The 57,671-nt window shown below is 55.3% G+C and carries 52 protein-coding genes and 1 tRNA gene (1 of these 53 running past the window's edge); 13 read left to right on the top strand and 40 right to left on the bottom strand.

Annotated elements, in window-relative coordinates:
- Positions 1–705, top strand: the 3' portion of a protein-coding gene (locus A6X21_RS16845; protein ID WP_068850095.1) for an ATPase, T2SS/T4P/T4SS family. It extends 630 nt beyond the left edge of the window; only the last 705 of its 1,335 coding nucleotides appear in the window; the start codon falls outside the window, past its left edge; the stop codon is at positions 703–705.
- Between the two features lie 89 nt (positions 706–794).
- Here the strand turns inward: A6X21_RS16845 and A6X21_RS16840 are convergent, their stop codons facing one another.
- The gene (locus tag A6X21_RS16840) at positions 795–2,054 is read right to left on the bottom strand and encodes an outer membrane protein assembly factor BamB family protein (protein ID WP_068850093.1); all 1,260 of its coding nucleotides are present in this window, start codon (positions 2,052–2,054) and stop codon (positions 795–797) included.
- A gap of 75 nt (positions 2,055–2,129) precedes the next feature.
- The gene (locus A6X21_RS16835) at positions 2,130–3,404 is read right to left on the bottom strand and encodes a hypothetical protein (protein WP_068850090.1); all 1,275 of its coding nucleotides are present in this window, start codon (positions 3,402–3,404) and stop codon (positions 2,130–2,132) included.
- Positions 3,405–3,568: 164 nt separating this feature from the next.
- Between A6X21_RS16835 and A6X21_RS16830 the strand changes: the two genes are divergently transcribed.
- Entirely contained in the window at positions 3,569–4,540 is a 972-nt protein-coding gene (locus tag A6X21_RS16830; RefSeq protein ID WP_068850087.1) for a DUF1559 domain-containing protein, read from the top strand.
- A 50-nt stretch (positions 4,541–4,590) separates the two neighbouring features.
- Here the strand turns inward: A6X21_RS16830 and arfB are convergent, their stop codons facing one another.
- Positions 4,591–5,055, bottom strand: a complete 465-nt coding sequence (arfB, locus tag A6X21_RS16825) for an alternative ribosome rescue aminoacyl-tRNA hydrolase ArfB (RefSeq protein WP_083233682.1) — start codon at positions 5,053–5,055, stop codon at positions 4,591–4,593.
- 393 nt (positions 5,056–5,448) lie between these two features.
- Between arfB and A6X21_RS16820 the strand changes: the two genes are divergently transcribed.
- From A6X21_RS16820 to A6X21_RS16810, 3 genes are all read left to right on the top strand, one after another.
- The gene (locus A6X21_RS16820) at positions 5,449–7,629 is read left to right on the top strand and encodes an FdhF/YdeP family oxidoreductase (protein WP_068850078.1); all 2,181 of its coding nucleotides are present in this window, start codon (positions 5,449–5,451) and stop codon (positions 7,627–7,629) included.
- A 151-nt stretch (positions 7,630–7,780) separates the two neighbouring features.
- Complete coding sequence (locus tag A6X21_RS16815) at positions 7,781–8,599, top strand: ParA family protein (protein ID WP_068850075.1); 819 nt, start codon at positions 7,781–7,783, stop codon at positions 8,597–8,599.
- A gap of 68 nt (positions 8,600–8,667) precedes the next feature.
- The gene (locus A6X21_RS16810) at positions 8,668–9,234 is read left to right on the top strand and encodes a signal peptidase II (protein ID WP_068850072.1); all 567 of its coding nucleotides are present in this window, start codon (positions 8,668–8,670) and stop codon (positions 9,232–9,234) included.
- Between the two features lie 133 nt (positions 9,235–9,367).
- Here the strand turns inward: A6X21_RS16810 and A6X21_RS16805 are convergent, their stop codons facing one another.
- On the bottom strand, positions 9,368–10,006 hold the full coding sequence (locus A6X21_RS16805; RefSeq protein WP_131818399.1) for a hypothetical protein: 639 nt from the start codon (positions 10,004–10,006) through the stop codon (positions 9,368–9,370).
- A 658-nt stretch (positions 10,007–10,664) separates the two neighbouring features.
- Here A6X21_RS16805 and A6X21_RS16800 point away from each other — a divergent pair.
- The 3 genes from A6X21_RS16800 to A6X21_RS16790 all read left to right on the top strand — a co-directional run bounded on the left by A6X21_RS16800 (position 10,665) and on the right by A6X21_RS16790 (position 13,460).
- Entirely contained in the window at positions 10,665–11,723 is a 1,059-nt protein-coding gene (locus tag A6X21_RS16800; protein WP_240490299.1) for a hypothetical protein, read from the top strand.
- A gap of 174 nt (positions 11,724–11,897) precedes the next feature.
- Positions 11,898–12,872 (top strand): DUF1559 domain-containing protein, encoded by a 975-nt coding sequence (locus tag A6X21_RS16795; RefSeq protein WP_083233680.1) that lies wholly within the window; start codon positions 11,898–11,900, stop codon positions 12,870–12,872.
- 177 nt (positions 12,873–13,049) lie between these two features.
- Positions 13,050–13,460 carry a hypothetical protein gene (locus tag A6X21_RS16790; protein WP_068850067.1) on the top strand — a complete coding sequence of 137 codons (411 nt, stop codon included), beginning with the start codon at positions 13,050–13,052 and terminating at the stop codon, positions 13,458–13,460.
- A gap of 313 nt (positions 13,461–13,773) precedes the next feature.
- Here A6X21_RS16790 and A6X21_RS16785 read toward each other — a convergent pair whose 3' ends face one another.
- The 24 genes from A6X21_RS16785 to A6X21_RS16660 all read right to left on the bottom strand — a co-directional run bounded on the left by A6X21_RS16785 (position 13,774) and on the right by A6X21_RS16660 (position 43,638).
- Positions 13,774–14,598, bottom strand: a complete 825-nt coding sequence (locus tag A6X21_RS16785; RefSeq protein ID WP_068850064.1) for a DNA adenine methylase — start codon at positions 14,596–14,598, stop codon at positions 13,774–13,776.
- An 812-nt stretch (positions 14,599–15,410) separates the two neighbouring features.
- The gene (locus tag A6X21_RS16775) at positions 15,411–16,001 is read right to left on the bottom strand and encodes a hypothetical protein (RefSeq protein ID WP_131818398.1); all 591 of its coding nucleotides are present in this window, start codon (positions 15,999–16,001) and stop codon (positions 15,411–15,413) included.
- A 45-nt stretch (positions 16,002–16,046) separates the two neighbouring features.
- Positions 16,047–17,180, bottom strand: a complete 1,134-nt coding sequence (locus A6X21_RS16770) for a hypothetical protein (RefSeq protein WP_068850055.1) — start codon at positions 17,178–17,180, stop codon at positions 16,047–16,049.
- Between the two features lie 282 nt (positions 17,181–17,462).
- The gene (locus A6X21_RS16765; RefSeq protein ID WP_068850053.1) at positions 17,463–20,561 is read right to left on the bottom strand and encodes a type I restriction endonuclease subunit R; all 3,099 of its coding nucleotides are present in this window, start codon (positions 20,559–20,561) and stop codon (positions 17,463–17,465) included.
- 3 nt (positions 20,562–20,564) lie between these two features.
- Entirely contained in the window at positions 20,565–21,794 is a 1,230-nt protein-coding gene (locus A6X21_RS16760; protein ID WP_068850051.1) for an AAA family ATPase, read from the bottom strand.
- 1 nt (position 21,795) lies between these two features.
- Positions 21,796–23,013, bottom strand: a complete 1,218-nt coding sequence (locus A6X21_RS16755) for a restriction endonuclease subunit S (protein WP_068850049.1) — start codon at positions 23,011–23,013, stop codon at positions 21,796–21,798.
- Entirely contained in the window at positions 23,010–24,587 is a 1,578-nt protein-coding gene (locus A6X21_RS16750) for a type I restriction-modification system subunit M (protein WP_068850046.1), read from the bottom strand. The genes A6X21_RS16755 and A6X21_RS16750 overlap by 4 nt, the downstream gene beginning before the upstream one ends.
- Positions 24,588–24,956: 369 nt before the next feature.
- Positions 24,957–25,259: a hypothetical protein gene (locus tag A6X21_RS16740; RefSeq protein WP_131818397.1), complete on the bottom strand. Its 303-nt coding sequence runs from the start codon at positions 25,257–25,259 to the stop codon at positions 24,957–24,959.
- 183 nt (positions 25,260–25,442) lie between these two features.
- Positions 25,443–27,014, bottom strand: a complete 1,572-nt coding sequence (locus tag A6X21_RS16735; protein ID WP_068850037.1) for a glycosyltransferase — start codon at positions 27,012–27,014, stop codon at positions 25,443–25,445.
- Positions 27,015–27,016: 2 nt separating this feature from the next.
- Positions 27,017–28,453, bottom strand: a complete 1,437-nt coding sequence (locus tag A6X21_RS24775) for a hypothetical protein (RefSeq protein WP_068850033.1) — start codon at positions 28,451–28,453, stop codon at positions 27,017–27,019.
- Between the two features lie 3 nt (positions 28,454–28,456).
- A complete protein-coding gene (locus A6X21_RS16725; protein WP_068850031.1) occupies positions 28,457–30,373 on the bottom strand; it encodes a hypothetical protein in 1,917 nt (638 codons plus the stop codon).
- The gene (locus A6X21_RS16720; RefSeq protein ID WP_068850027.1) at positions 30,370–32,766 is read right to left on the bottom strand and encodes a hypothetical protein; all 2,397 of its coding nucleotides are present in this window, start codon (positions 32,764–32,766) and stop codon (positions 30,370–30,372) included. Before A6X21_RS16720 ends, A6X21_RS16725 begins: the two co-directional genes overlap by 4 nt.
- Positions 32,767–32,946: 180 nt before the next feature.
- Positions 32,947–33,285, bottom strand: a complete 339-nt coding sequence (locus tag A6X21_RS16715) for a hypothetical protein (protein ID WP_068850023.1) — start codon at positions 33,283–33,285, stop codon at positions 32,947–32,949.
- An 11-nt stretch (positions 33,286–33,296) separates the two neighbouring features.
- Complete coding sequence (locus A6X21_RS16710) at positions 33,297–33,716, bottom strand: hypothetical protein (RefSeq protein WP_068850018.1); 420 nt, start codon at positions 33,714–33,716, stop codon at positions 33,297–33,299.
- Positions 33,717–33,728: 12 nt separating this feature from the next.
- A complete protein-coding gene (locus A6X21_RS16705) occupies positions 33,729–34,694 on the bottom strand; it encodes a phage tail tube protein (RefSeq protein ID WP_068850014.1) in 966 nt (321 codons plus the stop codon).
- A complete protein-coding gene (locus tag A6X21_RS16700; protein WP_068850011.1) occupies positions 34,694–35,665 on the bottom strand; it encodes a hypothetical protein in 972 nt (323 codons plus the stop codon). The genes A6X21_RS16705 and A6X21_RS16700 overlap by 1 nt, the downstream gene beginning before the upstream one ends.
- 139 nt (positions 35,666–35,804) lie before the next feature.
- Entirely contained in the window at positions 35,805–36,323 is a 519-nt protein-coding gene (locus tag A6X21_RS16695) for a hypothetical protein (protein WP_068850008.1), read from the bottom strand.
- Positions 36,324–36,329: 6 nt separating this feature from the next.
- Positions 36,330–37,385, bottom strand: coding sequence for a C1 family peptidase (locus tag A6X21_RS16690; protein ID WP_131818395.1), 1,056 nt, complete (start codon positions 37,383–37,385; stop codon positions 36,330–36,332).
- Positions 37,386–37,461: 76 nt separating this feature from the next.
- Positions 37,462–38,679 carry a hypothetical protein gene (locus tag A6X21_RS16685; RefSeq protein ID WP_068850001.1) on the bottom strand — a complete coding sequence of 406 codons (1,218 nt, stop codon included), beginning with the start codon at positions 38,677–38,679 and terminating at the stop codon, positions 37,462–37,464.
- The gene (locus A6X21_RS16680; RefSeq protein ID WP_068849999.1) at positions 38,676–39,068 is read right to left on the bottom strand and encodes a hypothetical protein; all 393 of its coding nucleotides are present in this window, start codon (positions 39,066–39,068) and stop codon (positions 38,676–38,678) included. Before A6X21_RS16680 ends, A6X21_RS16685 begins: the two co-directional genes overlap by 4 nt.
- A gap of 196 nt (positions 39,069–39,264) precedes the next feature.
- Positions 39,265–39,609, bottom strand: a complete 345-nt coding sequence (locus A6X21_RS16675) for a DUF2190 family protein (protein ID WP_068850183.1) — start codon at positions 39,607–39,609, stop codon at positions 39,265–39,267.
- Between the two features lie 123 nt (positions 39,610–39,732).
- The gene (locus A6X21_RS16670; protein WP_068849996.1) at positions 39,733–41,949 is read right to left on the bottom strand and encodes a phage major capsid protein; all 2,217 of its coding nucleotides are present in this window, start codon (positions 41,947–41,949) and stop codon (positions 39,733–39,735) included.
- Complete coding sequence (locus A6X21_RS16665) at positions 41,930–43,432, bottom strand: phage portal protein (RefSeq protein ID WP_068849993.1); 1,503 nt, start codon at positions 43,430–43,432, stop codon at positions 41,930–41,932. Before A6X21_RS16665 ends, A6X21_RS16670 begins: the two co-directional genes overlap by 20 nt.
- Entirely contained in the window at positions 43,432–43,638 is a 207-nt protein-coding gene (locus A6X21_RS16660) for a hypothetical protein (RefSeq protein WP_068849985.1), read from the bottom strand. The genes A6X21_RS16665 and A6X21_RS16660 overlap by 1 nt, the downstream gene beginning before the upstream one ends.
- Before the next feature lie 324 nt (positions 43,639–43,962).
- Here A6X21_RS16660 and A6X21_RS16655 point away from each other — a divergent pair, with 324 nt between their 5' ends.
- On the top strand, positions 43,963–44,541 hold the full coding sequence (locus tag A6X21_RS16655; protein WP_068849983.1) for a hypothetical protein: 579 nt from the start codon (positions 43,963–43,965) through the stop codon (positions 44,539–44,541).
- Positions 44,542–44,616: 75 nt separating this feature from the next.
- Here the strand turns inward: A6X21_RS16655 and A6X21_RS24770 are convergent, their stop codons facing one another.
- A complete protein-coding gene (locus tag A6X21_RS24770; RefSeq protein ID WP_165603831.1) occupies positions 44,617–44,793 on the bottom strand; it encodes a hypothetical protein in 177 nt (58 codons plus the stop codon).
- The gene (locus A6X21_RS16650; RefSeq protein ID WP_068849980.1) at positions 44,790–46,922 is read right to left on the bottom strand and encodes a terminase gpA endonuclease subunit; all 2,133 of its coding nucleotides are present in this window, start codon (positions 46,920–46,922) and stop codon (positions 44,790–44,792) included. The genes A6X21_RS24770 and A6X21_RS16650 overlap by 4 nt, the downstream gene beginning before the upstream one ends.
- 494 nt (positions 46,923–47,416) lie before the next feature.
- On the opposite strand from A6X21_RS16650, the gene A6X21_RS16640 reads away from it, so the two are divergent.
- A complete protein-coding gene (locus tag A6X21_RS16640; RefSeq protein WP_068849975.1) occupies positions 47,417–48,118 on the top strand; it encodes an SOS response-associated peptidase in 702 nt (233 codons plus the stop codon).
- A gap of 418 nt (positions 48,119–48,536) precedes the next feature.
- On the top strand, positions 48,537–49,004 hold the full coding sequence (locus A6X21_RS16635) for a glycine-rich domain-containing protein (protein ID WP_068849972.1): 468 nt from the start codon (positions 48,537–48,539) through the stop codon (positions 49,002–49,004).
- Between the two features lie 409 nt (positions 49,005–49,413).
- On the opposite strand, the gene A6X21_RS16625 is transcribed toward A6X21_RS16635, so the two are convergent.
- The 9 genes from A6X21_RS16625 to A6X21_RS16585 form a co-directional block, all read right to left on the bottom strand.
- Positions 49,414–50,691, bottom strand: a complete 1,278-nt coding sequence (locus A6X21_RS16625; protein WP_068849966.1) for a winged helix DNA-binding protein — start codon at positions 50,689–50,691, stop codon at positions 49,414–49,416.
- A 93-nt stretch (positions 50,692–50,784) separates the two neighbouring features.
- Entirely contained in the window at positions 50,785–50,988 is a 204-nt protein-coding gene (locus tag A6X21_RS16620) for a carbon storage regulator (RefSeq protein ID WP_068849963.1), read from the bottom strand.
- Positions 50,989–51,171: 183 nt separating this feature from the next.
- Positions 51,172–51,405, bottom strand: coding sequence for a hypothetical protein (locus tag A6X21_RS16615; protein WP_068849960.1), 234 nt, complete (start codon positions 51,403–51,405; stop codon positions 51,172–51,174).
- Positions 51,395–51,757, bottom strand: a complete 363-nt coding sequence (locus A6X21_RS16610) for a hypothetical protein (protein ID WP_068849957.1) — start codon at positions 51,755–51,757, stop codon at positions 51,395–51,397. Before A6X21_RS16610 ends, A6X21_RS16615 begins: the two co-directional genes overlap by 11 nt.
- Before the next feature lie 9 nt (positions 51,758–51,766).
- A complete protein-coding gene (locus A6X21_RS16605; protein ID WP_068849954.1) occupies positions 51,767–51,982 on the bottom strand; it encodes a hypothetical protein in 216 nt (71 codons plus the stop codon).
- A 6-nt stretch (positions 51,983–51,988) separates the two neighbouring features.
- A complete protein-coding gene (locus A6X21_RS16600; RefSeq protein WP_131818394.1) occupies positions 51,989–52,318 on the bottom strand; it encodes a hypothetical protein in 330 nt (109 codons plus the stop codon).
- A gap of 132 nt (positions 52,319–52,450) precedes the next feature.
- Complete coding sequence (locus A6X21_RS25345) at positions 52,451–52,585, bottom strand: hypothetical protein (protein ID WP_261340649.1); 135 nt, start codon at positions 52,583–52,585, stop codon at positions 52,451–52,453.
- 141 nt (positions 52,586–52,726) lie between these two features.
- Positions 52,727–53,584, bottom strand: coding sequence for a site-specific integrase (locus tag A6X21_RS16595; RefSeq protein ID WP_068849948.1), 858 nt, complete (start codon positions 53,582–53,584; stop codon positions 52,727–52,729).
- A 1,091-nt stretch (positions 53,585–54,675) separates the two neighbouring features.
- A tRNA-Ile gene (locus A6X21_RS16585) sits at positions 54,676–54,748 on the bottom strand.
- 223 nt (positions 54,749–54,971) lie between these two features.
- On the opposite strand from A6X21_RS16585, the gene A6X21_RS16580 reads away from it, so the two are divergent.
- The gene (locus tag A6X21_RS16580) at positions 54,972–56,165 is read left to right on the top strand and encodes an acyl-CoA dehydrogenase family protein (protein ID WP_068849942.1); all 1,194 of its coding nucleotides are present in this window, start codon (positions 54,972–54,974) and stop codon (positions 56,163–56,165) included.
- A gap of 50 nt (positions 56,166–56,215) precedes the next feature.
- On the opposite strand, the gene A6X21_RS16575 is transcribed toward A6X21_RS16580, so the two are convergent.
- Positions 56,216–56,776, bottom strand: a complete 561-nt coding sequence (locus tag A6X21_RS16575) for a hypothetical protein (RefSeq protein ID WP_068849939.1) — start codon at positions 56,774–56,776, stop codon at positions 56,216–56,218.
- A gap of 163 nt (positions 56,777–56,939) precedes the next feature.
- On the opposite strand from A6X21_RS16575, the gene mazG reads away from it, so the two are divergent.
- On the top strand, positions 56,940–57,671 hold a 732-nt coding region (gene mazG / locus A6X21_RS16570; protein ID WP_068850180.1), incomplete at its 3' end, for a nucleoside triphosphate pyrophosphohydrolase.

Raw genomic sequence — 57,671 nt, 5'->3', positions numbered from 1 at the left:
GACATGTACATGTACTCTTGCATGTCCGTTGCGAATCTTGGTTCTCGTGAAATCATTAATTGCACGAAATTCGAAGTCCAGGAAGGGGATTCGATCGTACAGACAATCGCTCGCGTCCAACGGGCCGAGGCGGATGTCCTGTTTGTCGATCCCATCAAAGATGCCGACTACGCCAAGACATTAGTTGATAACTGTGATGCCTTGACGCTCATTGCCGAAATGCCTGCCAAAGATGCTGCTTCAGCCGTGGCACAGCTTTGTGCATGGGTGGGTGATGCAGCCAAGGTGGCCGATGCCATCCAACTGGTCATCAGCTCTAAACTCATCCGGCAATTGTGCGAAGAATGCAAAGAAGCTTTCCGCCCTAACCCTAAGCTCCTGGCAAAAGTCGGCCTCCCTCCTGAAACTAAAGTGCTTTACAAAAAGGGGGAAGCTCCCGTGGATGAAAAGACCGGGCAGGAAGGGGAGCCTTGCGGCAAATGTGGCGGTATCGGCTACTACGGCCGGGTTGCCATGCTCGAAATGCTCGAAGGGACTGACGAGATGAAAGAAGTCATCAAGCAGTCTCCTACTGCCGATGCCATCAAGGCCCAGATGCGAAAAGAGGGAATGCAGACGCTCCAGAAAGATGGTCTGCGACTGGTGGTTGAAGGCAAAACCTCCCTCGAAGAACTCCAGCGAACTTTCAGCTCGGCAACCCCATAAAGCCACTGCCGATGAACAATGGTCTCCACTGATTAACTTCCACTGATAAGATGTTTGAAGCCCATCGAGAAATAGAGTTCCTATCGAACTCAGTTGGAACCCGTCCTGGCGTTGATCAACATCAGAGAATCTGCAGTTCGAATCAATAAACCGCTGCGGTAGATCTGCAGGCTCGATGCAATCGCCGTATCCCAGTTGATCTCTTTGACGACCTCTCCCTGACGATCATTGCGAACAATCCAGGATTTGCCATCGATATTGGCAAAAACGACATGATGCTGATCTGCCACTGGCGATCCGCGAAAACGTCCTTCGAGCCTGCGAGTCCATACCTCTTTGCCGTTCTCCAGATCCAGGGCTGTTAATATCCCCTGATCATTGGCATAGAAGAAAAGGCCATTCGAACAGATCCCTGACGGTACAAAACCAGCTCCTTTGGTGGTCGACCAATCAACCACGGGGGCCTTCGAATATCCTTCTGGAAAGCGATAACAGCGTGTGTTCCCGCCCGGGCCAGAGGTTACCACGAGCTTGCCTTGATGGAGCATGGGGATCGGGCAGCACAGTCGCTCCAAGCCATCCACCACCCAGAGCCTGTCCCCCGTTCGAAGTGAGAAACCAGCCAGTCGATGTGTCCCACTACAGATAATCACAGGCTCACTACCAGAATCCTCAGGAGTGGCGACTGGAGTCGACCAGTTATCACTGACATCGGCCCTCAGAGTTCTCCAAACGGTCTCTCCTGAATTCAGATTGAGAGCAATCAAATAACTTCCCTGAGCCTGATCGACTTGCAGGATGACTCGATCCTGAACCACGATCGGGGATCCCGCCAGGCCATAATCATTGTCGATCAGACCGTAACTTTTCTGAAGGTCACGAAACCATAATGGCTCACCATCAACCGTGTAAGCCGCGACATTTCCTGTTGAAAAAAAGGAAACGACAACCCCTTGAGCAATCACGACACTGGGTTGTGCGTGGCCACGCAAGGGAGGGAACTGTTCGAAGACTGGTGTCGGTGCTCCCAGCATTCGCCTTTCCCATAATCTCTGCCCCGATTTCAGATCAAATGCAGTGGTACACAATGTCCGATGCTGCTCACCAAATGAATACGTCAGGTAGGCCACATCTCCGACAATCACCGGCGTACTGGCTCCCTCGCCAGGCAACTCGACTTTCCAGCGAACAGCCTGCGCTTCCTCGAGTCCCTCAATCTCCAGAACAGTATTTGTGACGGGATTGCCATCAATCTGCCGCCAGCCTGTCGTCTCAGACGTCAGCCCCCGCTCGACAGAAATCAAAAAATGACAGGCGATCAGAATTACGAGAATCAATCGACGCAACACGTCACATTCCATTCAATCAAGGAATCAAGAAATAACGGAATCGACACATCTGCTATCGATGGAATCCGTCGCGAGCTACCTGGCTTGTGGAAGCGGGAAACTCAATGGCTTTCCATCCCGGCCAACTACCCGCAAGCCAACCTGCCACCGCTGTGGACCACCGGCTGGTGGGCCGGGTGGTTTTTTTGCTTCACAAACCCTCAGAATCAACTCATTGGTTCCTGGCGAAAGCTCAACGAAAGCGCGATGTTTATCCAACCTCGGTCGCTGAAAAAACCAGCTGGCATCGATGACTTTTTTCTCATTCAGCCAGACTTCAATTGTGTCGTCAGCACCTGCCAGAATTGTGGCGGGCAACGTCTTTTGATCGGCTGGAATGGCCTCACGAGGGACTTCTATTACGGCGTGAAGCCAGGCCACTGAATCATCGACATCGCCACAGGTCTTTTTGATGTCGAGAAAATTCTCACCGTCTTTCTGAAAAGCATTCTGCCAGGAGATTTCACCGCGGTCACCCACCGGATACTTCTGGCCGAGACTGGGAGATTCAATTGGTTGTTGACGACTGGATAACCCCATGGAACCATCCTGTGGGAACGGCCCCAGAACACTCCATTGAGTGATCATACCCAGTTTCTGATGGGTTTTCTGAGGATGACCATATTCACCAAGCCGCTTGGCGAGCGTCTGAATAGCCTCAGGATTGGTGTTCGAGTTCCACGCATCCAGTAGCAATTCTGTCGCTTGAGTAACCTTCCCTTCCTTCTCCAGATGTGAAGCCTCCTCCAGTGCCAGTTCTGTTGCTAACTCAGAGAAGCAGGGATCGGAGAACCTCCCCTTAAGCAACTGTCGTGTACTGTCCGGCTGAATCAGCTCACACCATTCCTGAGCAATCTTTCGAGCATCGGCAGATCGGTTGGAATCCAGCATGAAGCCAACCACTGTGCCGGCAACCGATGCGGGATCATCAACAGAAAACTTGATGCCCTGCCGAAGAGCGTTGGTAAGAATTTCATCACCAGCACTTTTCAGCCACTGAATTTGAACGCTGGCAGTGTCGTCTCCCATTCTGTCTCGAACAGGTGTCTCAGACACTAGCAGCTTGTCAATTTGCTGCAAAAGCGGCAGCAAATTGATCACACCACCTTGAACAACTGTTCGGAAGGCCTCCTGCCGACTTTTGATTTCCACCTCTCTGCGGGAGGTCAGATCGCGAAGATGGATCACAGCGTCAGTGGTGGTGATGCCGCTCTCCTGGGCGAAAACATGGAGATGATTTTGCAGCAGACAGCAACATGCCAGCATCAAAATACTGCGCTGTAAACGTGCTGCAGAAACCTCGGTCACCATCTTGGTAGATCCCAATTCCGTAAAGGTTGTAACGAATTCTTACACAAGCTTCCGCAATGAACACACTTAACCACAAGCGAACCACTTGCAATTAAAGTGCAACAGCACCACAATAACTACACCACTTCAATTTGTCATTATTGTCGAGTACTGAGGGTGCCACAATGGATAGGTCATCTGCAAAAAATTCTGAGTCAGGCATTCGCTCTGGGTTTACGCTGATCGAACTGCTCGTCGTGATTGCGATTATTGCCATTCTGATTGCGTTACTCCTGCCCGCCGTGCAGCAAGCCCGCGAAGCAGCGCGAAGAACGCAATGCAAAAACAATCTGAAACAGATTGGGTTGGGCCTGCACAATTACCACTCGTCACTCAACTGCTTCCCGCCGGGTTTACTGACTCCCTCACGAGCTTTCTCTCCCCATTCGCAGCTATTGCCATACCTCGATCAATCCAATGTCTTTCCATCGATCAACTACGGATTTACCCCCACCGCGACACAAAACGATACGGCAGCACGTGTCACTCTTCCGGTATTCATTTGCCCGTCGGATCGAGGAAACATTCCGAATGAGACCCTCGGGGTCACAAATTACGTCGCCTGTGTGGGGTCAGCGATAGGTACCAGTGGCTGTCCCGGGACAACACTTTTGCCGACCTGGATTGGTTGTGGCAATGGTATGTACACTCAGAACCGGGGCATAAAGATCAGCGACATTCTCGACGGTAGCACGAACACCGTGGCCTGGAGCGAATCACTGCTCGGGGATGGAACCGCAACATTCACTGACCCAGACCGCCAGTTTTTGACCTGGACGGGCGGGGGTTCTGAACCAGATGCGACGGTTTGTTCGACTTCCACAGCCACGGCTGTTGGTCAACGTGGCTTGCGGTGGCTTGACGGTCGCCTGGGACGAGCTCTGTATAATCACTTCTATTCTCCCAACAGCAACTCGCCTGACTGCATCAATTCGCAAGGCGCCACTGGTTGGAGCACAGCCCGGAGCATGCACACGGGTGGAGTCCACATTCTCTTGTGCGATGGTTCGGCACGATTCGTCAGTGAAAATATCGATCTGCAAATCTGGCGAGGCCTCGCTACGCGAGCCGGGAGCGAAGTGCTCAGCGAATTCTAAATCTTCCGGTCTCCAGCCTCAAAGATTGCTCATTGCCGGCGGTCGGTTCGTTATTGAGGATCGATCCGCCGGCTGTTGCGAATGTTGGCGCGGTGCTTTTTTTCCTGTAAGCGGCGGGCATTAGAGGCCTTCGAAGGTTTTGTTGGGCGACGAACCTTCTGTGGAATCGAGATTGTTCTGAGAATCTGCACTAATCGCTGCTCACATGCCAGGATGTTCTGCTTCTGATCCCGGTGTTCATCGCTGGCAATGACAAGTTCGCCTTCATTGTTTAAGCGATTCCCAAACTCGTGACGCAGCCTCATTCGAAGCTCCACAGGGAGTGACTTCGATATCATCGCCGGCCAGTGCATCGTGGCTTTGGAATTCACTTTATTGACATTCTGACCGCCCGGGCCTGAGCTGCGGCTATATGTCCAGCGAAACTCAGAACGGGGAATGAGCAGGCGATTCGTCACGCGCAACACAGCGCCCGCTTCCTGCTCGTCCTGCTCCCTGGATAGTGGATGATCCATCACAAACTCTTTTCTTCAGCAAACTTTGAAAACACGTAGACAATCTTTATGGTCATCGACTTTTTACCTGAGGTATTCGCCCATTTTCTGCACATTGCCGATCACGATGCACAATCACAGTGCCGCCTTGGACAATCTCGACGAACACAGGTTCGCTTCAATTGGGAATGATTCTGGACTTCACCTTATTCTCGTAATGCTCTTCAAAGCCTCGATTTTACTCCACTGGACGGCTCTCAAGATCAGCACGGCGCTGAAGAATCAGTGACGCAGCATGCTGTTGATTTTTCAGTATGATGATTTTCCCCGGGACGAGTACGCTCTTTCCCTGAGAAAACGGGTCGTTTACTCTTAATAACGAATCCGATTGAGCCCCATTGAAGAAACAACATCATGCGAAAAATCACCACGGGAGGCGGCTGGCCGGCAGTGCTCTACACTCTTCGCAAAGCCCGGGAAATGGGTGGATTCTGGAAGATGTGGCAGGCGATGAGATCCAAAAATGCCTGCAAAACCTGTGCATTGGGCATGGGCGGCCAGAAGGGGGGCATGGTCAACGAAGCCGGCTCGTTCCCGGAGGTCTGCAAAAAATCTCTTCAGGCCATGGCATCAGACCTTCAAGCCGGCATTCGTTCCGAGTTCTGGCAGAAATACAGTATTGGTCAACTGAAATCCCTCTCGCCGCGAGAGTTGGAATACTGCGGCCGACTCGTCGAACCTGTGATCCATGAAGCAGGCAACAGCCATTATCGCCCCATCAGTTGGGACGATGCATTTGCCAGAATTGCTGCACGGCTGAAATCGGTTCAACCCGATGAAACCTTCTGGTACTTCAGTGGTCGCAGTTCGAACGAAGCGGGTTTCCTGCTCCAACTCTTTGCTCGCATTTACGGCACAAATAACATCAACAACTGCAGCTTTTATTGCCACCAGGCCAGTGGAGTGGGTCTGACCAGCGTACTCGGCACGGGAACAGCCACCCTGACGCTGGAAGATGTCGAACATGCCGACTGTATTTTTCTCATCGGTGGCAACCCGGCCAGCAATCATCCGCGGTTGATGTCGACACTCAAGCACATTCGCCGCCGTGGCGGCGAAGTGATCGTCATTAATCCGGTCGTTGAAACCGGGCTGGTCAACTTCAGTGTCCCCAGTGATCCCTGGAGCCTGCTGTTCGGTACCAGAATCGCTTCGCTGTATGTTCAGCCACAAATTGGCGGAGACCTCGCTCTACTCACGGGGATTGCCAAAAAAATCCTGGAACTGGGCCAGCACGATCCTGCATTTCTCACCACTGCCTGCGATGGCTGGAGCGAATGGAAGCAACATCTCGAATCGATTCACTGGAGCGAAATCTGCGAAAAATCGGGGGTTGGTATTGATGAAATCAACGCCATCGCCAGACGATATGCCAGATCCAAGAACACTGTTTTCGCATGGACCATGGGCATCACTCACCATGCCCATGGGGTGGAAAACGTGGAGGCCATTGCCAATCTGGCCCTCATGCGCGGCATGGTGGGCAGACCCCACGCCGGCCTGATGCCCATCCGCGGACATTCCAATATTCAAGGCATGGGGACAGTCGGTGTCACACCCAAACTCAAAGAGGTCATTTTTGAACGACTCCAATCGACCTTTCATGTTGCTCTCCCCAAAACTCCCGGGCGGGACACGATGGCCTGCATGGATGGCTCGCTCAATAGAGAACTCAAGTTTGGGTTCTGCCTGGGGGGTAATCTCTTTGGGTCAAATCCCGATGCCGCTTACGCTGCGAAAGCACTCTCGAAACTCGATCAGATCGTTTATCTGAGCACCACACTCAACACCGGACATGCCCATGGTCTTGCTCAGGAAACGATCATTCTGCCTGTCCTGGCACGCGATGAAGAACCTGAACCCACGACTCAGGAATCGATGTTCAATTACATGCGACTGAGCGATGGTGGATTACCTCGACACACCGGCCCACTTTCTGAAATTCATGTGATTGCCGAGATCGCCCAAAGAGTTCTGCAGAGGTCGGGCCCGATCGACTGGAACGAAATGAAAAGCGCCCAGAAGATCCGTGAATCTCTGGCGAAAGTTGTGCCTGGTCTCGAGTCCCTCGCCACGATTGGCGAAACAAAACAGGAATTTCAGATTCCTGGCCGCACTTTTCACACGCCCACTTTTCCGACACCCAGCGGCCGCGCACAGATCAAATGTCACGAGCTTCCTTCTCTGATTGGGGCACCCGGTGAATTCCGGCTGATGACAATCCGCAGTGAAGGCCAATTCAATACCGTGGTTTACGAAGATTACGACCTCTATCGCAACATCGACCGGCGTGATGTGATTCTCATGCACCCTGAAGATCTTCAGTTGGCTGGCCTGTTCGACGACCAGCGAGTGGTCGTGAAAAGTGCCGCGGGCGAGATGGTGGGTTTTCGCACGAGGGCCTTCAAAAATATTCGCCCCGGGAATGTCATGATGTACTACCCGGAGGCCAATATCCTTGTCCCACGCAGTCTCGATCCGCGCAGCAAAACGCCAGCCTTTAAGGCCATTCCTGTGACAATCAAGGCCTTGTGAGGCCGAAAAACACTTGAAAAATCGGCAGGGAGCGACCCACAGGAAATTCAAAAGAGTCTCCGCAGTTCATCTTTGCGATTTGGGATCGATTGGCTAACATCTGGCTTACAGTGTGTTTGCGCTTAAACAGCTTCCAGGGACGGAAACAAAAATGCGCCGGATTGCAGTGATGAATCAGAAAGGTGGCGTCGGCAAGACGACCACAAGTGTCAACCTGGCTGCGGGCCTGGCTCGTGCCGGGCAAAAGGTTCTCCTGATTGATCTCGACCCTCAAGGCCATGCTTCGATTCATCTGGGTGTCGAAGCCTATGGCCAGGTACCCACGATTTATCAGGTCTTTACCGGCCGTAAAAAGCTGACTGAAGTTCAGCAACTCGCTTGTGAAAATCTCTGGCTGGCCCCGGCGAATCTCGATCTTGCAGCGGCTGAACTGGAGCTTGTCGACGCACAGAATCGCGAAATCATCTTGCGAGATGCCATACTGGCCTGTGAGGATCAAGGGGCGTTTGACTATATCGTCATGGATTGCCCCCCTTCACTGACAGTTCTCACGATCAATGCGCTCACTGCAGCGACCGAGGTTTTTATACCTCTTCAGCCTCACTTCTTTGCCTTGCAGGGGCTTTCGAAGTTGTTTGAAACAACGGCTCTGGTGAAGCGCCGTTTGAATCGGCAGCTCAAAGTCGCCGGAATTGTGCTTTGCCTGTATGAGACAGGGACTCGACTCGCGGCGGATATCACCGACGACCTGACTCGCTTTCTCGAAGAGAGCGATCCACAGTCTCCCTGGGCACAGGCCAGAATCTTCTCGTCTCGTATTCGTCGAAACATTAAACTGGCGGAAGCACCGAGCTTTGGACAATCCATTTTTGACTACGCTCCCAAATGCACAGGAGCTGAAGATTACCTCGGATTGGCCAACGAAGTGTTAACCACTGCCAGTCAGGCAACTCGCCCGCATGCTGCCTGACAAGATCAATTGCCACGACGAACCTTAAAGAGTCCATCGCCGCTCCAGCTTCCTACGGAATGAACGTCATGCCGAAAATTCTGACTTCACGCTGGACTGCGGCTTTCATTCTCTGCCTGACCATTCTCATTGCTGATCAATGGACAAAACTCTGGGCAGTCGAAGTCCTCAAAGGAGAAGAGGCCTGGGTCTTTCTCGGTGGCATCTTCCGCATGCAATTCGCCTACAACCCGGGCGGATTTCTTGGCCTGGGTGGAAATCTCTCCAGTGAAATGAGGACGGCCTTATTCATCGGCCTGAATGGCGTGGGTCTGTTAGCACTGGCGATCCTGCCTTGCATCAAGCGATTATCGCTCTTGAACTTCTTTGCCTGCTGGCTGATCTTTGCCGGCGGTATTGGGAATCAGATTGACCGGATTCGTCTCGAGAATGGCCACGTGATCGATTTCTTGAATATCGGCTGGGGTTCCCTGCGCAGCGGAATCTTCAACATTGCCGATATGGCGATCACCGCCGGTGCGCTCATCCTGCTGGTGGCAGCCATTATGGCGCCAGCACCCCGCAAATCACCGGCAACAAGCGAAGAGCCTCAGGCGATCATTCCTGATCACACTGAGCCAACCCCCGCAAACTAAGCTGGGTTTCCTTCTTTACAGGATTTGCCGCATTCTGAGGACTGGCAGAGTTCGAGAAAGATGCGAATTTAGCAGCTCACTTCCATGAACTGAAATCTGACGTGTGCCGTGATTCATCTCTTCACTTTGGGCGTCATTGTGGCAGCGAAATCTCGACAGGCAGAAACTCATGAGGATGAGTTTTGTACCGATTCGCCAATTGCCTGAGAGTCGCCAGTCGAGTGCCACCGCGAGAATTCTCAGGAACGATCGCCTCTGTTCCATTGAGCGTTCCCAGCACCTGCTCTCGAATGATCATGACCCGGATCTTGCGAGTTCGCAGTTCGCCGGCACATTCACAAGTCAGGCACACGACATAGGGAATGGTACGCGTGGGTAACCCCATTTCCCGGCGAAGATTTCCTTCAGCAAACCGCTCCGAAAGTTCATTCAGAACGGCATTGAGGTAGTTCCAGTAATGCTCTTTAGGAAGAGGCAAGACCGAGTTTTCCGGAGTGGTCGCCTTGGCGGCTGCCCGAATTTCCTCAGCCGCCGTTGCATTCAGAAAGACTTCTTCGCAACGCTTCTCAGCCAGCGTTCGATAAACCAGCTTGCCGTCTTCGATCCAGTTGAGTGAAAAATTCAAACGGTCGAAAAACTCCTGACGCTTCCAGTCATGCCGTGCTCGACGCTGGCCAAACCACCACCCGACTCCGACAAAAATCAACCCGATGAGAATCTTGACGAGATTGTCCTGAACGTGAACCCAGATCTGCTGCAACACTTCCTGCACGGCCATACTCCCTGGGAATTCGACATCGATGCGAACGACAGAAACTTAATCGCGACTTGAAAACGACTGCGCTGATCTTTCCAGAAACACTACGGGATTCATTTCCGGAAATCCCATTCGTCCGCATTCATTTTGTACCTCACGTCCAGCATCTATTGTCGAGAGATCACACCTACCATAATCGATCTCTAGCCCGACGTCCTTCAGGCAAGACAAACCATTTTTGACTGCTATTCCCGACGCCTGACCGAAGATCGCAAATCACAGACTTTGTTCGCGCTGGTCGCACAATCTTGCCCGCAAAAAATCCGCATCGGGAAATCTCAGCGTCACAGGCAAAGACAACCCATCTTACGCACTCAACCAAATGTGAAGTGTGTCTCCTTTTCTGTGAATGACTCTCTTCGACTTTGCCGATTTCTCCTGCTGTAGCGAATGTGACGGGAATCGGAGCCTGTCCATGAGCTACGGGGGGAAGTGATTCAGGCATCGGAGCTGACTTCACTGGCATTTATGGCCAGTGAGTGCTCTCGCGCACCGGCAGAGCAATGGGCCTTGGCCCACTTCAGGTGCGATCGACGCGATCACTTTTCCCCCACCAGAAATTCTGAAGGGGGGCCGCCGGATGAGAGATCTCGGCGTGGGATGCTGCTTGGCCATGCTGAGCACTATGCTGCTGTTGCATGATGCAAAACCTTTGACTGCCGATGAGATTCCTGCAGATGATGCGGGCGTTGTGCAGACTCAATTTCAAAAGAACAGCGAGCTGGAATATTTCGAAGAGATCGGAATCCATCAGCTCAAGCCAGGTTCTTCGACTTCTCAATTGCGCAAAGAGGCGATGGCCGATTTGCCGATGCATCGACTGACAGCCGAACAGCAGAAGAAGCTGAATAGCCTTTTGCAATCGGTGACGTTATATCGCCGACTTCCAACTCTCCAGTTTGAAGTGGACGCCGACGCTTATCGCTTCTTTATGCAGCATCCGGATATTGCCGTCAGCACCTGGAGAGCCATGGATATCTCCAAATTCCAACTCAAGGAAACAGCCACGGGGATCTACCATGCCGATGCCGGTGACGGTTCGATCGGAAATGTCGAAGTTCTCTATCGCGATCCCGAAGACACACTGATCATCTGCGATGGTCAGTTCAAGAGCCCGGCAGTCGTCCGACCCATCACTGCCCGCTCAGTCATGAGATTTCAGGCCTCTTTCGCCACTCAACCAGATGGCCGGGTGATCTGCACACATCGCGGAGATGTCTTCGTCGAGTTTCCACAGCATATGGTTGATGCCGTCGCCAGAGTCATTTCTCCCGTGAGCCATTCGATTGCAGATCGAAATTTTCGGCAGATCACGCTGTTCGTTCACATGATGTCTCAGATGATGGAAAGGCAACCCTCCTGGGTCGAATCCCTGAGCAAAAAGATGGATGGGATCAGCGAGGGCCATCGCCAGGAGTTTGTACGACTCACCCAAACAGCCTATCAGAATGCTCAGGCCCGCTGGCGCATCGCCAACTTGCCCACCAGCCCCATCTCAATCGACAAAATCATCGAACCTCTAAAAATCCAGGATTCAAGCCCCAGTCCTGCACAACCGAGAGTTATGCCCGTCGATGGGAACTCTTCCACAACAGTCAGCGGGCGAATGGTGAGTGAATCATCCAGTTCCATCCGGACAACTCAGATCACACCCACTCCACTCCACAAGTAACGCCTCATAACAGTTTAACACTCAGGACGCACTGGCAGTGCGAGTTCTCTTTGCGACGGAGAACTCCTGCCGGTGCGTCCTCATTTCTTGACAAACCCCGATTCACATGCAATTCTATCCCAAGTTTTGAATAATCAAAACCATGGATACCAAAATGCAAAATCGGAGTTTCCAATGTCCGTAACCCTCCGCAGATTTGGATTTACGCTCATTGAACTGTTGGTCGTCATCGCGATTATCGCCGTACTGATTGCGTTACTGCTTCCCGCAGTTCAACAAGCACGCGAGGCAGCTCGGCGTACCCAAAGCCGCAATAATCTCAAACAGATCGGGATTGCGCTTCACAATTATCACGATGCCCAAAAGGTGTTTCCCGCAGCTTATCTCGCCAATACCAGACATCCTTCACGGGATCCCAACACCTACGATGGCCCTAATGGATTTGCATGGGGCACCATGCTGCTCCCTTACGTCGATCAGGCTCCCCTCTACAATTCCATACGGACCGATCTCCCCTGCTGGGCTCCACAAAATGCCGCAGCCGTTGCCATCAATCTGCCGGTCTTCATGTCCCCTTCCGCCACCAATTCCAATGGCCCGGTCATCATTCGTGATGGATCTGGCAATGAACTCGCCAGATTCGGTCGCGCCCATTACGTGGCCAATGCCGGTCAGGATGAGCCCTGGGGTTATCAGATCGAAGATTATTCGCAGATCGCGAATGGCCCCATGTATCGCAACTCGAAAGTCCGTACGGCCGATGTCACCGATGGTCTGTCCAACACAATCTTCATTGGAGAGCACAGCATTGTCAGTGACAAAACGTGGGTAGGCGTGGTCCCTGGAGCCACGGTATGTGCCATCGATCCAGCCAGGTTCCCCATGACGGAATGCGATGCCGCAGCGACGCTGGTGAATGTCCACTCAGGCCCCGCTCAAGATGAGATCGACCCGGTAACAGGTTTTGCTCCCATCCATCCACCCAACAGCCCCCTGTGCCATGTCTGCCAGATGTACTCTCCTCACGCGGGAGGGGCGCATGTCTTACTGGGTGATGGTAGTGTCCGCTTCGTTTCCCAATTCATTCATCAGCCCACCTGGGCTGCGCTTTCGAGCTGCCGAGGAAATGAAGTCGTTGCCGAATATTGATTGGCTTCTACTCTCAGTCGGCCCCGCTCTGTGATCATCACTATTTCTTGGAGAGAGGGCTCGATTTTTCCTGCTCCCCTGACGTCCAGGAACTGGTGACTGCCACTCCATTCCGGGGTTACGCGTTTAGTGATGCCAGGCGAGTCGAATAGTCATCAAGTAAGGGCGATCGAAAAAATGTCCGAATTGTCGTTCAGCGAAATGTTCCGCGATCGTCGAGTCAGTTCGGGGTTGTCGATTCTATTGACGATTGTTGTATTGATGATTCTCTGGCGATGGTGGGCTACGCCCGCAGTCATTGAGCAGAACAACCTCAAATACGTACAACTTCTGTGGACGGCCACTTCCTCTCGAAATCCCGGGCAACTCAATAAAGTCGAAGAGGCCATACGGCAGCGAGCCACTCATGGGGAGATGTCCCCGGCCGCCCTTGCTGAGTTCGAGCGGATTATCCAACAAGCGCAGTCCGGAGACTGGGAAGAAGCCTCCAAAGCCTGTTATCACCTCGCCGAAGGCCAACAGAACCGCTGGCGTTCCCAAGCCCCAGAGGATTCGCAGCAGCCCCACGGACGACGGCATTCTCACTGAATCGGCCCAAGTGATCTACCGCTGAAAAGCCAGCAGCACTTCGAAGGCCTGATTGGCTCCACTGGGATTCGAACCCAGAACCAAAGGATTATGAGTCCGCTTTTTGACACATCGGTTCTTGCAAACTGTGATGATCAGTCAGTGATGGTGAAAAAACTCATCACCCCGCCTTCTGAAGATCTAAAGATCTGAGCCGATGAATTGTGATGTCGCAGTAAGATTTTTCTCGCTCAATGCCGATCGCACGACGCCCTTCCCTCTTTGCGGCCAGGAGGTGGTGCCACTTCCGACGACCATATGTGCGACCTCTATCTCACGCCGCGATAAACGGCCCATTGATGAGCAGCACTTCCGGAGGCTTGATCTTCGGGACTTTCGCCCCGCGGCCTTCGCGTGCTTTGTAGCTTAGAACCTTCTTCTGCCACTGCCTGGCCGGGTAGAGCTCCGCAAGTCGGGGATGATCGGTGTAACTCACCACCACCCGGGCCTTGCGAAATCGCTTCACAGCATCAGCCAGACGTTGATGGCCTGCATCGTCGAGGTCGAACACATATTCAGCCCCCTTCTGCAAGTAGGGCGGATCACAGTAAATCAGCATCCCCGCTTCGTCGTGGATCCGCTCCAGGAGCTGAAAAGCGTCCCGGTTGGTGATCGTCACTCTCCTAAGCCTGGCCTGCCAGGATCGGATCGACTCAATGGCACTGGCCAGCTTGTTGGCACACGAGCTGGAGGCTGCTCCGTAACTGTGAGCCATCGAGTTGGAGCTCTGGGCCCCGCAGATTCCCATCCGACTCATCCAGGAGACGAAAAAGAAATCGATCGCTCGATCGAGAGTGGCGGCGAACGGCAGCTTGATCCGTTCGCGAGCTTCGCGATGAAGCTGCTCACAGCAGAGAATCCGCCTGAGCCTGCGGTACAGAGCCGCCCCCTGAATCGGATCGGCAATGACCCGGGCCAGGTGGGTGAGATCCTGATGGAGATCGTTGACAGTTTCCCTTCCGCATGCTGGCTTCTGCAGCAGCATGCCCAGGCCACCACCGAAAGGCTCGAAGTAAGCCTTGTGTGGGCCGAACTCGGGGAGAATTTCCGGAGCAAGAGCAGCCTTACTTCCGAACCAGGGCAGAATCTGATTGCGCATGATGGGAGGCCTTACATACGGAATGATCGATCCAGACGACGCACAGTCGAACGATCTTTTCCGGAGGACCTCGAGCCAGGCGGGGGAAGCCTGCCAATCGACCTAAGTTTTGCGCACAGGCACACCGCTGCATTTTCGCTTCCTTGCGAATGCAGTCGGCCTGTTCACGCAGGTCGATTTGCAGGCCGGGAAGTTGCTCTAACAGCTTCCCGGCCACCTTCATTTGTGGGAGTGATTTCAGGCGAAATCAGAGCGGGAATCGTGGCGCTTGCGCGAGCTGCGTCAATGTCTCTGAGCAGTTGCACTTTTCGATCACGCTGGCATTCGACGCCTAATCTAAAGCCAGTCTTGCGGTCTATCTCCCGCAAAAATTTTTTCAAGGAGACTTCTTTCCCCGAGCCCATGGTGATTTCGATTCAGTGTTCAAGATGCTTACAGACCTATGCAGTTCGAGAAACCAAAGCTGGGCCTGGCGGGCGATCTTTTGAAATTTACTGTCCCGAGGCGAAAAAGCCCGCTCCATAATCAGGTGGGCAGTCCAGGGGTGACGGATTTAATCTCAAGTACGCCACTTTTTGTGTCTGCGTGACAATCACGGAAACGTCGCCCCAGAGACAGATCCAGAAGTCAGATCCAGAGAAGAGATCTGGAAATACCTCAGAGGCCAGACGCACCTGGACTTACCCGGGCTGATTGGCAGGGACTGGCTGGAACTGGTGGTAATGATGTGGGATGGGGCTGGCGGGGAATTGCTGGCGGGATGGGCATTGAGAGACCTGAAGCGAGCTCTGCCTCAAGTGGACCTTCATCGATCAGCTCTTGGGCTGATCACTTTTGGCCGCCTCCTCTGCTTGTCTCTCCCGCCAATCTCTTACCAAGATACCTCTTGCATCTGCCAAAACTCGAATCGACTGCTTCGCCTCCCAGTGCAACCATAAGAGAATCGGCGTGCTGAAAAAAAGAAGTGATTTCTCAAACGATGCCTCTTCAAAGGTTCTCGCTGCTAACGAAGCCTTTATGAGCCAAGGGATATTCGCCAGCATGGCAATCAACATCGATAACTCGAACTTCAAGCGTGTTAATGTGATGCGAACATAATTCCGGCCGACCGAATCGCTATTATCGAAGCACAAATAACCCTGCCAATTATTGTCATCCCCCTCGCCTTTTGTGCTTTCATAAATTCCGTTCTCGAAATGGGAGGCGATGTCTTCTAGCAGAAAGCCGAGAATTACAGAGCCCACAAAGAGAAGAATTCCTGCCAAGGCACTGGCTGTCGCGAGATAGTGAACGATCTCGGCTGGTGGAATCCAGATGGCTGTGATGCCAAACAGAGCCAAGGCTCCAGGGCCAATGTGTGTGGCGATCGGCCGAAGAAACTCGCTGTTGAGTGAATTGGGCAAGTTCATGGAAGGATTCTCTTCCGTCTCAAAAGTTGGCTGGCAAAATTAGCGTGGTGGGGCTGGAAAGAATTCCGGGCCCGAGCCTGGCCTTTCAATCCGGAACACGGGAGACGCGATGTCGTTGGAGGACGGGTCAATATCTGGTGCCTGCTTCACCGCCTCTCGAAGGTTATCCATCAAGGGTGCCATGGCTTTTGGCAATAGGTTGGCTTTATTTTCATCGGTTTCATCTACAAGTCGCTGTGCAGCAGCAATCACTTCGGCAATACGTGCGTACTGAGTGATGTCACCCTGTATCTCCCCGGTGAATTCCGTGCTCACCCCTTCGCCTTCAACTGTATGTTTGACGGTCACCATCGCTTTTTTTGGAGTTTCTCGGGTAGCCAGGTCCAGCATCGATAAAGTAGCTCGACTGAGATAATCAACGTGAGTGGCCTCCACCCAAACCACCACCTTGCCATAGCGGCCGACAAATGCGGCGTTTCGAGGGACATCGCAGGGTTTACCAACGCAGTACCAGCCACGCGGGAGTTTGCATTCAATTTGTGTAAGCAAATCCTGCTGGTATTTCTCTGCCTGAGGTAGCTGCTTAAAATCGAGGGTTCCACTTTTGGCGAGGAGATCTTTCGACGGTGGAGTAAGAAACCCACACTCAATCAGTTCCCTAATGCAATCGAGACATCCGTCTGAGGTCGAAGGGATCACTCGATAAGCGGGAATGGGTTTGCCATCAAGATCTTTTTGACTTGGGCATTCCTGGACTTCGATGTATGAAGTAGCTCCATCGATAATCAGTTGAAATCCACATCTGAGCCTGCGGAGTTTTCCCGGATCCATCACCGGTGTCGCGCCCCACGTTTCGACCAACGTCCTGGACGCAGTAAGTCCTGCTGCTTCGCTGACAAGGGTCGTTGGATTCCATGTTAAGCCGGTGCTGCCCCCTCGAGCATCCGAAACTTGCGCCGATCCACTTCCCACAACTGCGAATGAGGGAAGCGCACCCGAGTTGCACTCGAACATCGCGAGATTGTCGAGCACCTGCTGGTACAGGATGTCGTTGAGCGACTGCACAAGATGGGTGTAGTTATGGCGTAAAAACTTATACGTGCAGCCCTGCCAGGTGGGCAACAACAAGGCGAGGCAGAGAAAGAGTCGTACGGGGATGCTGTTGGTAAGCATTGCCACTCATCCTTGAGCAGAAATTGCCGAATTTCATTGTGTGGCGATGCCTCTTGCATCACACCTGTGAATTCATTCGGTATACGTCTGTCATTAAGCCGTCTTTAACTGCGCGGGGTGGCAAAGATGGCAAAGGTGGAAATGTCCAGTAGCTAAATTATTATCACGATGTCGTGAGAAATACTCCCACCACGGAGCACCTGATCTCTTGGGCTTGTCCGAGTCTCTGCGAATCCTGAGCGGCGTGAGAAGGCTTTTCGTGGAATGGAAGCATTTGATCGATTAGAGCTCGCCACCAACCCCCTTGAACTTGTCCACGAATGCCGCAATCTTCTGAAAGACGGTCTGCTTTTTCGTCAGGTATTGGGGATTGAGTGGGCTCATTTTGGGGAGAACAGCATTCAGTTCTGTCCCGTTCTCACTCGCATACTCACGCTTTAACGAGGTCGTGATGTAGCGTTTGGCCGCTTCAATATTCAGATTCTCATCCGCAATCAACTCACCAGCTTCGCGTTGCTGCTGGTCGCGTGCATAACTGAAAAATGATTCAATCACACTCGCCTTATCGGGAAGGGAGTCCAGATTCGCCTGGTTGATGAAATCGACCACCAGACTTTCCTTGGCACGATTGCCAACACTGGCTCGAATCAGGCGGCGCACCTCCTCGACCAACTTCGCCTTATCCTTGGTCTTCTTGTTGTGCTCAAAGATCAACTCCAGAATGTAGTCGAGATTGATTTCCTGAGATTTCAGCAAATCGACCTCAAATACGACGTCGTTCCAGTCAATCTTGGATTCTTCTTTCTCCTTGCCAGCCTTTTCGCGACGCAGCCAATCGCGGATATCGTTGTAGGTCGAGCGGTAGTCCTGGATCTGGCGTTCCGGTGGAAGTGTGATACTCTGCAGCGTAGCCAGAGTCTCATCGCTCAAGTGGTGTTCGGCTTTGAAATCCTCAACCTGTTGAGGATCATTCACATCCAGAGTCTGCAGTGCCTTCAGGCTGGCGAACTCGTCGAAGTTCTGCAGGATGTTCTCCACCCGCAGATATTCGCCAAACAGTTTCACAAACTCCTTTTTATCCTTTTCCTTCACGATCTCTTCGGGATTGGGAAATCGCTTTTCCAACTCGGTGACCACTTCCTTGAAGCCGCGTCGTGCTTCGCCCGTAGCATTATCCGTGAAGCCCTCCATGTACTCGGTGTAACTCTTCTCCAGCACCACGTTCTTTGTGTTGCTATCTCCGAAGAGGGTGATTGCTTGTATCGTCGCCTCTTGGAGATCGCGAAAAGTGACGATGTTCCCGAAAGTCTTGGTAGCGTCATAGATCCGGTTCGTACGCGAATAAGCCTGAATCAACCCGTGATATCTCAGGTTCTTATCGACAAAGAGGGTGTTCAATGTCGGTGCGTCAAAGCCAGTCAGAAACATCCCCACAACGATCAGCAGATCGATCTCGCGCGACTTCACCCGCTTCGCCAGGTCACGGTAGTAATTCTGGAAGCCGTTACTATCCACGCTGAAGCTGGTTCTGAATTCGGCGTTATAGTCCGCAATCGCCGCCGTCAAAAACTCTTTCGCACTGATGCTCATGGCCGAGACATCAAAACTCTCATCTTGAATATCTCCTACGGCATCCTGCTCTTCATTGGCGGCAAATGAAAAGATCGTGGCGATCTTGAGCGGCTTCTCACTCCCGGCCTGTAGCTTTTTCAGGCTTTCATAATAGAGTTTCGCAGCATCGACACTCGTCACCGCAAACATCGCGTTAAAGCCAGTACTACTCGCCCGCAGGCGGTGAGTCTTCTGCCGATAATGTGTCAGTATGTACTGCGAGATTTCTTGAATTCGCGCCGGGTGCAGCAGTGCCTGACGGTTCTCGGCTGCCGTCAGTTTCTTCTCGTCCTGTTCTGTTTCAATCGCTTTGAACTGTGGGCGGACATCGTTGTAGTCCACTTTGAACTTCAGCACCTTTTCATCGCGAATTGCGTCGGTGATGACATAGGAGTGCAACTCACGACCAAAGACACTGGCCGTTGTATCGGCTCCCAGGGCGTTCTGCGGAAAGATGGGTGTGCCAGTAAAGCCAAACTGATAGTACCGATTGAATTTCCTCTTGAGATTCTTCTGCGCTTCTCCAAACTGGCTGCGGTGGCACTCATCAAAAATGAAGACAACCTGCTTATTGTAGATCGGCAGATCGCCTTCACTCTTTATCAGGTTGTTGAGCTTCTGAATGGTGGTGACAATGATCTTGTTGTCATCCATCTCCAGATTGCGCTTCAGGCCAGCCGTACTTTCTGAACCATTGACGCTATCGGGCGAAAATCGCTGGTACTCCTTCATTGTCTGATAATCGAGGTCCTTCCGGTCCACGACGAAAAACACCTTATCAATGAAGTCTAGTTCGGTTGCCAGGCGGGCGGCTTTGAAACTAGTGAGTGTCTTTCCTGAGCCGGTGGTGTGCCAAACGAAACCGCCACTTTCCGTTTGGCTCCATGCTTTAGCCGCGTAGGAGCTGTTGATCTTCCACAGAATGCGTTCCGTGGCAGCAATCTGATAGGGCCGCATGACCAGCAATGTGTCGCTGACGTCGAAGACCGAGTACTTCAGCAGGACTTCGAGCAGCGTGTTCTTCTGGAAGAATGTCGCGGTGAAATCCTTCAGGTCTCTGATCAGGCTGTTGTCAGCCTTGGCCCAGTTCATCGTGAAATCGAAGCTGTTCTTGTCGCGTCGTGTCGTGTTGGCGAAGTAGCGTGTATCCGTTCCGTTGGAAATCACAAAGAGCTGCAGGAACTTGAAAAGGGAATGCTCGCTGTTGAAGCTCTCCTTGCTGTAGCGATGGACCTGATTAAAGGCTTCGCGGATTGCCACACCACGTCTTTTCAGTTCGACCTGTACCAGTGGCAGGCCATTGACCAGAATCGTCACATCGTAGCGGTTGGCATGGCTGCCGGCTTGTTCGAACTGCTTGATCACCTGCAGTTTGTTACGAGTCGGGTTCTTCTTGTCGAGCAGGTAGATGTTCTGAATGTGGCCATCATCGAAAACAAAATCGTGAATATAGTCGTCGTGGAGCTTCCGGGTCTTATCAACAATCCCTTCGCTGGGTTTATCGAGAAATGTCTCGACGAAGCGTTTCCATTCGCTTTCGGTGAATAGCACCTTGTTCAGAGTCTGCAACTGGCTGCGGACATTGGCCAGCAGAGTGGCCTGAGAATTCAGATCCGGTCGATATTCGTAACCCTGGTTCTGCAAATCGGCAATGAGTTCTCGTTCCAGATCGCTTTCGCTCTGGTAGCCTTCGGCAACCTGCCACTCCCGGTGGTACTTTTCCAGGATGATGAAGTTGCTGGATTCGGCGATCGGGTTGTAGTCGATCATACGTCAAACCACCGTATTCTTGAAACCGTAAGTTGAGATTAGATAAGTGATGACACTTCGCAATTTTTCCTTGTCTTCTTCCTCAATCTCGGCGACCTCTTCCCCCGCGTGCGCAGAATGACTCGACAGATTCAGGATTCGATTAACAAGAGCATCTGGCTGTCCATCTGCTGACCTCGCCAGAAGATCTGGCCATTTGTTGTAGCCCAAGAATGTGGCCATCTTCTCAAGAATGTTCCGCACAAAGCTAAAGTGATATTTTCGGACTTGACCATTCTTTATAGCAGTTCTGATCTCGGACAGTAAAAATAAATGGTACGAGAATGGAGAGTCGCTAGGCTGTTCATGCAGTTCAAACAACCCGTCACTCTGTCTTGTCATTCGAAACTGGTTAGATTGTTTTGGTCTGTAAACTGATTTATATGATCCATCTGGCTGCTTCTTATCGAGTTTATTATTGAGCTCATTATGTAAGACATTGAAAAAAAGAGGACTATGGGTCGTAATGATAAACTTGAGTGTCGACTCACTAGATTTGACAAGGCTCGCTAAGTCTACAGCCACTTCAATCAAGTGACCGTCATCCAGTGAGCTAACCGGGTCGTCAATAAAGACATATTGAAGATTGTCGAACTGATTATCGTCTCGTTTTGATGGTTCCGCTTCATTGAGTATAGAGATGACTTCTTCTAATAACGTGTAAAATACGCTCCATATCAGATTGCTCTCTTCACCTCTGGAAATCTTAATCGCACCAGTCCTCTCAGTTCCACGGTCAAACGAAAACTGAACTTCCGGAAAAGTCTTCGTGAGAACTCTTTTGCCATCCCTGTCGATGACTTTATCTTTCTCAATAAATGTTGGTGTCAGTTTTTCGTGCGTATACCGCTGGAAAGTGGCGACTATGTTTTGGTCTTGTCCACGGTCACGTAGAATCCAATCAGTAAAGGAGTTCGGCTGGATCTTCAGTTTTGGGTCAGCGTCGAGGGTGAGGTCATTATCCCAATAGAATAAATCCTCAGTGAACGCGTTGTAATAGAGAATTTTCTCGCGAGCGAGCTCAGCCGGCTCTTCTTGGTCCGCACCTTCCTCAGGTTCATTTTTTGGCGCGACCAGTTTTTTGAAAGCCCGAGATAAGCGGGTCTTGCCGGTTCCGTTGAAGGCGTAGATCAACTGCACCTTTTTGTTTGCGTCTTTCAGCTGCTGTGCGATCTCCGTCAGAGTCTTACTCAATTTATGCCTCCACCGCTTCCGGCTTCGGGAAGCTCAGCAGCAGGTCGCGATAGTACTCGTATTGCTTTTGCCGCAGCTCAATCTCCCGTGGGAGACCATAGCTGATTGAGTTGGTCAACAAATCGAACTTGTCAAGGATTGCGACAATACGAGACTGCTCGGATAGCGATTTCTCAATGTTGTTTGGATAAGGAATTGGGATCGACACATTGCAAAAGCCATTGATCAGTAATGTGTTAACCTTTGTTCTAGCGATGTATTTTGCCTTCTCGGTGATAAACGATGCTGTTTGCATACAATACGAGATAAATTTTGGGTTCATGGAATGACGAAATGCGTAGCAATGATCATGAATTGCCACTTTTTCGTCTCCCAGCCATGCAACGGCCTTGCCAACATCCTCTACGGTCTCGCCCACGTCCGTTAGAATTACATCCCCCGGCTCTGCGTATCGTAAAGCTTCGGCCATCTCGCCTTTTACCTGCGAGAAAGTATCAGTTGTAAAAACTCCATATCTGGTATATATCTCGCCATAGTGGATAGCTGGTATTCCACCAGCATCCACGTAATCTGCTTTGGTGAATCGCTTGCCTCGAATAAACTCCCCGACCTCCCCGAGCGTCTTCCATTCGACATCGCCATCCTTAAAACTCAACAACTGATCGCGGTAATAGTTGTATTGCCTTTGGCGGGCGGTCAGCTCGGCGGTCAGCTCGGCGGTCAGCTCGGCAAAGGTGTCCAGTATTCGCACGATCTCCCCCTGGATCTCCAGCGATCGCGTCGGGTTCGATGGACAGGGAATGGGAATGGGGTATGCCTCAAAATCGTTTGCTCGAACGTGTGGCACACCCGCACCTTGACCCATTTGGTGGATCTTTTCTTGATCCTTCTTGAGGAGATAGTAGACGTACTTCGTTCTGAGAAAATCATTGTCTGGATGAATGCTGAACGCATCGGTGAGAAATATAGGGATCGTCCAATAGCTTATGAGTCCTGCGTAAGCGCCAGATCTGGCTATGACAATGGTCTCCCCGATTCGATTACCTTCGGCGTGGAAATAGTTGTAGCCAGGGCCATTGCCAACAACTGGGAAACCGCCTGGTTGTGTCTCCCTTTTTGTAATCGCCGTCCCTCTTCGGATTTCTGCGTAGTCTCCTAAGTGTTTCCACTCGACTTCTACGCCATCCAACAGTTTCTCCATGAAAGTCATGTCGCTCACGCTTCCACCTCCTCGCCTTCGATTTCCGCCACAATGGCATCAATCTCCGACCGCAGTCGATCAATCCGGGCGACGGTCGTTTTCAGTTCCGCGTTGAGCTGGGCAATGTCCACCCGTTCGCGAGTGTCTTCGGCTTCGACGTAGCTGCTCACGGACAGGTTGTAGTCGTTGGCTGCAATGGTCTCACAATCGACATTGCATGCGAGATGATCAATGTGTGCCTTGCTGCCAAAGACCTCCATGATCTGCTGAATATGCCCGGGATTCTCCGGGTCATCGTTGTCTGTCAGCGTGTTGTTGTTAGTCTCTTTCTTAAACAGACCACTGGCATCAATGAATTGAATCGTCGTGTCCGTTTTGTGCTTGGAGAGCACCAGAATATTGACGGCAATCGTCGTGCCATAGAACAGATTCGGGGCCAGCGAGATTACGGTTTCCACATAGTTATTATCCACCAGATACTTGCGGATCTGCCGTTCAGCACCCCCGCGGTAGAAGATGCCAGGGAAGCAGACTATCGCCGCCCGGCCCTTGCTGGAAAGATAGCTGAGTGCGTGCAACACAAAGGCAAAATCAGCCTTCGATTTGGGAGCCAGGACGCCCGCAGGTGCAAAGCGGTCATCGTTGATCAAGGTCGGGTCGTCGCTGCCCACCCACTTCACCGAATAGGGAGGATTGGAAACAATCGCATCGAACGGTTTCTCATCGCCAAATTCCGGGGCGATGAGGGTGTTTCCCAGCTGGATGTTGAACTTGTCGTAGTTAATGTTGTGCAGGAACATGTTCATACGCGCCAGGTTGTAGGTCGTATGGTTGATTTCCTGGCCGAAGAACCCCTCCTCGATCACGTGGGCATCAAAATGCTTTTTGGCCTGGAGGAGTAACGACCCCGATCCGCAGGCGGGATCGTAGATCTTGTTGACCCGGGTCTGCTGATGCATTGCCAGTTGAGCAATCAACTTGGAGACATGTTGAGGCGTGAAGAACTCGCCCCCCGATTTTCCGGCGTTGGCAGCGTAATTCGAAATCAGAAACTCATACGCATCGCCGAAGAGATCGATCTTGCTCCCTTCGAACTCGCCAAAGTCGAGCCCCGCCACTCCCTTGAGCACGGCTGCCAAGCGGGTATTCTTGTCTTTTACCGTGTTGCCCAGGCGGTTGCTGGTGGTGTCGAAGTCAGCAAACAGCCCCTTGATGTCCTCTTCCGAGGGATAACCAATGGCAGAGGATTCAATTGCCGCAAAGACAGCTGCCAGATCGGTATTCAGGCTATCGTTGCTGTGGGCCGCTTTGGCGATGTTCACGAACAGCTGGCTGGGATAGACAAAGTAGCCCTTCGTCTTGATGGCATCGTCTTTGATCTCAGGGGTGATGACATCATCGTCGAGGGAGGCATAGTCGATGCTTTCGTCTCCCGCTTCGATGTACAGGGCAAAGTTCTCACTGATAAACCGGTAGAACAGTGTGCCCAGGACATATTGCTTGAAATCCCAACCATCCACGGCACCACGAACATCATTGGCGATCTGCCAGATTTGGCGTTGCAGAGCAGCACGCTGTTGAGCTCCGGTCATTCGGTTGTCATTCCTTGGTGAATCATCAGACGCACGATCATCGGCGCGTTGCTGCGAATTACACTCATGAGAGCGCATTAACAGCAATACCGATGGACGAGCCTGCGGCGGCGGTGTGTAAACATCAGGTTGACGACGGCACAATCTTCGGCCGTCGTCTTACGAAACGATTGTGCGCAAAGTTCGCACGTCTCGCAAACCAATCCTGATTGGCAAGATGCGAAGGCACATCGATTCGCGAACCGCAGGGAGTCAGATTGCCGCGGATGGAGCAGCAACCGCAAACGATCCCGGGAAGGATCAGGAAGTCACCCAGAAAAAGAACGCCTCGGGCAGCGAGTTTTCCCATTGCCCGAGGCCTGGAAACCGTTAATGACATTCCGGAAAACGCACATTGATCGCGTTGGCAAACTCTTTATGTTTCACACTTAACCGAATCTGCGGGAACTTGGCCATGAATTTTTCACAAGTTGTTGTTCCGTCATGTTCGGGCTTAAGTGCCCCTTGAATTACCTGGGGATCAAACTTTCCATTATCCTTTAGAATATTGACAATAGCATAACAATAGCCAAATTGCTCACAGCAAATCTTTCGGAGAAATTCCAACTCTTCTATGAGCAACGGATACAACTCACCGGACGTATCCTGAGCTTCGAAAACTTTAATTTGCATGATCATTCTCCATTTTGGACCACCAACTATTGGAGTGTCTCTCAAGTGGAAAAAATGAGAATGCGATTTGGAAGATTCTTGGAAAGATTAATCAAATATTAACTCAAGCACACCACGAGAATCTCTCGGGTATAAGAGTTGATTCCAGTATCTCGAATAGGCTTCATATCCAGATAAATAGACTTATCTTGATGTGATATGAATCTCACGCATCTTCTCCGGCGTGATGTAGTGGGCGGTCACCTGTTGGTTTTCCGTGCCGGGTGTGGTCTGTTTTCCCGCTTGAAACTGCCTGCTCTTGGTCAGGCTGATTCCGGCAGCGTGCAGCACTTGGGCAACATGCACATCTTCTGCCCAGTGGGTGGGTTCGCTGGCTGCGACGATTGAAACGGCCTTGGGACTGAGTAAGTAGCCGGCCCCGCCGCTGGCTGTTTCGAACGGTCGGCCCGTTGCCACTCGCTGCGGGGTGGGAGTACCGACGTAATCCGCGGTCATCCGGTCGCGGGCCAAGATTCGGGCCACATGCACATAGGTGTCATCGTCGCACTTCAAAACTCTGGCGTACTTTCGGCTTGATTGCAGCCACCGGCAAAACCAGATCGTTTTTTCGGTGAGATGCTGGTAATCGTCCGGGCAGGGGAGAAGCAGCATATCGCCCCGTTTTTGTGGAGCTTCGACCAGATCAGGACGGCCAACGAGAAATACCAGTTCCACGTCCTCAGGCAGATCTTTTCCCCAGGTCTGCCGGATCGCTTCCCGCTTCTCGCGATAGCGGGCCTGCTCATTGTCGGCTGACAGTACCCCAATGATCAGCCGCCGATGTTCCGTGTCTGGAATTACTGCGGGCGCGGTTTGTAAAGCGGCGGGGGCTGGCATCTGCTGCAGCCGGTCGAGTGCTCCCACTTCGCGGGCAATCTCGATGAATCGCTCGATCGAGAGCCGCCCGGGGGCTGTGTAGTTGGCCTGAATCTGCTGGAACGATGGGTAACCCAGTTCGGCGAATCCCAGCAGATCATTCCGGGCTTTTGTTGACCAAGCAAACCCCTTGTAAGGGCTGCCGTCCGCATAGCCGTACAGATGAATCCAGCGAAGCCACGGCAGGCACATTACCTTCCGCCCGGCTTGCCGGTATTTCTCGGGAATGTACGGTTCAATTCCCCCATGGCCGCGAACGTCAGGATGAAAGCCCAGAAACGATTCCCGCTTGGCGACGAAACAGCCGGTTCCACAACTGTTGATTTCGAAGGGGGCCGCGTGCGGGTTGTCGGCTGATGGATGGGTGGCCCAGTCTCCCCAGTTCCCATTCGCTCCATATCGTGGCAGGTAATGCGTGCCGACGATCGCGGGTTTCCCATCGGCATTCATCAGCCGCCGCCGCAAGTTCGGGCCGAAGTACAGCCCGTCGTCAATCGTCGCAGCGAACGCCACCAGGCGAGCCAGAACACCCGTATCGAGGATCACATGGGAATCGATACAGCAGACGGCATTGCCGGTCGCATGATCGAAGACCGCTTGCTTGGCCGGGCCTGCTCCCTGAGGTTCGGGAAGGTGCAGATAACGAGCGTTCTGGATGTCGGCGACGTGTTCCCGCTCGGCCTTGATGTGGGTTTCCTTGGCCGACTGAGAGACAACCAGAATTTCGACCTGATCCGTCAGGCCCAGGTCGCGGCGCGTGCGTTGCAGATCAATCAACGTGAACCACAAGGCCCGCTGATCGTCACAAGTGGGAATGCCGATGGTGAGTATTGGTTTCATGGTTATGGTTCCTCTGCCGGGCCTTCTTCAGTTCCCGCTGATGTTCCGCCCCCTTCACATGGGTAACTGGCCACGGTTCCACAAGGAACGGTCAACGTGGCAGCAGTTCCAGGCACGACAAGCTGTGCGGGGCATGATCCACCCCCGGAGACACTGCAGGAGGTCGCCAGGTTGTAAAGGCTGTGAGTCACGCCACCGACCACACACCAGGCAGCCGCGGCCAGCGTATAACTGCAGGTCCCCGTTGCAGCCGACCCGGTTCCGCTCGTTGTCCCTGTGCCAGTCGGTGCCGTGGTGCCAGTTCCGCCGCTTGTGCCTGTCCCGGTGCCTGTGGGTGGCGATGTCGGGCCGCTTGTCCCTGTCCCGCTGCTGCCAGAGCAATCAGCCGGTGAGGCAGTGCAAGGGGTCGAAGCGAGTTGACCAATCGTTGTTCCCGGCGTGGTGGGTGGGCAGGCTTCGCAACCGGATGGGCAATTCGACGAACTGGAAGCCCATTCCCAAGCATCCCCATTCCAGTACCAGGATTCGGTGCCGGTGCAGCTCGCACTTGTGCCGGTGCCTGTGCTGGATGGATCGCCAGTATTGGTTCCCGTTCCCGTTCCTGTAGGTGGCGTGGTTCCGGTGCCAGTCGTGGTGCCTGTGGTTGTGCCGGTGCCAGTGCCACTCGAACAATCGGCGGGGGCCGGGCCGCAGGGCGTGGTCACAATTTGCCCGGGATATTCGCCCGGGTAATCCGGCGGGCAGGCCTCGCAGCCATCCTGACCGGAACACATGCCACCACTGCCGACCACCCAGATTGTTCCAGTCCACTCCCAGGCCGTGGAGGCCAGGGGCGGACAGGTGGCTGTTGTCCCTGTGCCGGTCGTTGTTCCCGTCCCGGTATCCGTGCCTGTTCCTGTGCTAGTGCTGGGGGTGCAATCGCCGCATGTGACCGGGACAAGCTCTAATGTCGCGGGCCAGAGTGGGGTCATCTCATCGGGGGCCGGAGTCGCGGTCAGTGTGCGAGTGATCGAGCAATCCATGTCGTTCGTGCGGAAGGTGACGGTCTGACCCTGCAGGCTCAAGACAACCACCGGCGGCTCCACCGATTCATTCATGCTGATCGACATGTAACGCAAGAGAGGGATGTCGGCAGAACTGGTTGTCCAAGCGCAATCACTCGATCGAGAAAAACACCGCATCCCGTTGAACTGCTCCAATTCGCCCGCAAAGCCGCTGGCCTCGATGCGGAAACACTCCGTTTCGCAATCTGTGCAGGGGGGCACCTCATCCCATGGGCCGGTCAAGGGTGTGGGGGGCCAGGGGCCGCCGACTGGCCAGCCCTCGCCGGTCTGCCGCACGTGACGCCACAATCGATCGATGTCGATGTGATGCTCCTCAATGCGGCGGAACAATTCGTTGATCTGTTGGGCTTCTGTGCGAGGCCGGATCGGCTGCATGGTTTACTGCTCCATTCCGGTTTCCGGATCGACATAAGCCACCCGATAGTTGTTCGTGACGCCGACCAGCTGCTGGGCCTTGTAACCCTTGTAAGTGCGGAAGATCTCAAAGATCAGCGTCTGACCCGCAAAGAGCGCCACTTGCTCCAGTGCCCGGATCTTCAGCCGCTCCCGTAACTGGCCCGAGTCCTCGCCGAGCTGCTCCATCCAGTCCCCGGAGAACGTCAGCGAGGTCTGATCATTGGTCAGGTCGTATTCCACATCGGTGAGGATGGCGTTGATATCTTCCCAGCCAATGGTCTGCGTCCCGCCGCCACCATTCCCCGACGTGAACGAGACTCGCTTGCTTAAACTGGCCCACGAGAAATCGAGGCCGTCGAGCACCACACCCCCCGTCCAGACAATGTCCTTCTGCTCATCGAGCTGAGCCCGGGCATATTTCACAAACTGAGCGATCCGGGCTGAAGTCGTCACAGGAACGCCATATTCGCGCCCTGTGGCCAGCGATTCGTCGTACTGCTCCAGCTCACGCGCCAACCCTGCCACTGTGTAGGCCGTCCCTTCGAAGCCTTCTTCCGGAACTCGCACCTGCAGGCAGGGAGAATACGGAGCCCATACGAGCCGCATGGCATTGGGGGCGAAGATCGTTTGTGTGGATCCCGGAACAATCGAACCACCACTCGCATTCACCCGGCGAAAGTACGGAACCGTTCCATTGAACGTGGCAATCCCCTCGCGGAAATCGAACCACACACCATAAGCGGTCTGCCAGGTCGTGCCGCGATCCCAGGAACACTGCAACACAGGACTTCTCACCGCAACTTGCTGATAACTCTCGACACTGGCCGTGAACCAGTCATTGAGCAGCTTCGCTCCTCGACGCTTGGATGGATCCACAATCTGCCAGCGAGGCCACGTCTGTTCCGTGAAGAATCCCGAGGAGTTCCCCCAAGTCTCCAGGAACGTCGGATCGCCCAGGGGAACCAGCGTATTGGCTGGCGGGTCGATCTCATCTTCCGCCGGCAGCCGCCAGGTGAAGATCTCGGTCGTATTGGTCTCCGGCCCATAAATCCGGACCGCCGTGTGACAGTTCTCGATTGTCGTCTGCATCTGCATCGACAACACCGGATGCGTCACACTCGGATCATTGACCCGGATCGTCACCACGGGAGCCGTATCGATCTTTGGGAATCGCCAGAGACGGCTGCCAGGCTCCCACAACAACCGCATGCGGGGTTCATATCGCCGGACTCGATCGAGGCAACTCCGTACAGGCTCCGAGGGAAAGACCAGTTTCTCCTGCGGCTTGAAATCGTACTGGGCCAGCTCACTCCCCACATACGGCGGCACGGCCCCTTCGAGCGTCCCGTCGCCCGGAGCCGCATTCCGCCAGACGAGCGGGTGGTAACTGTATTCCAGGATCCCGGCGAGGATCTCGCCAACCGTCCCATCCTGGCCCACGGAATGAGCGTAGTCATCGTCTGCATCATTCTTGCAGTTGTAGACCAATCGAGGGACAGCCCCGATCGCCGGCTGCGGCCAGAGCAGCTCCTCCGGATTCCCCGGCGTGTACGAGGCATTGAAGAGTTTGACCTCTTTGTTGGCTCGATAGCTGGGGTCGTAGCATTCATATGAGAGCTGATTCGAGGCATCGGGCGAGATCGATTCCACGAATCCCTCGAAGAGCGGATTGTCGATCGACTGAGCCGCTCCCCGGACTGTGGCTCCCTCGATCCACAGTTTCAGATAGGTGTGGTACTCAATCGGTCGCTCCTGCTGCGGAGCCACCAGCGTGAATGTCAGCCGGGCGGCATGCTCATAGCTGATATTCAGCTTGCCATTGCCGATGGCCAGCTCCTGCAGGTCGAGTTCTTCGAATGGCCCGAAGGGAACACTTTGGGCGGCCAGATGGACTGTCATAGAAGACTCCCGGCTTTGGCCCTCTTGAGGTCATTGCGTGCCGACTGATTCAGGGCGGGCATGGCTTTGCGGATCTGAGCCACTTCGGCACTGAGGCGTTCGTTGTTTTGCCGCTCGATCGAGGCCTGCTGTGTCAGTTCGGCCAGAGCCTTGACGGCTTCCTGAGTCACCTGGCCATTGTCCGCCATCGCCTGCAGCGTGTTGGCCGCCGCCTCCTGTTGAGCCGCTGCGAGCTGCTCAGGATCAGTCTGGCCACGTGCGAATTGACGAGCGGCTTGTGCCCGGGCCTTATCCTGAGCCTGGCGGGACTTTCGCTCGAAGTCGCGAAACTGTTTCGCATCGGTCATATCGACCCGGCCTGCGTTCTCATCGTAGAACTTGCGAGCTGCTTCAGCCGCTGCCTTATCCTGCAGCTGCTTCCGTACCTGGCGGGGATCGACCTGGTTGAGGATCTGATTCCCATCAATCCCCTGCTGCTTCAGGAACTCTTCTCGTTGCCGCTTGGCTTCATCGGCCGCCTTGAGCTTGTCTTCTTCGGCCTTACGCGTGGCGGCCACTTCTCGATCGAGTTGCTGAATCTGGTAGTCGGTCGCTTCCTTGGCCAGTGCCCGATCCCGTTCGGCCGAGACTTTCACGCGATCTTCTTCGCTGTCGGCCTGCTCATCGCGCAGCCGCATTTCTTCTTCGATCTGCCGTACGCGAGCCCGATGCTTCTGCTCTTCGTTGAGTCCCTTGGCATCCATCTGCCGCATTTCGAGACGATGTCGATCCTGCAGGGCCTGCAGACTGGTGGACTGGTTTTCTTCGCGGTACAGATCGAACAGCTTCTGCTGCTGCTCTTCCTGTTTGCGGATCTGCTCTTCAATGGCCTTCATCCGCGCAGCCTCGGCCTTCTGGGCCTCTTCAGCCGCTCGCCGGGTTGCCTCCACTTCCGCTTTGCGGGCTTCTGTGACAATCTCCGCCCGGCGGGTTTCGAGGATCTGCACCTGTTGGGCCAGCTTAGCCGTTTCTTCGGCCGTCAGCTTGTCGATGCGGGCCTTCTCGCCCGCTGCCTGGCGGAGCTTCGCCAGTTCGGCATCAATCTGTTCTGTGGTCTCATAGGCCCGTACCTTCTCCTTTTCGGCCTGCTTCGCGCGTTCATTGTCAGCGGCTTCAAAGACTCCCCGCAGGCGTGCGAAATCATCCTTCGAGGCGTTCTGGAAGTCATCAACCTTGTTCGAGGCCTGGCGAGCTTCCCGCAGTTGCTTCAACTCATTGCGGACCTTCTCAGCCGATTCGGCCCAGCCAAAATAGACGGCGATGTTGGCACTGGCGGCATCCCGGCTTTCGGTGAACCACTTCCCGGCTTCCTGGGTCCCAGTTCCGAGCAGCTTAAACTGGCTGGTAACATGATCCCGAACCGTGTTGGCCACCTGCATCAAAACGCTGTCATTCTGCAGCCACTCATCTCGCAGCGAGATGGCCATCGACAACCCTTCCTCGAAGGGCGAGACGAGATCGCGTGCCAGGCTCCCGGTCCCTTCGGCGAGATCCTTGAAGGCAGACTCGAATCCATCCGTCAGGGTTTTGACAGCTTTGCCCCAGTTCCCATCGACTTCCTGGAACTGTTCCGTCAGCCGCCGGAAAGCTCCCGTGAAGGGCTGCACGAACTTGTTGGCAACGTCGAAGCTCCCCTTCCCCAGGGTTGTGATCAGGTTGGCCGAATGAACATCGAGTTCCTTCAGGCTCACCCCCATGCGAGCGGCCGCTTCCTCGACAGTCTCACCTGTCCGGCGGGCTTCACTCTGCAAATCCGCAAATTTTTTCCTCTGCTCTTCTGTGGCTTTCGCCCCCTGCTTCAGCCCGGCGTCAAAGAGCTTCATCACACTGACGCCCGCCTGATAGGCTCCATACAGGGCAAAGAGTGCCCCGCCAGTCGCTGCGGCCCCGCCCGCCAGGAGGAGCAGTCGAGGAGCGGCCGCTTTGGCAGCAGTTCCCAGGCCTGCAAGAGCGACACGAGCGGTACCACTGTTCTTGCCGAAGAAGCCCATCACTGCATTGAGGGCCTTGGAGGCTGATTGCATCTTCCAGTAGGTCAGGACCAGGCCACCGCCGGTGGTGATCAGGTTGTTGACCACACTCCCCGTCTGTTCGTAGGCCGCCCGCTGAGCCGATTGTTCGGCCGCCACTTTCTGCGACTGATCGACTGTTTCCCGCATGGCTCCCACGAGGCTCTCATGCTGCAGCCGCAACGCCTCGATGATCTCGGATTGCTTGGCAAACTCGCCGTCGGCTTCTTCGGTCGCGGTCTTGAGCGGACGCATTTCCTGCGCAGTGTCAGCGGCCTGCTCTGAGAGTTCACGCAGACCCTTCTGAGCGTTTCCGGCGAGGTCGACGCGAAGGTAAGTCGTCATGACGATCCAGCTCCAGAATCTGCGCCTGCAATCCCTCGACTGTGGCCGCCGGCCAGCTCAATAGCTCGCGACGCGAGACACCCAGCCGGCGGCACAGTGACTTGATCATGAGCAGCTCGCAGAGCAGCTCGGTTTCGGGAAGAATCGTGCCCGTCCGTTTGAAGTGACGGACGGCACGTGTCAGTTTTTTTGCTCAGCCCGATCCATGAAGAAGAACCGCGACACAATGTCCGCCGCCTTCATGTAGAGATCGGCATGCTGCCGGCAGAGTTCGGCAAAGCGATCAAGACTGAATTCAATCGGTTTGTCCTCTTCGTCCAGGACATCTTTCCAGCCAGTCAGAACGGTTTCGATCCGGTACCGCACCTGAGCCGACAACCCCATAAAGACGAGGGAGCGTTCGTGGAGAACTTCTTCGTAGGTCGGTGGCCTGACGACCAGAGCCATTTCCGAACCATCGGCCAGTGTGAAAACATGGGTCGTCTGGCACTGATTCTGTTTGCTTAAACGGGTGGGCATATTCTTGCCTTTCAAGGGGAATCGAGTTTGGCCAGGGCCTCACTCAAAATCGCCTCCATGCGGGCCTGCACATCGCGAGGCACCTTCGAGGGGAGCAGTTTGCGGTACCGCTCAAAGAACCGGGCAGCCAGTGCCGTGTAATAGACCGAGGCCGACTTTCGGACTCGCTTGTTTTTGGCGGCCAGCTTGATCGACCTTTTCAGCTCACCCGTCAGTACACCGATCGGCCCCGCACGGGGTCGCTTCAAAGGCTTCCAGGTCAACCCGGATCGACCGCGGCGAGTGGTACTGAGCTGCTGGAATTCTTCGCGGGCGAAGTCAATCAAGAGGCTGGCAATGTCCGTGATCGACGCCGAGAGTGAGCGATCGAGCTGGCGACTCAAGGTCGCCAGCTCCCGCTGCAATTCATCCGGTCGCAGATCTGTGGTCATGGCCACCCTTCATCAGGCCACGTCGCTGAATGTCCAGGCGATGGCGTTCACGCCATCTTCCTGGGGTTTATCCACTTTGAACTGCAAGGGCTGGTTCACGATTTGGCGGCCGCGAGCCGTCTTCGCCTGTTGCAACTTCAGACAGCCGAAGTCGATTTCGATCATTGTCCAGGAAGTGTCGACCGTCCCTGTGCCTTGATGCAGTCCCTTCAGGACGAGACGAGCCTCGACTTCCTGGCCCGCCAGAGACATCGAGCGAATCTTCTCTGACCAGGTATTGGACGTCTTGGGGGGCTGCAACTGGAGCGTAATCCCCGTATCACCTGTCGGGAGCGAAAGCGGCTTCTTGCTGTTGAGGTAATTCGGGGCGATGTTGTGGTTCTGTACCAGCGAGAATCCGCCGAATGGGATACTGGTCGCACCATTCAGATCGAGAATGGAGTCGGTGAAATCGAACTCGACGAGCTGGTGACGGTCAAAGGCTGGCGCGGGAGCATTCCCCACGGTCGCATTCCCCAGCTGGTCATAACCCATCAGATCGAGCTGGAGCATGATCGCTCCATTCTCCTGGCCGCTCAAAGTCGCCTGATTAACCACCAGCCCCAGGTGCCGCTGGTTATCGATGTTCAGCCCTTCGTAATGGTTGGCGGAATACGATTCGCGGAACTTGGCTTCGGGATTCCCGAAGGCCCAGGTGAGCAGTCGTTCGGCCAGGCTCATCCCGGCCGATTGTCGCCAGGCGTAGAGTGGCAAACTGGCAGAGCCTTGCGGCATGCCGCGCACAAAACGGGTGTGCATCGACTGGCGAAAGCCCGTCAATGGGTTGGCCGAACGGGACTCGACTTCCATCTCAACATCGTAGGAATCGAACGGGACGTGAATCAGTGTCGGCGAGCCCGGGTATTCTCCCCAGGTTGTTTCTTTCACGAGGGTGACGAACGATTCCTGACCGGTGATTAACTGAACTGGCGTAGGCATCAGGGACTCCCTGCATGATAGAGGTCAAGGTAGATCGGCAGCCCGATCGATAACGTGATTTGGATCGCTTTGCGGTCTTCACGACCGGGAAGCGAAATGCTCTGAATGAGGCAGGGGCCGAGTGGTCGTGGTAAGTGACCGATCGCCGCCCGCACATAGCTCACAGTGCCGCCCTCGGGCGTACTGCGGCAGACGGCCATCAGCAGCTCCTGGCTGATGGTTTCGGCGAGCTGCAAGGAGCCTGCCGGCAGCCAGGCCTGCAGCCGGATCACGGCCGGGATCTTCTGCAGGATGTTGAGGACGTCTTCGGTCGTGAAGGGTTGCCAATCGACAGCGAGAGCCGGGAGCTCGTCGAGGGCGGGCTTCTCGCGGAGGAGCAGTTCCTCGGTGTCGGCATCAGACTTAAACAAGCGTTGCCACTCGAAGCCAGCGGGCCAGTTCCAGTTCTCGATCGCCGCCCAGACTGCCAGCCGAGCTTGGGTGAGAAGTGCAGCCGGAGTGATCTCGACGGATTCGGCCGGTGTGCCGGCGAGCAGCTCGATCGTCAGAGCGAATTGAGCCACATAGACGCCGGGCGTGCGGAGCTGCTCACGACTGACCAGCTCGGTCTGCTCGATGTCGAGAATGCGGCCGCCAGAGACGACGCGATCGGTCAGCCAGTCCCGCAGCTGCTGGCCGAGATGATCGAGCCGCTCGATCAATGGATCCTTCATGCTGGCCACGCGACAGCCCAGGCCCACTCGGACGGTGTACTGCTCGAGGCTGCGGTGGGAGGTCCGCCCGATCTCCTCCCAGTCCTCGGCATCGAACACGATCACGGGTGTACTAATCCCCGTGAAGGAATAGGTGTCTAAGTGCTGGCGATCGCAAGTGAAGGCCATTTCCCAGCCACCAGCCGGTGCATGTTCTGCAGCCACCATCTGCACCAGCAGGGCGTCGAGAGCGGCGTTAATGCGTGCGGGGGTGGGCATGATTCAGAACTTTCGTTGAAGGTGATTTCGGGCGAAATCACTTGGTTGTTCGACGCCAGCGGCGGTTCCACCAGGAATCGAACAGCCGGTCAAAGGCGATAAAGCGGGATGTTCCAGGGCGTTTTCGCATGAGTCATCCTCACTTGCGGCCAAGTCGTTTCAGTTCTTTGGGTGAAAGGTTCATCAGTGGTGCAAGATTGAGGCATTGGCCGTTATTGCACGTCGGTACCGGCATCGGATGTAACGCCGGTTGTTGAGTTCTGGCAGCCGGAACAAGAGGCAACACCGGAGGCACTGGGAGCGGCTTTTGAGTGGCGGCTGGCTTCGGCGGTATCGGCACGGGATCCGGAACCGATTTCACCTCGAGTAATTTGTCGAGGGCGGAAAAGTCCGGTACCGAAGATTCACAAAGGGCATCGAGACAATCGAAACAGGGATCGGCTGCCAGGGTCGCCGTGGCGAGACGACTCGGTTCATCAATGAGACGATCCAGAGCAGCAAAGCTAGGGTTGGCAGACGTCATCACTGGGGGACTCTCAATCAGTCGATCAAGAGCCGAGAGATCAACGTCAGTGGCCAAGGCGGGTGTTGAGGCGTGAGCCAGGCAAAGTGATGTGAGAATCACAGCTTGCCAGGCCAGCAATTTGTAAGCATTCATGGCGGATCAATCCTTGATCAGGCGGTCGAGGGATGACCAGTCGATGTTGTCGGCCGGGAAGCCGGAGACATCGCTGATCGCATAGACTTCCCCACTGGGGGGCGTGCGTGAGTTGGGTGCCTTCAAGTCGGCTTCGAGCTGTTTACGGGTGATCCAGAAGCTCGAATCGGGTTCGTCGCCGAGTGGTTCCGGGTGATCGGTCGGCGGGTGACTGTTTCTCACGAGGAAGTACTGGCGATCGGGATCGGTCGAACAGGTGCCGTCATACCCGACAATCTCCATTGCATGGGCCCAGCTTCCCACACGACTGGTGACTTCGCGGCCATCCCGCTCGACATAGGCCGCCGGACGAAAGGACGTTCCCCACAGGCAGGGGTACCCGTTGCAGATCGCCCGGCAGACATCATCGGCGGTAAGACAGCGGTGATAATCACCCGTCCGGGTCTTGCCGAGCTGCATCAGCTCTGAGGGAGGCCCCGAACAACCCCAGCGGTCGGCCAGGCTGCCACTGTAGGGCTGACCCGCTTCTTCCTTCGTGATGAAGCCGTACTTCTTTAAGGCAATGACCGCATAGGAAGGATGCGAGCCATTCTTCCCGCAGGGGATGTGCGGGGCCCCGACACTTCGCCGAGCGGCTCCATACAGATAGGGGGGAAAGGGTTCGACCACTTTCTGCCGTCGGCCAGCTGCCACTTGCACACAAATCCGATCGCGGATCGCGTGAGCCAGGGCGAAGCTGGTGCAGTCTCCCGTCTGTTGAATTGAGACGGGCCACTGAGCCAGGAATGGCTTCTGGTCACCTTCGACAAAGAGAGCTGCTCGATCGAGGCGAGCCAGTTCCCGGGCATGGTTGCGCTGGGGATCATCATCGGCGGCGACGAATGGCCCGGCTGCCGGATGGAGAGCCTCCGCCACTTCCATGTGGTCAGCCGGCAGGCCGAAGTTTTCGTTGACCACTTTCTGCAGCTCGGGAGCAATCAGCATCACGGGAGCAACGCACAGAGCCCCGGCCAGGGAAAGAATCGCCAGCAGGATGTGGAGCCAGAATTTTGAGTTTTTCATGTTGGTCTGTCCCATCCTTGGGCTGACGATTGGAGACACAAATGTGGTTCAACAAAGCGAGTGATTTCGCCCGAAATCAGGTCACCGATTCGAGGGCGATCGCGGCTTCCAGGAACAGGGCCGCATAATCGAGGGGCGTTTTCAGCAGCCCCTCGCCATAGACCCGTTTGATTTCGGAGACGATCACCAGGAGCAGGGGTTTGTAATCCGCGGGGAGCTTCTCGAGAGCCGCTGCGAGTCGCTGAATGGCGGACGTCGGATCGAGGCTCCCCGCTTCCATCGCTTTAGCGGCCGCCCGGGCTTCACCAATCACGCCAGAAAGATCGCTCGCCCGATTGGGCCGATTGATCGACTTCAGGGCAGCGGTCAATTTGGGGGCCACCCCAAAGGTTTTGGAGGGATTGGGTGCGGGTTCCGGAGGTGGCACAGGTTTGACAGGTTCGGGTTTCACGGGATCCGGTTTCACCGGTTCCGGAACGGGAGCAGGTGGTACCGGATCCGGATTGACGGGCTTTGGTTCGGGGGGCGGTGTCGGCTGCCGGCCATCGACCACATATTGCCGTGACGTCGTATCGACCCCGTGCTGATTGCTCACCGAGAGCGTGAGAATGTATGTCCCCGGGAAACCGGCGGCCGTGATATCGGTAGCCTCCGTACTGCTGAGCTGCTTCCGCCCTTTGAGTTCAGGAGCGATCGTCCAGCGAACGTGTGTGGGTGAACCTTCGGAGCTTCTGGCGCTGAACTCCAGAAACTCCCCCGGCTCTCCCCGAGATGGCCCAGAGATGACTGCTCGAGGCGGACGACTGCCGGCCGCCGCCTGGCCACAACCGACCAGCGACAGGCACAACAGCAGAGCGATCAAGCCCAACGGCACCCACTTCACACCTGGTGGAGAGATCGGCAACGCATGCGGCTGAGATCGACCGTACGTGAACGGGTTGACCTGAGCGACCTCATCGCCAGGGGGCAAGTGATAGGCGGCGGCCGGATGAATCGGCAGACCAGGAAAGAGATCCCGCAGCAGGCTATCGGAGGGTTGATTGGGGAACGGCTGAGAAATCGCGTCACCACTGGGGGTGTCGTCATCTCCGCCATCGTCTTTTTTGCCATCTCCATTCTTCAACCTGGTGAGATAGTTCACCAGCACTGGCGCGAAGGCGGCCACCAGCGGCGAATAGACACCGAAGTCGGTCGAGGTGAGCCATTGGCCGAGATAAGCAATCAAGGCCCCCGACAGGCCCAGGAGAAACGATTTCAGCATCGGGGATGGTGAGGGGATTTTCAGGAAATTCATAGGACAGGCTCCGATGAGTGGAGGACAGTGGAGACTTTGAGCGACTGGCCGGTACCGTCGGCGAATTGATAAGCCTGCTGGCTGCCGGCAGGGGGCGTCACATGAAACACACGGCGAATGCCGTTCGCGATGTACTCAATCCGGTCGCCCGCCCTCGGCAGGAACGGGAGCCCACCGTTCTCGATGGGTGCGAACTTGAACACAAACAGCACGGTGTCGAACTCGATCGACAGGCCCAGGGCGGCGAGGGCTGATTGAGCTGAACTGCTCAGCATGGCCCGCAGCTCCAGGGCCTGCTCCTCCCGCCGGTACGTGACCAACTCGCTGGCGTGTTCTTCACGCTGCGAGGCGAGCCAGGCTCGGGCGTTTTTGAGCAGATTGGTTCCCATGAATTGCAGCCATCCATGTTGAGCAAGTGGTTATAAAAACGAACAATTCGCTGATATTTGTGGTCGATGTGCCGATATTTCGGCGGCATGCTGTAATAAAAGCCCGGCGGAGAGACGGCGGTCGGAACCAAGTCCGTCCGCCGGGCACATCATCGCGGCGGCCCTTCTGTAGCGAGCCCGTCGCGAGTTGGTTGGATTACGTGTTGGGCAGATGCAACACGAGCATCGAGGTGGCCCCGGTGGCCCATCCCCCAACCGCTGTGCCGATCCGCTTGTTGGTGCCACTGTCGGCAGCCGATGTGCAGGCCACGTCGGCCGCATCCCAATAGACCACCGCTCCATCGGCAAAGGTGGACGTGTCCTTGGGCACCTGGTACACACCGCCGCCAGCCGCCAAGGCACCCGGCATATTGGCGGGGATCTCGTGATGAGCGATCCGCACATCATTCCCCACCACCACCACCGCTCCGGCCGCAACATCAGCCGAGGGGGTGTGATCGAGCACAATGGGATCACCATATTTGAACATTGCAATGGCCATCGTGGCCTCCTGATGAGAAGTAAAGAACTCGAACAGTGACAACCCACCGCATCATGGGGCGGGCGGAATGAACGCTTCAGTCAACCCGCCCCATGGAAAATCCAAGCCAGCCCGCTGTGCGGGTCAGGCTCCGGCGTTCTTCATGCCGGCGTAGTGATCGGCCAGAGCGACGCCAAGGTCGTAGTAACCCCGCATCCCGAAGCCGAGAGAGTCGGGAGCCAGTTCCACCTGCTCGATGACCGGCTGTTCCTGGCCATTGAGGAACACCACCTCGACGGCCGGAATGTCCTTCGGATCGGCGAGCAGGTACCAGGCGGTTGTACTGCCACCCAGCGTGGTATCCGCCAGGTAAGGACTCATGACGGGGGTTTTGTTGTACTTCCCGGCGTGAGGGTTGGCTGTGCCGAATTTCTTATCGGCCCCCGTGTCCCGCAGCTCGGACGAGTTGAGCAATTGGCGGGCGGGTGTTTCCACGGAAGGTGGTACCAGCAGGAGCTTGGGAGTCACTCCTACGAGCGCCTTGGTCTTCAGGTGTTTGCGGGTGTTCATCAGGGTTTCGGCCGCCGTCAACGCATCGACGGAGAAAGCCGAACCGGCCCCGGTGAGGATGTTCCCGTTGGCCGTCTTGAAGAAGTTGGCGTTGTTGTTCCAGCAAGTCCAGAAGACCTCATTGAGAGCCATGGCTCCGCCCCGGCCGAGCAGCTTGGTGACATCCTGCAGGGCCGACATGCTGTCGTTGATCAGATCCTGCCGATCGACAGTGAGGATCCTGGCAAAGGTCTCCGCCCGGTTGGTGTAGGACTCATCCGAGAGTGAACCATGCTTGATCTTCTGGCCACGTCCCAGCTTCTCGAACTTCAGGTCATCGACCAGGCGAACCCCATGAATCGTCTTGAAGTCAGTCACCGACTTGATCGCGGCAATCTCTCGCCACGACTGATCGACGTGCAGGAACGCTTCCCGCACGAACTTGTTGGCCACATCCATGAAGATGTCGCTCAGCTCGCTGGTCGAGAAGGCGGCTTTCATGACGGCCTGCTCATAACCCCGGAAGCGCGTTCCTTCGTAGCCATTGGCGCGAGCGGCTTCGAGGCAAAGTTCCTGGAGACCAATTCCCCGTCGATACTTCTTGTCGGCGGCTTCGAGAATCTCCGGCTTGAACTCCTTCTCGACGGAATCGAGGCGGAGAGTCTTGCACAGTGCCGCCTTGATGACCGCGTTGGAGTCGTAGCCACCCCGGCCGCTGGCATGGGGAGAAACGCCTTTGGGTCGTTCCGCCCGCATGACGGCCAGTTCCGTCCGGTCGGCCGACCAGTTCTCTTCAATCGCCTTCGCAGCAATCGCGGCATGCTTACTGCCACAGATCTGGCGGATCGCGTTGATCCGCTTCTCGTTGGCAGCATAGACCCGATTCACGCGGTTGAGGCCAGCCGTCAGCGTGGTCTTGGCACGTCGCTGTTCGAACGTACTGGAACCAGCGGCCTTGGCTTTCACCTTTGCCTGACGGCCCTTGGCCTTGACGTTCGCTCCCTTGCGGCGAGCCGCGACAGGTTTTTCCTCTTCTTCGCCTTCGGCGACCACCTCTTCCTCGGTGTCACCCTCGGCTTCGATGTCGTCCTCGGAATCTTCCGCCTGCATTTCGGCATTGTAGGTCTGCTGCAGCTTCGCGCGACCATCTTCTGTCAGTGCATTGGGATCGATCCCAAGCGAGGCGAGCCATTCTTCAAAAGTCATGGGGATTCCTTTCCCTGCGGCGGATCCAATCACTTTGGCGGAGGCGCCGCCTTCGTCCGCCCCCAGTGCCACAAAACTCACTTCATCCAGACTCGACTTCCGGGCCACATAGAGCGGCCCCTCGAAGGTCTGGCCATTCACCACCACCTGTTCCCCTTCGGCGATCTCTTCGATATGGGCCCAGAATGCACAGGCTCCAATCGAGGCCTCCCAGGGAAAGCCATTGCGTCCCGAGTCGCGGACTTCCACCGCGTCCTGGCCTGCTCCCGAGATGATTCCCGACACGACCAGATTCGTTTCAGACGCCACGATCTTCGTGGAATGACCCACAACTCGGTCGTGGTCATGACTTCGCAGCATCGGTCGCTGTTGGGACTTGATCGACAGCCCCTGCAGATCGATCACGACTGGCAGATCGAATTCGGCCAGGAGAAGTCGGCTGCCGGTGTAAGCTTCCATCTCGAAGCGTGGGAGCGAGTTCTCCCCACCTTCGGCCGTGAACTTGACTGGCTTTCCCGTCGATCGAGCTCGAAAGGAGATCTGGCCCTTTCTGGCTTTGACCTGGGAAGTCTTGGCAGGCTGGCGTTTACGCAGCTTGGCGGGCATTGGGTGCTCCTTCCGGTTGTGGGGCCACCGGCCGGGTGGCCGTGGAATAGATCACATCCGCAATCCGGGTCCGGAGAGCTTCGGTGGTCATTGCCAGGGCCTTGGCCTGCTTCTCCAGTTCCCGCTCGAAATCGAGACCTCGCTTCGCGTACTCACGCGGCAACGTCGTCAAGCCCAGCCGCAGTTCCCGTTCGATGGCATCGGCGGTCTTGGCGGGATCGATGTCTTCATACGGATCCCACTGCCAGGTGTGCGGCAGCCGCTCGTAGGTGAGGCCGTACGGAATCAGCCGCAGCAGCCGGGCTTCCCGCGTCCACATCCGCAAGAGGGGTTCGAGCAGCATCAGCTCGTAATCGGAGCGATCCATGTCACAGGTTTTGTAGTACACCTGGTGATCAAGCCGCCCGCTGGAATAGTTGTAGCCCGACGAATCCCCCAGCGCGATGTTCTTCGGCATCGAGAGGGGTCGGGCCTGCTCACAGAGCAGATGGGTTTTGAAATCGCCATAGAGGCTGGTCGGCTGTTCGGCCTTGAGCTGGTTGATCTTCCAGCCTTCCGGCAGCCGCATCAGCATGCCGCGTTCCATCTCGATGGTGGTGAACGGGTCATCGTCGGATTCCGCCGGTTCCTCGACTGCCCCGGCGGTTTCCATGATGGCCGAAAGGTTCGCGGCTGTTTCAGCGGCCTGGACGACGGCCAGCGTGTACCGCCGCATCATCGCTCCCAAGGGGAGCGACGACATGATTTCGGGGAGGCCTCGATGCTGGCCCGGGCGTTCCACATGGAAGATATGCGAGACATAACCGGCAGCCAGCGTGTCATGCTCCATCTTCGCCGAATAACTGAAGGTATCGCCGGGATGCCGCTTGAGGATGTTGTAAGCGACGACATTCCCCCACTCATCGAATTCGAGACCATCGACCTGATTGATCGTCAACGGCTGCAGGAAGGGCGTCGTCAGCATCTCGGCTTCGATCGGCTGCAGATCGAGCTGGATCCCAGGGAGGCCCCCGTTGTTCTTGATGACCGAGATTCCTTCGCCGTCCTGGCACTGCGCCAGCCGCATCGTCCGCATCTTGGGGCCCAGGCGGATCATCATCGACCACTGGGCAAAGAGAGCCTCCACCTGGGCGGCGATGTTCTTGTCCTCGTGGTGGATCTGCAGCCGCGGGCCGGAACCGATGACGTCGTTCGCCAGAGTGCGGGTCATCCCCCGCAGGTAGGAGTTGTTGAAGATTTCATGCCGGGCCCGGTTCCGGAGAATACGCCGCACGCCGGCCGAGTTGGCGGCATCAGCCGAAAGGCCGTCCGCCATCCGCCAGTGCCGCATGTTGTCGGGAGTCATCTCGGCAGCATCGTAGCGGGCCTGCACCGTCGAGGACTTGCGCGTGGCGTACGCCCGCTGCAGATCTTTGGCAGATCCATGCGTGGCTTCGCTATCCGTGGAGAAGGGACGCCCGAAAGCATCGAGAATGGTGGCCATCAAGCTGCTCCTGGTGGCCGAAACTTGAAGATCCGCAGCCCGCCCAGTTTTCGCCGGGCGGCCTTCTTCTGAGCGAGATATTTGTCGACCTCGATCAGATCTTTCGGGTTGTGCGTCTGCATCGAGCCCGCCGCATCGGAGGCCTGCGCGGGTCCCTGCGCGACCTCAGCAATGCGGTCAGAAAGATCCGGTGTATCGTCGGGCATGTTCGCTTCCCTGCGAGCCTATCCGTCCGGTCGGGCGTGATTCAGGCTTGCAGGGTGGCGCTTGCGCAACACGGATCAAGAGTGATTTCCAGAGAAATCAAGGAGCAGGGAGAGCAAGTTCCACAGGTGGAACTGGTGCTGAAATTGAAGATTGACCATATGATGGTATCTTGAGTGAAATCGAGTTACTCATTTCTGACAAGCAGTTCCCATTGGCATGGAAATCAGTATGTTCTCATTCGATTTGTTTCCATAATTCTCGCCTTCTGGGCTCTTGTAATATCCTATTTGGCATATAGGGCATCTTGTCGCATATGGTTGAAAATGCTCAAAGTTGACGGTGCATTTACTAACTCAATACATGATGGAGAGTACCATTACTTGGACGTCATTATACAAAATCTTGGTATACCAATGCATCAGGTTAGTGTATCACTTTACTTCAAAGTTCAACATTTGGGACTGACATACACTATTGAAATGCAGAGAGTTGAATATCGTCAGCGCCACAAAGTCGTAACCAGTGACAACGAATTCGCCCAAGGAATGATTGGTGCATTTCGATTGAACTCAAAGTCCCTTCAGTTACACGACAGTAACGGGACAGCCATGCTCAAAAATCTGGATAACCCTAGAAGCTGTAACGCTAAGATTCAGGTGTATTCTCAGGACTATCTTGTGGCTGAGTTTCAGCTTTGGCATCGCTTCTACTGGATAAAGTCGAGGTGGAATCGCTTTGCTTACCAGATAAATTCAAAATTCAATAAACATATTAGAATGTCGGATGGATCAGAACGCTTGAAGCTTGGAAAGGTTCTTCCCTGTTTCAATCTTGATAGCCAATTCAAATTGGAACAATTCGTCAAAGGTATTCTTGATTCCGATAATCGGAAAGGGCAGTGAAAAACTGCCTTTTGTAAAGAATGTGAAGTAGATTTCTTCAAATAGTGTTTGGACGCTAGGCTGGTCGATGATCGATCAACCCACGATTCTTTCCGTGGTAGTGATCCGTTGCCCGCAGTGACGGCAGATTTTCACCCGACGAATCCGTTTCGCCTGGCGGCGGGTGTAGTAAGCCCGAAAGTCCCAGCAGCAGCACTTCGGGCATTCGAGGCCGAGCTGCTCGCCGTCGTCTGCTTCTGGTTGCTGGCTCATGCGGCCCCCCGTTTGTTCATCGAGAATTTCTTCCGCATGCGAACAGGGGCGGCTGGAGCATGACCGGCCATCGTGATTCCCTCATACGAAGCGGCCACACAATTCCCGACCAGGACGTCGAGCAAGTGGTTTTCTTCGTTCGGGTTGGCTTTCCACACTTCGATCGATTCTTCCCCAGCCGTTTCCACAGTCGGGGTTTCCCCGCGAATGTGCTCAATCAGCAGCTTGTGTTCATCGCGGATCTTGGGCCGGGTTTCACTGCCCGCCCGGGCACTGGCCCATTCCCCAAAGAACGCCAGGCAGCCGGATCCGCCGAGACTGACCCGCAACCTTGACCAGAGGAACGTTTTCCAGAAGTTCGCATCGAAGCTGAGGTGAGCCACATTCTCCCGGCGGGAACTGTAAGTCAGCCGCCACTTAAACCCGAAGCGGTCTCCCTTTTCTTTGGCCGATTTCGTCGGCCGGAACATCGCGAGCTTGGTTTTCCCCACACCATGGCTCGGCCAGATCAGATCATGGAAGGGAGACTGCTTGCAGAATGATTTCACTAGAGCCGATGTGGGCCCATGGCTGGCATCAATCAGCACACGCCGCAAGGCCAGGTTGGCGTCATCCTCACGCTTCCAGCCACGTTCGAACATTTGCCGGGTGCAGGCATCGAGCCCCGCATAGAGAGCTTCCTCGAGGCTGACGGTGGCCGGTGGCCGACCTTGCTCTTTGGCCCACCAGGTGATCAGATCCGGCCGGCACTGCCTTTTCAGGAAGTACTTCTTCGGCTGGGGTGGCCAGAAACCGTAATCGACCAGATCGCCGGTGTAGCCATCGCCCCAGGCGACGACGCCCCAGTAGAGCAGATCTTCATGGACATCGACGAAGCCGGTCAGCAGGTGGGACCGAGCCGGGATCACACCCCGCACCAGGCCGTTGATCTTCTTCGCCAGTTCGTCGGCTTCAATGATGCGGGAGTCCTGGGCTTCGTTCTCGGGTTCGTTCTGGAACTCACTGAAGAAAGCATCCCGATCGGCGAAAAAGAGATTGATGGCGTTCTGGACGGCGGAGAGTTCATCGGGCTTGAATCGCTCTTCCCAGGCCACCTGGGCCCCGGCATCCATCTCGGCCCGTCGCTGGCGATAGAACTCGGTGGCCACCGCTCCATCGCCATCATTGATCAGGTCTTCCGATCGCAGCTGCCAGTACTGCTCCCACAGATCCATGCGTTGCGGAAAGGCATAGAGCAGCTTGCACCGGATTCCCCGCCAGTTGGGATGCTTCATCCGGTTAAGCATCCTATCGGCCATATCGCCCCGATAGACCACGGTGACAGTCATCAGGGCGGCCAGGGACTTCCCCGGAGCGGCACAGCCGAGAATATCGGCCGAGACGACTTTCTCCCGGGTATCGCATTGCGTTTCACTCTTGGCCGAATCCCGAGTCTGGGGATCGTCGATCAGGACGACATCCGGCCGGGCGACTTCCCCCGATCGCAGGAGATGATTGGCACCACGCACCGCTCCCTTGATTCCCCCCACCTTAATGATGGCTCCTGACGTCTTTGCGTCCTTGATGGCCGGGCAGACGAGAATCGATTTCCCGTAACGAATGTAAGTCCGTTCGCCCTGGCACAACTGACCTTTGCAGCGATTGGCCAATCCCTCCAGGGCTTGAATGGGAAACGCCACTTCCGGGAAGTCTTCACCCAGGGCGAGATTGGTTTCGAGTTCCTGCAGGATCTTCGCCAGGGATTCTTCGGCTTTGGTTTTGTCGGCCGCCACCAGCAGAGCAAAGCGGGCGTGGCCGTACAGAATCGCCCACAGCACCCCACGCTCGCAGATCGTGGTCTTTCCGGTACCGCGGGGCATGGCAATCGCCTGTAACCCGCCATCGAGGACGGCCCGCTCCACGCCACTGATGACCTGCAGGTGATCGGCAGACCAACCTAGGAGAAACGCATTCGGGAAGTAAGTTTCGAGAAAGAGTTTCAGATTTCGCTCGCAGCGAGACCGGCGATCGGGATTCACCACTTCCGGAATCGGGCCGATGTCGCGGGATTGTTCGCTCTGTTCGGCCTGGCGGGCGCGGGATCGATCCTTGTGCCGCTCGTAAGCCGCTCCCCGGTTTTCGGCGTCCATGCCCACTCCCTTCCGAAATCGGGATCCTCGCGCGAAAGAAAGTGTGTCGTATGACTCGCCTGATCGTGCAGGAGTCGAAAACGATCAAAGTTGCGGGAAGGACCCAAAAACTCTGGACGAAATCGCCAGCCCTGCGACAATGCCCACACAGGGGGAGAGCCAGCAGCATCCTTGCCACTGGCTCTCGGGTGGGTTGTCGTAACGACGCGGATCATTCCGGCGCTTGCGCTGGCAAGTGTCAACAGCAACCCAGAGAACGAAGTCATGTCACAAACGAAAAGTGGGCAAGAGGCCCCCAAGCAAAAGCCCATCTATGTGAGAACGCAGCTGGGCTTTTGGGTACTGATCCGGCAAGCCGCCCTCAGAACCCGCCACCCCGGCGGCATGAGCGGCTACGTGGGCGACCTGCTCCAAGGCCTGCGGCAACGGATCCAGGACGATGCGGAATCAGCCCCGGATGCTGTAAGCTGAGTGAAATCACCTGAGGCTTAAAAATGTGCGGCCGATTCACCCTGCGAACAGAACTCAAACTCCTGGCAGAGCTGTATGGTTTCCAGCCGATCAGTCTCCCCTGGACGCCCCGTTACAACATCGCTCCCACTCAGCTGGTGGCGGCAGTGAGGCTATCGGCGGATGCCAGTTCCCGAGAGTTGGAAATGCTTCGTTGGGGCCTGGTACCGAGTTGGGCCAAAGAGATCCCCAAAGGGCGGCCCATGATCAACGCCCGGGCCGATACTGTGGCCGAGAAACCGACATTCCGAGCCGCCTTCAAACGCCGCCGCTGTTTGATCCTGGCCGATGGTTTCTACGAATGGCACCAGGACGGAGAAATCAAAGAGCCGTACTACATTCGCATGCGGGATGAGCGCCCTTTTGCAATGGCCGGATTATGGGAAAACTGGGACAAAGGACCGCAGCCGCTGGAGAGTGCGACGATTATCACCACGGGGCCCAACGAGCTGATGGCGAAGTTCCACCATCGCATGCCAGTCATCCTCGACCCTGATCTGGCCAACGTGTGGCTGGATCCAGGCATCGAAGAGCCGGAAGAACTCCTGCCACTGCTGAAGCCATACCCTGAAGAGCAAATGGAAGCCTACGTGGTCAGCTCCCGGGTGAACCGCGTGAAAGATGATTCCCCCCAGTGCATCGAACCCTGGAAAGACAGCGAAGCCGAACGAACGTTCGACTGGTGATTTCGGGCGAAATCACGTTGGCCATCGTCGCCGGCCGCGAGGGGTGATCGGCACTTGCTCCCGCAGGAGCAGCCGCCGGATGGTTTCACTGGCCACCTGATGTTTCTTGGCCAGTTCCTCGATGCTCAGGCCAGGCTGTGTCACGCGGACAGGCCGGACGCCCTCTGAAAATCAAATTTCGATTAAGAAAATTTAGTCCTGGCATGCACAGTAATTTCAGTGTAACGTCAAATTCTGTTCAGCGATTAGTCGCAACACGTGCGCTAACTTGACGCAACACAACTCACAAGTCCATGCCCCACCGCCGAATTGCGGTAATGTTTTACTGCACTTCGGCGGTCGTATACCTATTGGGCGCCTATTAAGTGCGCATTAGCTGCCCAATTTTTTCAATTGCGCATATCTTGAGGAAATCGAAATGAATGCATCGGTACAAGCTCTTAAGGAAATGACCGCAGAAGACCTGCACAGATCTGTTCTTGAAAAGTACGCCATTGCCAAAGATCATGATCTTTCACGTGTGGTAGACTTCATGGTGTTTCGAGAGAAAAGTGATGAAAAAGAAGTCTATGAAGCAATTGAGGAGTATCGGAAACATATAGCAATTCTTGCTGTCTATACTCCCCTCGGCTACGAGATACCTATTTCAGATGATGTTGACCCTGTTTGGCACACTCATGTTTTGCACACAGGAGATTATCTATCTTTATGCAATAAATTGGGGTGTGGCTTTATACATCATCAACCTTTCGTTTTTCGGGCGGAAGCTGAAGCAATTATGCCCACATACCGAGAAGTCACCTGTGAACTTCATAAGAAGCACTTTGGGCTTAATAACAAGTTCTGGGGGCCTGACAAACATGTGGGGTGCATGAATAAACCCTAGAATCTGATGTACCGCAAGAGGAATCGCCCAACAAAGGGCTCAGCCGACCCGAAAACTCGCAATCCTTTTTGGGGTCGGCTGAGTCCAGGCATTATACCTGTCGCACCGTTCCCCAGTGAATTCGATTTTCTCCACTAAGCCCACGCGAGGATCCAGAAGCAGCACTGCCAGGCGACTTTGCTCGTCTTTAGCAATCGTCGTCTTCCAATAGCCAAGGCTATATCTCGGAAATCCTCGCAACTCAAGGAATTGCTCGAGCTTCTCTGGTTCTTTGGTGCAGCGTGTATTCTTGGAGCCGCACTTGGTGCAAAGGCAATGAAGGATTAAGGCCTCTGTTTGCATGGCGATATTGCCACATTGCCAGCATTTGCATTGATCGGGTGCGGGGCTGCGTCGGTTGTTCATCATGTCATACCTCCGGAATCTGTGAGAGAACCGCGTCCATGCGGGAAGGGTCATCCGTGGGAGTTCGCCGGGCGGCAACGGCTTGCCGCAACACATCGAATTTGTCCGGCCCTGGCTTCGCCGCTGGTGGGCGGGGAGGCGTTCCCTGGACAATCGGAGCCGCTTGAACGATCGGCGGTTTGGGGGCCGTCCTGGGTTGCATGGCGGCTTCATGGGCAAAAATCGCTTTCGCCTGTTGCCGGTCGATGGGTTCTGGCCGATCGAGGCAGATGTTGCCCAGGTGATCCTGTTTGTTGGTCAACAGGTAATGCAGCATCCCGGCCGGGTTGTCGGTGGACTTCACGCAGATCCGGCCCACGTAACAGCACAGGGCGGCGAACTGTTCCAGGGGAACTTCAAAGCCATTCTTCGCGGCCGCCTGCTGCAGCTTGCGGATCAGGGGTGGATTCGTCTTCAGCGCTGAAGCGGTGATCGATGTCAGACCCCATTCAATCCGGGGCTTTTTCTCTAACAGAGAGATAGAAGGATTCTTCTTTCTATCTATAGACTCTATAGAGGGGGTTTGCGCGCTGGGACTTGGGGCTTCGGCGCTAGCGCTTTCGGCCACTTTCCGGGGTCTGCTCGGCAGGTTAACGCGCTGGGGGTGGGGGTTTGCGCTATCACCACTGGCCACTGCTGGGGTTTGCGCTAGAGGTTCCAGCGCAAAGGTGAACTCCAACTGGTCTGGCAGGGGTTTGCGCCATGACTTCGAGCGCTGGGGGTTGGGGGGTTGCACGCAGCCGGTCACCAGTTCCACCACCAAGCCCACCCAATACAGGGTCACCGTCATCAGCTCACCCGCGACATCCCGTTTTCGGCGCCGATGGTTGGCAGTGCGGGAAGTCTCGATCGAGGGAGTGGGCAGCGTGGGAACTGCTGCTGGTGATTTCGCCCGGCGTTGGCGACGACTCGGTTGTGGCATCACCTGGCCCGCGAAGGCCGCTGGAGTGATCGTCAACCGGCTGGGCCTTCCCGGGTGGGATTCCACCTCGAGTAATCCGGCGGCCGCACACTTGGCGGATCGCCTGGTGATCGTGCCCGGGTGGCAGTGGAGCAGCTCAGCGAGTTGCTTTGCGGGTGCCTGCCAGGTGAACGTCGTGGGATCCTGATCGCAGATGGCCAGGAGCAGATCGCGTTCGCCCTGGGGGATCGGCAGGAGCTGCAGCCGGTCTCGCGGGTCGAGGTCGAGGGGCAGTTGTCGCTGCACCTCATGCGCAGGTTGTTGTGTATGGGGGCCGTCCATGGGCCTGACAATCCACTGGGGCTGCCGGGGTCATTCCTTGACCTGGCAGCCGCCTCAGAAGCGGCCACTTCCTGCAGCCGCGTAGGGAGCAAGTTAAGCGGCTGAATCAGCTTTGAGTTCGGGCGTGTGAGTCAGTTCGTCACGAGCGATGTTGATGGAAGCGGGAGCCTCCATTCCCAGTCGCACCGTCTGGTTGCCAATCCGTACCACACGCACCTGAATGACAGTGCCAGCCGGGAGTGGCTCAGTGAGTTCAAATCGCACAGACTCCAAGTACTTTCGAGACAGAACCAGCATGTGATCGATCCTTCGAACAGGGTGAAACAGGCAAAAGCGAGATCACACACGCCCGGATTCGAACCGAGTGATGGCCGCTACGGAGAACTTCCGCAAACTGTGGAGAACCATCAGCCTTCCGGTAGCGCCTAGGACACTGCCGGACTAGCTCGCGAGCTACCTGCTCGCCCGTGTGTGCTGTGGTCAATGGCCTCCTTTCTTCAGGCCATGCCTGGATTGATGGGCCTTGATATAGGCCTGCAGCTGCAGCATCAGGTGCAGCTTGGTGGGCGATTCCGGGAAGGCCAGTACAGCCACCATGGCCCCGCCATAGAAAGCCGCTTGCAGACCTTCGTACTGCTCGGCTGTCATGCTGCCGACTTCGTCATAAGAAGCAGCAAGCATCCCCTGGAACTCGGTTGCGAGGTCAGTCGCCATGAGCCTGGCTCCCTTCAGTTTTCCGATATAGATCGGAAGCAGGGGTTTGAATCGGTGGCATGCCGATGGTGCTGAAGTTCGGGACATCGTCGAAGCCGGCATCGACGACCTGCTGCAGGATCGGTGGCATGTTCTCGCGGGCTGAATAAATGAAGTGTCTCATCAAGCCCGCTGATGCACCGAGGTTCTGTGGATGACGCAGCGACAGTTGGAGTTGGCTGATCAACGCCAGGAGAAATCGTCCTTTGACTTCGAATGCAACCTGCCGGTCGAAGAATTGCCTGGCGGCAGGATCTCGTTCGACTCGGTCGGCCGCTGCCTCGAAAACTTCATCGTGTTGTTGCGGGTACATGTGGTCCTTTCAGTTCTTGGAGGGAGTGGCTTGTTGCTGGGTGAGGTGTTCGCGAATGATCTCCCTTTCCAGGGCGTGACAAATGCAGTCAGGTTTCGCGCACCCTTCGCCGGTCATGACCAAGTGGGTGATCACTTGAAAAGGAATCAGCAGCGGGGGTCTGCTGGCCCCGATTCGATACAGTGCCTCGGCCCGTTGCTCGATGGTGAGATCTGAAGCCTTCATGAGTGGTTATCCTTGAAAGCCAATTGGCCTGGCCACGAGCGGTGCGACTTCCTGGCCACGAATGGTGCTCACGAGGTGATCGAGGATGCGGGCCAGGTTGTCGGCCTCGTCTGCAGTGAGCACGATCGACATCGCGCCGCTGTGGGGGAGGGACTCGACATCGAGAGTCAACTGCACACCATCAAGCAGTTGAGCAGCCATCAGGTGAGAGAGATCGCTGCTTCGCACTTCGCAGGCAGATTGAATCTGCATCTGATGATTGCGGGCAATTGTCCGCACCAGGGCGGAACGCAGGGTGACGAGCTGCACATCACGATCAACATCAACAGCAGGCATGATCCGGCTCCTGAATTGAAAGAAGGGAAGAAAACGAACACGCCCGACCCTCACTGCGAGGGCCATCGCAGCAAAGGCCGGGCGTGTCGGAGATGGGCCAAGAGGTGGCCACAAAGGTGATTTCGAGCGAAATCAGTTCGATGGAGTTGTTGCAGCTGGTGCCGGTGTATGCAGCCCCGCCCCTTCGCGGAAGGCCAGAGGCTGCTTGAGTCGATAGACAGCTTTCAGAACTCTCTTCGTGGGATTCTGGTAATTGCGAGCATTCACTCCCTGCAGCTCGTGACCCGTGATCCAGGGGCCGACTCCTGGTGCGAGGTCGTCGTATGCCGTTGAGCAAGTCTTCCGAAAATCCTCGAACCGAGGGGCACGATCCGATTTGGAGGTTGTGAACTGTGCTGCCTGACAGATTCAATTCCAAGTCTGATAAAAGGTCTTGTTGGGCTTGAATCGTGGAAAGACATGCACTGGATCGAAGTTCTTCTCCTTCACCAGATCGAGGTGATAACGGGCTTCTTTGCTCAATGGAATCCGCTGCATTTTCTGAGTTTTGGTGGCCCTGAATCGAATCGAACCATATCGAAAATCTGTCCAGCCAATATCGTCCCAGGTCAGGCCAAACAGATCCCACGTTCTTGGGCCCGCAGCAAAGCCCAGCGTGAATGCCAACCTCCACAAATCGGGTTCGTGCAGGGGTGAGTACCTTCGCAATGTCGTCGGCCTGCAGGCAGCTGCATTCCGATACAGCCTCGAAAGATCCTTGAGGCTGTAGGTGAAGGGCAAGTATTTGTCCTCGCTCAAGGCCTGGGGGAACTCGAAGTATTCGACCAAGCCCAACCCGCCAGGATTGTGCCGATCTGGTGGCCACAACTTGATGATCAATGGCTTTAAGTGCCGCATCAACTTGTTGACGGTCGCAGGTGAACGATGGGCCTTCTTTCCAGTCCTGGCTCTTTTCAAAGTCTCCTTCAAGAGCTTTGACCGAAAAGTGCGAATCATGTTTCTGTCGATCGTCGACACTTCGGTCTCGGCCGGCATGAGCCGTTCCCAATGCTCGATGACTTCCTCGTAAATCTTGATCGTCGAATGCTTGATCTTTCGGTCTTCGAGGCGTTCCTGCAGGTCGGGATAAATCTTCTCGGCGTAACAGAGCCTGAGTGTTGTTGCCTGAATCGATGGCGGCGGCTGGTCGATCACAAACAGTTGCAGAGCTGGCGGTTCTTTGAGGGATTTCAGAGAAACAGGGGAAACTGAAATGGTTTGTGTCATGGTTATAGGTTCTGCCAAGATCGTGTCGGTACGTAGGAACGCCCGCGCCAGTGGCGAACTGGCTGCAATCCGTTGATTCCTCCGTGACGGGCAACAAATCGGGATCGATCACGAACACGGAAGTTCTGTAAATCCGTGCGTATGATGATCTATAGCTCAAGTTTCCCATGAGCGCAGCACTTCCTTGATCACGCCTTCGTAAGGCGTGGTGATGCCCCAAGAAAAGGCAGGTCTCCCGCGCATGCGTTGAAGGTGCGACAACGCATGCGCGGGATATCTCACACAATGAACCCACGCATTCGCGAGGAGCATGTGAGCCTGCATTAACTCAGCGGCGGACATCGGGAGCCGGTCGAAATCCCGCAAACACGGAAAACGGGACCGGCCTGAATCAAACCAACGAGGCTACGTTCAGGCCGCGGACTCCCGGCGAGCTGAGAGCACGCCGGAGAAGAGCTTGGTCGAACGTGTTTATGCGACACCCTTTCGACGGGGTGGTCAGGCAGATCCTGACGCGGGGCATCACAACGTCAGTTCAGCGATTTGTCAAACGAAAAAAATCGCGATTTCCACTTAGCTGAAAGCAGTTTAATGGGTTCTTCAAAGTGAAATTTCTCAAGTCGAAGCTTGGTTCTCGACCACATTCCAAACATCAAAAAAGCAACAGGAGCAAAGGATCTTTTGTCCTTTACTCCTGTTGCCTGGATGAGCGGCCCCCCGCCGGTGCTGAGCGGCGGGGGGACAGCCAATGAAGAGAGAGGTTCGAAAACGCAGTGGCCCCAAACACGGAGCCTGAAGAGGCTCAAATAGCACACCAACCACATCCTGCGGCCCTGACAGACGCAGCCTCATCTCTTCGCTGTTGCTTCCTTCAAAATCCTCGAATATCCCTTGGTTTTGCGAACGCCCCGCCGGTGCTTCGCGGCGGGGCGACAGGCATTGAGGAAAGAGGTTCAGAAATGTAGTGGCCGAAAGAGCGGAGCCTTTCAAGGCTCTAAGAGCACACCAACCACATCCCGCGGCCCTGACGGACGCGGCCTCATCTCCTCGCTGTTGCTTCGTTCTCAGTCGGTCCAATACCACCTGAGGATTGGCTCCACTGGGATTCGAACCCAGAACCAAAGGATTATGAGTCCTCTGCTCTAACCGTTGAGCTACAGAGCCTGCCGAAAATAAGTTTAATCAACTCCTTCGTGCTTGGGCAGTGAAGCGGGCTTGTTTCATGGTCCGTTTCTGAATGATGGATCGATTCGGCGACCTCTTTTCAGGCCAAACAACAACGAGATGACACAGCAGATCCATGAAGGTTGCTGCAAATCCGCTACAATCTTTGAAGTAGCAGTTGTTTGCCCATGGCCATGCGGACTCGACCAGAGCACTAAAACGTATGATCAATCCACGCGAAGCCCATGACTGGCGTCCCGTCGCTGATGAACTCGCTGCCTTGTGGCAACGTAGCGACGGCGTGCCCAATGGGTCTGCTGTCGAGTCACAACCACAGGCAGAGTCGTCCCCCCCAACGTCTGGCTTGCCAGTGAAACCATGGGTTGTTAAACGCTGGCAGCAACTCGATCGAGCTGGTTTTCTCCAGTGGTTCGTCCCTCAAGATATTGGAGGAAGTCTTGAGATTCACACGGAAGCTGACCGTCTCGAACTCGGCATAATTCTTGCCTCAGGCTGCTTAACCACCGCATTCTTGCTCTCGCAACGCAACGCTTCCGTCCTGCGTCTGGCAGCATCGCCCTACGGCCAAACAAAGACCAAATGGCTCAAACGCAGTACACAGGGAGCCACCTTTTCCACTGTGGGCATCTCTCACCTGACAACGTCACGTCAGTTTGCCACTCAGCCGGTGGTTTCCGCGACGATCTGTGATGATGGGGGATACCTTCTGAACGGAGTGATCCCGTGGGTCAGTTCGGCTCAACGTGCCTCATCGATCCTCACGGGAGCTACAATCATCCCTTCCTTGGCTGATGCCGACCAGATGCTGGTGATGATCGATCCTGAGCAGCCGGGGGTTGATGTTTTGCCGCCCCTTCCACTTCTGGGACTAAATGAGACATCGACAGGTTCTGTCGAGCTGAGAAATGTCAAAATCCGTGTGGATGACATCGTCGCAGGGCCACAACCCCAGGTGCTCAAAGGGAGCAGCCTCCCTTCATCGCAAAACAAGAACACGCCAGCCACAGGCTCACTTTCTACAACTTCACTCGCTTTAGGTGCCACTCTGGGAACCATCAAGCGATTGTCACTCGAAGTCGTCCAGCGGCCTGAACTGCAACCCATTTACGAGGCACTCCTCGCGGAAGCCACGGATTTCAGATCTCAACTGTTTGCCTGCGCTCATGGAACTCTGACCACATCGCCAGAAATCTTGCGACAGCAGGCGAATTCACTGGTTGTCCGTGCGGCTCAGGTTTATCTCTCAGCCTGTAAAGGAGCCGGGTTTATGCAAGGCCATCCAGCCTCGCGTGCCATCTGTGAAGCAATGTTTTTCACAGTCTGGTCGTGCCCGCAATCGGTTGTCATGGCGAGTCTGAAACAGCTCACCTGCACCTCGAGCGACAACTGGAGCTGAATCGACAACATCTGCCTTGCATGCAATCAACAGTTGTGTTGGTTCGGGCGTTACTTGACCGGTTCTGCAGACTCCGGGGCTTTCTCAATTTTCCCCCACATGTGACCACCCACTGCATCATGCTGCCACGTTCCTGCATAACGATCCTTGTAGATCATCACTCGAGCAGTGAATGTTCCCATGAGCGGGATCGTCGTATTGGTCAGTTGAATCATGGGAGTATCCCCGGCCCAGCGAACCTCCACAGGAACAGGAATCTTGACATCCTTGTCACCGTACTTGATGCGGGAAGTGATCAGCCACACAAAGTTGTCTGCCTTTCCCGGGGCGACTTTCCTCACTTCGGAAATCTCATAACGCTCTTCTTTCGGTGATCCAGTCCGGCCATCAATCGAAAAAACACCCACCAGAACTGACCCTGTCATCTGCTTCCGAAATTCCTCCTCGGCAGGAGTCAACTCTCCTGCAGTTTTCACTGCCGGCGATTTTTCATCCTCAGCACAAAGATCTGGCAGAATGCCTGCAGTGGGCATGGCAACAAAAAACAAATTCGCTGCTAGACCAGCCACAAAGAGCAGCATGATCCTGGTGACATGAAATCGGGCACTCATCTGGGCTATCCTTCACCAAATTCAATGGACGAGATCGCAAGCTCAAGCAGACGACTCTCGTTATGATGTGCCGCTCGCACAAATGATGCAATCCCCGGCCACTCGACAGGTGGTCGCTATCATCTGAAAAGCCCGATTGAATTCTCGAAGGATGCTGAACTTCATGACTGCTCATTCGCACGCTTCACCATCATCGAATGGGAAAACGGTCACTGGTCGAGCACTTCCTTTAAGTCAGATGACGGGAGAAACACCTCCCATCGACGTCCTGCTGCCCGAGTTCCAGAAGTTTGTGGAAACTATTGCCCGCCTGCGTGCTCCTGATGGCTGCCCGTGGGATCGCGAACAGACGTTAAAGTCTGTCTGCAAACATACGCTGGAAGAAACTTACGAACTCATCGAAGCCATTGAGCATGACGACAACATCGCTATTGTCGAAGAGTTGGGCGATGTCCTGCTTCAAGTGGTGCTTGATGCTCAAATTGGTCGCGATGAACAACGTTTCGATCTCATCGATGTGATTCGCGGCGTGACCGCCAAGATGATTCATCGTCATCCGCACGTCTTCGGTAACGAATCGGCGAGCACTGCCAAAGACGTGAAAGTTCATTGGGAAAACGCGAAGCAGCAGGAAAAGCAACGGGAATCGATTCTCGATGGCCTTCCGAAAGAAATGCCAGCACTTGCCCGTGCAGCGCGGCTTTCCGAGAAAGCCGCCAGAGCAGGCTACGACTTTCCTCAGCGTGAAATGCTCTTCAGCAAACTCAACGAAGAGATCGAAGAATTGCAGGTAGAACTATTCCCTGCCGGCATTCCTGAGTTCCCTCCGGCGTCGGTCGAAGCGGAGATCATTCCCGATCGCTCGATCGAGCAAGCGGAAGCTCGCGAACGTGTT

Origin of the sequence: Planctopirus hydrillae, from assembly GCF_001707835.1 — a bacterium.
GTDB lineage: Bacteria > Planctomycetota > Planctomycetia > Planctomycetales > Planctomycetaceae > Planctopirus > Planctopirus hydrillae.
This window is presented reverse-complemented; position numbering and strand designations above follow the sequence as displayed.

Coding starts and splice junctions, on each gene's coding strand:
- A6X21_RS16835 (WP_068850090.1), bottom strand. CDS start 3,404: ATGGTGACCGAGGTTTCTGCAGCACGTTTACAGCGCAGTATTTTGATG.
- A6X21_RS16830 (WP_068850087.1), top strand. CDS start 3,569: ATGGATAGGTCATCTGCAAAAAATTCTGAGTCAGGCATTCGCTCTGGG.
- arfB (WP_083233682.1), bottom strand. CDS start 5,055: ATGGATCATCCACTATCCAGGGAGCAGGACGAGCAGGAAGCGGGCGCT.
- A6X21_RS16820 (WP_068850078.1), top strand. CDS start 5,449: ATGCGAAAAATCACCACGGGAGGCGGCTGGCCGGCAGTGCTCTACACT.
- A6X21_RS16815 (WP_068850075.1), top strand. CDS start 7,781: ATGCGCCGGATTGCAGTGATGAATCAGAAAGGTGGCGTCGGCAAGACG.
- A6X21_RS16810 (WP_068850072.1), top strand. CDS start 8,668: ATGCCGAAAATTCTGACTTCACGCTGGACTGCGGCTTTCATTCTCTGC.
- A6X21_RS16800 (WP_240490299.1), top strand. CDS start 10,665: ATGCTGAGCACTATGCTGCTGTTGCATGATGCAAAACCTTTGACTGCC.
- A6X21_RS16795 (WP_083233680.1), top strand. CDS start 11,898: ATGTCCGTAACCCTCCGCAGATTTGGATTTACGCTCATTGAACTGTTG.
- A6X21_RS16790 (WP_068850067.1), top strand. CDS start 13,050: ATGTCCGAATTGTCGTTCAGCGAAATGTTCCGCGATCGTCGAGTCAGT.
- A6X21_RS16785 (WP_068850064.1), bottom strand. CDS start 14,598: ATGCGCAATCAGATTCTGCCCTGGTTCGGAAGTAAGGCTGCTCTTGCT.
- A6X21_RS16770 (WP_068850055.1), bottom strand. CDS start 17,180: ATGCTTACCAACAGCATCCCCGTACGACTCTTTCTCTGCCTCGCCTTG.
- A6X21_RS16765 (WP_068850053.1), bottom strand. CDS start 20,561: ATGATCGACTACAACCCGATCGCCGAATCCAGCAACTTCATCATCCTG.
- A6X21_RS16750 (WP_068850046.1), bottom strand. CDS start 24,587: ATGACCGGAGCTCAACAGCGTGCTGCTCTGCAACGCCAAATCTGGCAG.
- A6X21_RS16740 (WP_131818397.1), bottom strand. CDS start 25,259: ATGCAAATTAAAGTTTTCGAAGCTCAGGATACGTCCGGTGAGTTGTAT.
- A6X21_RS16735 (WP_068850037.1), bottom strand. CDS start 27,014: ATGAAACCAATACTCACCATCGGCATTCCCACTTGTGACGATCAGCGG.
- A6X21_RS24775 (WP_068850033.1), bottom strand. CDS start 28,453: ATGCAGCCGATCCGGCCTCGCACAGAAGCCCAACAGATCAACGAATTG.
- A6X21_RS16725 (WP_068850031.1), bottom strand. CDS start 30,373: ATGACAGTCCATCTGGCCGCCCAAAGTGTTCCCTTCGGGCCATTCGAA.
- A6X21_RS16720 (WP_068850027.1), bottom strand. CDS start 32,766: ATGACGACTTACCTTCGCGTCGACCTCGCCGGAAACGCTCAGAAGGGT.
- A6X21_RS16715 (WP_068850023.1), bottom strand. CDS start 33,285: ATGCCCACCCGTTTAAGCAAACAGAATCAGTGCCAGACGACCCATGTT.
- A6X21_RS16710 (WP_068850018.1), bottom strand. CDS start 33,716: ATGACCACAGATCTGCGACCGGATGAATTGCAGCGGGAGCTGGCGACC.
- A6X21_RS16705 (WP_068850014.1), bottom strand. CDS start 34,694: ATGCCTACGCCAGTTCAGTTAATCACCGGTCAGGAATCGTTCGTCACC.
- A6X21_RS16700 (WP_068850011.1), bottom strand. CDS start 35,665: ATGCCCACCCCCGCACGCATTAACGCCGCTCTCGACGCCCTGCTGGTG.
- A6X21_RS16695 (WP_068850008.1), bottom strand. CDS start 36,323: ATGAATGCTTACAAATTGCTGGCCTGGCAAGCTGTGATTCTCACATCA.
- A6X21_RS16690 (WP_131818395.1), bottom strand. CDS start 37,385: ATGAAAAACTCAAAATTCTGGCTCCACATCCTGCTGGCGATTCTTTCC.
- A6X21_RS16685 (WP_068850001.1), bottom strand. CDS start 38,679: ATGAATTTCCTGAAAATCCCCTCACCATCCCCGATGCTGAAATCGTTT.
- A6X21_RS16680 (WP_068849999.1), bottom strand. CDS start 39,068: ATGGGAACCAATCTGCTCAAAAACGCCCGAGCCTGGCTCGCCTCGCAG.
- A6X21_RS16675 (WP_068850183.1), bottom strand. CDS start 39,609: ATGGCCATTGCAATGTTCAAATATGGTGATCCCATTGTGCTCGATCAC.
- A6X21_RS16670 (WP_068849996.1), bottom strand. CDS start 41,949: ATGCCCGCCAAGCTGCGTAAACGCCAGCCTGCCAAGACTTCCCAGGTC.
- A6X21_RS16665 (WP_068849993.1), bottom strand. CDS start 43,432: ATGGCCACCATTCTCGATGCTTTCGGGCGTCCCTTCTCCACGGATAGC.
- A6X21_RS16660 (WP_068849985.1), bottom strand. CDS start 43,638: ATGCCCGACGATACACCGGATCTTTCTGACCGCATTGCTGAGGTCGCG.
- A6X21_RS16655 (WP_068849983.1), top strand. CDS start 43,963: ATGCTCAAAGTTGACGGTGCATTTACTAACTCAATACATGATGGAGAG.
- A6X21_RS24770 (WP_165603831.1), bottom strand. CDS start 44,793: ATGAGCCAGCAACCAGAAGCAGACGACGGCGAGCAGCTCGGCCTCGAA.
- A6X21_RS16650 (WP_068849980.1), bottom strand. CDS start 46,922: ATGGACGCCGAAAACCGGGGAGCGGCTTACGAGCGGCACAAGGATCGA.
- A6X21_RS16640 (WP_068849975.1), top strand. CDS start 47,417: ATGTGCGGCCGATTCACCCTGCGAACAGAACTCAAACTCCTGGCAGAG.
- A6X21_RS16635 (WP_068849972.1), top strand. CDS start 48,537: ATGAATGCATCGGTACAAGCTCTTAAGGAAATGACCGCAGAAGACCTG.
- A6X21_RS16625 (WP_068849966.1), bottom strand. CDS start 50,691: ATGGACGGCCCCCATACACAACAACCTGCGCATGAGGTGCAGCGACAA.
- A6X21_RS16620 (WP_068849963.1), bottom strand. CDS start 50,988: ATGCTGGTTCTGTCTCGAAAGTACTTGGAGTCTGTGCGATTTGAACTC.
- A6X21_RS16615 (WP_068849960.1), bottom strand. CDS start 51,405: ATGGCGACTGACCTCGCAACCGAGTTCCAGGGGATGCTTGCTGCTTCT.
- A6X21_RS16610 (WP_068849957.1), bottom strand. CDS start 51,757: ATGTACCCGCAACAACACGATGAAGTTTTCGAGGCAGCGGCCGACCGA.
- A6X21_RS16605 (WP_068849954.1), bottom strand. CDS start 51,982: ATGAAGGCTTCAGATCTCACCATCGAGCAACGGGCCGAGGCACTGTAT.
- A6X21_RS16600 (WP_131818394.1), bottom strand. CDS start 52,318: ATGCCTGCTGTTGATGTTGATCGTGATGTGCAGCTCGTCACCCTGCGT.
- A6X21_RS16595 (WP_068849948.1), bottom strand. CDS start 53,584: ATGACACAAACCATTTCAGTTTCCCCTGTTTCTCTGAAATCCCTCAAA.
- A6X21_RS16580 (WP_068849942.1), top strand. CDS start 54,972: ATGATCAATCCACGCGAAGCCCATGACTGGCGTCCCGTCGCTGATGAA.
- A6X21_RS16575 (WP_068849939.1), bottom strand. CDS start 56,776: ATGAGTGCCCGATTTCATGTCACCAGGATCATGCTGCTCTTTGTGGCT.